Annotated in this window: 54 protein-coding genes (2 of these 54 running past the window's edge); 23 read left to right on the forward strand and 31 right to left on the reverse strand. The window is 72.2% G+C overall.

Going from position 1 to position 55,197, the window contains the following annotated elements:
• A protein-coding gene (locus ACZ6EG_RS03335) for a hypothetical protein (RefSeq protein WP_469601113.1) crosses the window boundary here: on the reverse strand, positions 1 to 158 show its start. Its footprint begins 880 nt before the window's first position; only the first 158 of its 1,038 coding nucleotides appear in the window; the start codon lies at positions 156 to 158; its stop codon lies beyond the left edge, outside the window.
• A gap of 293 nt (positions 159 to 451) precedes the next feature.
• The gene (locus ACZ6EG_RS03340; protein ID WP_053130502.1) at positions 452 to 1,834 is read right to left on the reverse strand and encodes a glycine--tRNA ligase; all 1,383 of its coding nucleotides are present in this window, start codon (positions 1,832 to 1,834) and stop codon (positions 452 to 454) included.
• 205 nt (positions 1,835 to 2,039) lie between these two features.
• Here ACZ6EG_RS03340 and ACZ6EG_RS03345 point away from each other — a divergent pair, with 205 nt between their 5' ends.
• From ACZ6EG_RS03345 to ACZ6EG_RS03360, 4 genes are read left to right on the forward strand one after another with little or no spacing between them, the layout of a single operon-like run.
• A complete protein-coding gene (locus ACZ6EG_RS03345) occupies positions 2,040 to 3,059 on the forward strand; it encodes a metal ABC transporter substrate-binding protein (RefSeq protein ID WP_391967928.1) in 1,020 nt (339 codons plus the stop codon).
• Positions 3,060 to 3,097: 38 nt separating this feature from the next.
• The gene (locus ACZ6EG_RS03350) at positions 3,098 to 3,865 is read left to right on the forward strand and encodes a metal ABC transporter ATP-binding protein (RefSeq protein ID WP_391967929.1); all 768 of its coding nucleotides are present in this window, start codon (positions 3,098 to 3,100) and stop codon (positions 3,863 to 3,865) included.
• On the forward strand, positions 3,865 to 4,767 hold the full coding sequence (locus ACZ6EG_RS03355) for a metal ABC transporter permease (RefSeq protein ID WP_391967930.1): 903 nt from the start codon (positions 3,865 to 3,867) through the stop codon (positions 4,765 to 4,767). Before ACZ6EG_RS03350 ends, ACZ6EG_RS03355 begins: the two co-directional genes overlap by 1 nt.
• A 59-nt stretch (positions 4,768 to 4,826) precedes the next feature.
• Positions 4,827 to 5,243 (forward strand): Fur family transcriptional regulator, encoded by a 417-nt coding sequence (locus tag ACZ6EG_RS03360; protein WP_391967931.1) that lies wholly within the window; start codon positions 4,827 to 4,829, stop codon positions 5,241 to 5,243.
• 60 nt (positions 5,244 to 5,303) lie between these two features.
• Here ACZ6EG_RS03360 and ACZ6EG_RS03365 read toward each other — a convergent pair whose 3' ends face one another.
• From ACZ6EG_RS03365 to ACZ6EG_RS03380, 4 genes are read right to left on the reverse strand one after another with little or no spacing between them, the layout of a single operon-like run.
• Entirely contained in the window at positions 5,304 to 6,170 is an 867-nt protein-coding gene (locus ACZ6EG_RS03365; RefSeq protein WP_469601119.1) for an isoprenyl transferase, read from the reverse strand.
• A 32-nt stretch (positions 6,171 to 6,202) separates the two neighbouring features.
• Positions 6,203 to 6,952, reverse strand: a complete 750-nt coding sequence (gene recO, locus ACZ6EG_RS03370) for a DNA repair protein RecO (protein WP_391967933.1) — start codon at positions 6,950 to 6,952, stop codon at positions 6,203 to 6,205.
• A gap of 22 nt (positions 6,953 to 6,974) precedes the next feature.
• A complete protein-coding gene (locus ACZ6EG_RS03375) occupies positions 6,975 to 7,193 on the reverse strand; it encodes a hypothetical protein (RefSeq protein ID WP_383642315.1) in 219 nt (72 codons plus the stop codon).
• A complete protein-coding gene (locus ACZ6EG_RS03380; RefSeq protein ID WP_383642318.1) occupies positions 7,190 to 7,396 on the reverse strand; it encodes a hypothetical protein in 207 nt (68 codons plus the stop codon). The genes ACZ6EG_RS03375 and ACZ6EG_RS03380 overlap by 4 nt, the downstream gene beginning before the upstream one ends.
• Positions 7,397 to 7,511: 115 nt before the next feature.
• On the opposite strand from ACZ6EG_RS03380, the gene ACZ6EG_RS03385 reads away from it, so the two are divergent.
• The 4 genes from ACZ6EG_RS03385 to ACZ6EG_RS03400 all read left to right on the forward strand — a co-directional run bounded on the left by ACZ6EG_RS03385 (position 7,512) and on the right by ACZ6EG_RS03400 (position 10,769).
• Positions 7,512 to 8,342 carry a helix-turn-helix domain-containing protein gene (locus ACZ6EG_RS03385; RefSeq protein ID WP_391967934.1) on the forward strand — a complete coding sequence of 277 codons (831 nt, stop codon included), beginning with the start codon at positions 7,512 to 7,514 and terminating at the stop codon, positions 8,340 to 8,342.
• The gene (locus ACZ6EG_RS03390) at positions 8,324 to 8,557 is read left to right on the forward strand and encodes a DUF397 domain-containing protein (protein WP_391967935.1); all 234 of its coding nucleotides are present in this window, start codon (positions 8,324 to 8,326) and stop codon (positions 8,555 to 8,557) included. Before ACZ6EG_RS03385 ends, ACZ6EG_RS03390 begins: the two co-directional genes overlap by 19 nt.
• A 138-nt stretch (positions 8,558 to 8,695) precedes the next feature.
• Entirely contained in the window at positions 8,696 to 9,175 is a 480-nt protein-coding gene (locus ACZ6EG_RS03395) for a cupin domain-containing protein (protein WP_391967936.1), read from the forward strand.
• Between the two features lie 103 nt (positions 9,176 to 9,278).
• On the forward strand, positions 9,279 to 10,769 hold the full coding sequence (locus ACZ6EG_RS03400) for an alpha/beta hydrolase (protein WP_469601126.1): 1,491 nt from the start codon (positions 9,279 to 9,281) through the stop codon (positions 10,767 to 10,769).
• Between the two features lie 158 nt (positions 10,770 to 10,927).
• Here ACZ6EG_RS03400 and ACZ6EG_RS03405 read toward each other — a convergent pair whose 3' ends face one another.
• The 6 genes from ACZ6EG_RS03405 to ACZ6EG_RS03430 all read right to left on the reverse strand — a co-directional run bounded on the left by ACZ6EG_RS03405 (position 10,928) and on the right by ACZ6EG_RS03430 (position 17,648).
• Positions 10,928 to 12,043: a hypothetical protein gene (locus ACZ6EG_RS03405; protein WP_391967938.1), complete on the reverse strand. Its 1,116-nt coding sequence runs from the start codon at positions 12,041 to 12,043 to the stop codon at positions 10,928 to 10,930.
• 70 nt (positions 12,044 to 12,113) lie between these two features.
• Complete coding sequence (locus ACZ6EG_RS03410) at positions 12,114 to 13,094, reverse strand: SCO2521 family protein (protein WP_391967939.1); 981 nt, start codon at positions 13,092 to 13,094, stop codon at positions 12,114 to 12,116.
• Position 13,095: 1 nt separating this feature from the next.
• Positions 13,096 to 14,061, reverse strand: coding sequence for an SCO2522 family protein (locus tag ACZ6EG_RS03415; RefSeq protein WP_469601130.1), 966 nt, complete (start codon positions 14,059 to 14,061; stop codon positions 13,096 to 13,098).
• A complete protein-coding gene (locus ACZ6EG_RS03420) occupies positions 14,058 to 14,975 on the reverse strand; it encodes an SCO2523 family variant P-loop protein (RefSeq protein WP_391968285.1) in 918 nt (305 codons plus the stop codon). The genes ACZ6EG_RS03415 and ACZ6EG_RS03420 overlap by 4 nt, the downstream gene beginning before the upstream one ends.
• A gap of 2 nt (positions 14,976 to 14,977) precedes the next feature.
• A complete protein-coding gene (locus tag ACZ6EG_RS03425; RefSeq protein WP_391967941.1) occupies positions 14,978 to 16,822 on the reverse strand; it encodes an SCO2524 family protein in 1,845 nt (614 codons plus the stop codon).
• A 55-nt stretch (positions 16,823 to 16,877) separates the two neighbouring features.
• Positions 16,878 to 17,648 (reverse strand): SCO2525 family SAM-dependent methyltransferase, encoded by a 771-nt coding sequence (locus ACZ6EG_RS03430; RefSeq protein WP_391968286.1) that lies wholly within the window; start codon positions 17,646 to 17,648, stop codon positions 16,878 to 16,880.
• Between the two features lie 257 nt (positions 17,649 to 17,905).
• Between ACZ6EG_RS03430 and ACZ6EG_RS03435 the strand changes: the two genes are divergently transcribed.
• Positions 17,906 to 18,451: a GNAT family N-acetyltransferase gene (locus ACZ6EG_RS03435; RefSeq protein ID WP_469601135.1), complete on the forward strand. Its 546-nt coding sequence runs from the start codon at positions 17,906 to 17,908 to the stop codon at positions 18,449 to 18,451.
• A gap of 57 nt (positions 18,452 to 18,508) precedes the next feature.
• Here ACZ6EG_RS03435 and ACZ6EG_RS03440 read toward each other — a convergent pair whose 3' ends face one another.
• Together ACZ6EG_RS03440 and leuA are read right to left on the reverse strand one after the other, a co-directional pair.
• Entirely contained in the window at positions 18,509 to 19,204 is a 696-nt protein-coding gene (locus tag ACZ6EG_RS03440; protein WP_356603250.1) for a tellurite resistance TerB family protein, read from the reverse strand.
• A 184-nt stretch (positions 19,205 to 19,388) separates the two neighbouring features.
• A complete protein-coding gene (gene leuA, locus ACZ6EG_RS03445) occupies positions 19,389 to 21,110 on the reverse strand; it encodes a 2-isopropylmalate synthase (RefSeq protein WP_469601139.1) in 1,722 nt (573 codons plus the stop codon).
• Positions 21,111 to 21,455: 345 nt separating this feature from the next.
• On the opposite strand from leuA, the gene ACZ6EG_RS03450 reads away from it, so the two are divergent.
• The 9 genes from ACZ6EG_RS03450 (at position 21,456) to era (ending at position 28,990) form a co-directional block, all read left to right on the forward strand.
• Positions 21,456 to 22,526, forward strand: a complete 1,071-nt coding sequence (locus ACZ6EG_RS03450) for a M4 family metallopeptidase (protein WP_391967943.1) — start codon at positions 21,456 to 21,458, stop codon at positions 22,524 to 22,526.
• 21 nt (positions 22,527 to 22,547) lie between these two features.
• Positions 22,548 to 22,814, forward strand: a complete 267-nt coding sequence (locus ACZ6EG_RS03455; protein WP_391967944.1) for a protealysin inhibitor emfourin — start codon at positions 22,548 to 22,550, stop codon at positions 22,812 to 22,814.
• Positions 22,815 to 22,859: 45 nt separating this feature from the next.
• Positions 22,860 to 24,185, forward strand: a complete 1,326-nt coding sequence (locus tag ACZ6EG_RS03460; protein WP_469601144.1) for a GH1 family beta-glucosidase — start codon at positions 22,860 to 22,862, stop codon at positions 24,183 to 24,185.
• 106 nt (positions 24,186 to 24,291) lie between these two features.
• A complete protein-coding gene (locus ACZ6EG_RS03465; RefSeq protein ID WP_391967946.1) occupies positions 24,292 to 25,371 on the forward strand; it encodes a PhoH family protein in 1,080 nt (359 codons plus the stop codon).
• A 12-nt stretch (positions 25,372 to 25,383) separates the two neighbouring features.
• Complete coding sequence (gene ybeY, locus ACZ6EG_RS03470) at positions 25,384 to 25,881, forward strand: rRNA maturation RNase YbeY (protein ID WP_356603262.1); 498 nt, start codon at positions 25,384 to 25,386, stop codon at positions 25,879 to 25,881.
• A complete protein-coding gene (locus ACZ6EG_RS03475; protein WP_361014481.1) occupies positions 25,878 to 27,182 on the forward strand; it encodes a hemolysin family protein in 1,305 nt (434 codons plus the stop codon). Before ybeY ends, ACZ6EG_RS03475 begins: the two co-directional genes overlap by 4 nt.
• Complete coding sequence (locus ACZ6EG_RS03480; RefSeq protein WP_384688372.1) at positions 27,179 to 27,538, forward strand: MmcQ/YjbR family DNA-binding protein; 360 nt, start codon at positions 27,179 to 27,181, stop codon at positions 27,536 to 27,538. The genes ACZ6EG_RS03475 and ACZ6EG_RS03480 overlap by 4 nt, the downstream gene beginning before the upstream one ends.
• 79 nt (positions 27,539 to 27,617) lie before the next feature.
• Positions 27,618 to 27,971: a cytidine deaminase gene (locus ACZ6EG_RS03485; protein WP_356603268.1), complete on the forward strand. Its 354-nt coding sequence runs from the start codon at positions 27,618 to 27,620 to the stop codon at positions 27,969 to 27,971.
• A gap of 65 nt (positions 27,972 to 28,036) precedes the next feature.
• Positions 28,037 to 28,990 carry a GTPase Era gene (gene era / locus ACZ6EG_RS03490; protein ID WP_469601151.1) on the forward strand — a complete coding sequence of 318 codons (954 nt, stop codon included), beginning with the start codon at positions 28,037 to 28,039 and terminating at the stop codon, positions 28,988 to 28,990.
• 22 nt (positions 28,991 to 29,012) lie between these two features.
• Here era and ACZ6EG_RS03495 read toward each other — a convergent pair whose 3' ends face one another.
• A complete protein-coding gene (locus ACZ6EG_RS03495; protein ID WP_391968287.1) occupies positions 29,013 to 30,143 on the reverse strand; it encodes a carbohydrate kinase family protein in 1,131 nt (376 codons plus the stop codon).
• 429 nt (positions 30,144 to 30,572) lie between these two features.
• Here ACZ6EG_RS03495 and ACZ6EG_RS03500 point away from each other — a divergent pair, with 429 nt between their 5' ends.
• Positions 30,573 to 31,958: an MFS transporter gene (locus ACZ6EG_RS03500; protein WP_469601154.1), complete on the forward strand. Its 1,386-nt coding sequence runs from the start codon at positions 30,573 to 30,575 to the stop codon at positions 31,956 to 31,958.
• 3 nt (positions 31,959 to 31,961) lie between these two features.
• On the opposite strand, the gene ACZ6EG_RS03505 is transcribed toward ACZ6EG_RS03500, so the two are convergent.
• From ACZ6EG_RS03505 to ACZ6EG_RS03525, 5 genes are all read right to left on the reverse strand, one after another.
• Complete coding sequence (locus tag ACZ6EG_RS03505) at positions 31,962 to 32,960, reverse strand: adenosine deaminase (RefSeq protein WP_391967949.1); 999 nt, start codon at positions 32,958 to 32,960, stop codon at positions 31,962 to 31,964.
• Between the two features lie 20 nt (positions 32,961 to 32,980).
• Positions 32,981 to 33,886, reverse strand: coding sequence for a ribonuclease Z (locus ACZ6EG_RS03510; RefSeq protein ID WP_361014467.1), 906 nt, complete (start codon positions 33,884 to 33,886; stop codon positions 32,981 to 32,983).
• A 6-nt stretch (positions 33,887 to 33,892) separates the two neighbouring features.
• Entirely contained in the window at positions 33,893 to 34,246 is a 354-nt protein-coding gene (locus ACZ6EG_RS03515; protein ID WP_383642392.1) for a histidine triad nucleotide-binding protein, read from the reverse strand.
• 106 nt (positions 34,247 to 34,352) lie between these two features.
• Positions 34,353 to 37,553, reverse strand: coding sequence for a S41 family peptidase (locus ACZ6EG_RS03520; RefSeq protein WP_469601160.1), 3,201 nt, complete (start codon positions 37,551 to 37,553; stop codon positions 34,353 to 34,355).
• Positions 37,554 to 37,625: 72 nt separating this feature from the next.
• The gene (locus ACZ6EG_RS03525) at positions 37,626 to 38,141 is read right to left on the reverse strand and encodes a hypothetical protein (RefSeq protein ID WP_391967952.1); all 516 of its coding nucleotides are present in this window, start codon (positions 38,139 to 38,141) and stop codon (positions 37,626 to 37,628) included.
• A 73-nt stretch (positions 38,142 to 38,214) separates the two neighbouring features.
• Here ACZ6EG_RS03525 and ACZ6EG_RS03530 point away from each other — a divergent pair, with 73 nt between their 5' ends.
• Positions 38,215 to 38,571, forward strand: coding sequence for a hypothetical protein (locus ACZ6EG_RS03530; protein WP_469601163.1), 357 nt, complete (start codon positions 38,215 to 38,217; stop codon positions 38,569 to 38,571).
• A 25-nt stretch (positions 38,572 to 38,596) separates the two neighbouring features.
• Here ACZ6EG_RS03530 and ACZ6EG_RS03535 read toward each other — a convergent pair whose 3' ends face one another.
• The 4 genes from ACZ6EG_RS03535 to hrcA all read right to left on the reverse strand — a co-directional run bounded on the left by ACZ6EG_RS03535 (position 38,597) and on the right by hrcA (position 42,690).
• Positions 38,597 to 39,346 (reverse strand): 16S rRNA (uracil(1498)-N(3))-methyltransferase, encoded by a 750-nt coding sequence (locus ACZ6EG_RS03535; RefSeq protein WP_391967954.1) that lies wholly within the window; start codon positions 39,344 to 39,346, stop codon positions 38,597 to 38,599.
• Positions 39,343 to 40,437 carry a nitronate monooxygenase gene (locus tag ACZ6EG_RS03540; protein WP_469601167.1) on the reverse strand — a complete coding sequence of 365 codons (1,095 nt, stop codon included), beginning with the start codon at positions 40,435 to 40,437 and terminating at the stop codon, positions 39,343 to 39,345. Before ACZ6EG_RS03540 ends, ACZ6EG_RS03535 begins: the two co-directional genes overlap by 4 nt.
• A 99-nt stretch (positions 40,438 to 40,536) precedes the next feature.
• Positions 40,537 to 41,673, reverse strand: a complete 1,137-nt coding sequence (dnaJ, locus tag ACZ6EG_RS03545) for a molecular chaperone DnaJ (protein WP_391967956.1) — start codon at positions 41,671 to 41,673, stop codon at positions 40,537 to 40,539.
• Entirely contained in the window at positions 41,674 to 42,690 is a 1,017-nt protein-coding gene (gene hrcA / locus ACZ6EG_RS03550; RefSeq protein WP_391967957.1) for a heat-inducible transcriptional repressor HrcA, read from the reverse strand.
• Positions 42,691 to 42,852: 162 nt separating this feature from the next.
• On the opposite strand from hrcA, the gene ACZ6EG_RS03555 reads away from it, so the two are divergent.
• A complete protein-coding gene (locus ACZ6EG_RS03555; RefSeq protein ID WP_469601171.1) occupies positions 42,853 to 43,587 on the forward strand; it encodes an MBL fold metallo-hydrolase in 735 nt (244 codons plus the stop codon).
• A 34-nt stretch (positions 43,588 to 43,621) separates the two neighbouring features.
• Entirely contained in the window at positions 43,622 to 44,422 is an 801-nt protein-coding gene (locus tag ACZ6EG_RS03560; protein ID WP_469601174.1) for a DUF3097 domain-containing protein, read from the forward strand.
• A 59-nt stretch (positions 44,423 to 44,481) separates the two neighbouring features.
• Here ACZ6EG_RS03560 and hemW read toward each other — a convergent pair whose 3' ends face one another.
• From hemW to lepA, 4 genes are all read right to left on the reverse strand, one after another.
• Positions 44,482 to 45,711 (reverse strand): radical SAM family heme chaperone HemW, encoded by a 1,230-nt coding sequence (gene hemW, locus ACZ6EG_RS03565; RefSeq protein ID WP_391967960.1) that lies wholly within the window; start codon positions 45,709 to 45,711, stop codon positions 44,482 to 44,484.
• Between the two features lie 40 nt (positions 45,712 to 45,751).
• Positions 45,752 to 48,136: a SpoIIE family protein phosphatase gene (locus ACZ6EG_RS03570; protein WP_469601177.1), complete on the reverse strand. Its 2,385-nt coding sequence runs from the start codon at positions 48,134 to 48,136 to the stop codon at positions 45,752 to 45,754.
• A 251-nt stretch (positions 48,137 to 48,387) separates the two neighbouring features.
• Positions 48,388 to 50,265 (reverse strand): AMP-dependent synthetase/ligase, encoded by a 1,878-nt coding sequence (locus ACZ6EG_RS03575; RefSeq protein WP_391967962.1) that lies wholly within the window; start codon positions 50,263 to 50,265, stop codon positions 48,388 to 48,390.
• Positions 50,266 to 50,561: 296 nt separating this feature from the next.
• Complete coding sequence (gene lepA / locus ACZ6EG_RS03580; protein ID WP_391967963.1) at positions 50,562 to 52,430, reverse strand: translation elongation factor 4; 1,869 nt, start codon at positions 52,428 to 52,430, stop codon at positions 50,562 to 50,564.
• 310 nt (positions 52,431 to 52,740) lie between these two features.
• On the opposite strand from lepA, the gene rpsT reads away from it, so the two are divergent.
• Positions 52,741 to 53,007, forward strand: a complete 267-nt coding sequence (rpsT, locus tag ACZ6EG_RS03585; protein ID WP_030180898.1) for a 30S ribosomal protein S20 — start codon at positions 52,741 to 52,743, stop codon at positions 53,005 to 53,007.
• A gap of 279 nt (positions 53,008 to 53,286) precedes the next feature.
• Here the strand turns inward: rpsT and holA are convergent, their stop codons facing one another.
• From holA to ACZ6EG_RS03600, 3 genes are all read right to left on the reverse strand, one after another.
• Complete coding sequence (holA, locus tag ACZ6EG_RS03590; RefSeq protein ID WP_356603306.1) at positions 53,287 to 54,276, reverse strand: DNA polymerase III subunit delta; 990 nt, start codon at positions 54,274 to 54,276, stop codon at positions 53,287 to 53,289.
• Between the two features lie 75 nt (positions 54,277 to 54,351).
• Entirely contained in the window at positions 54,352 to 54,597 is a 246-nt protein-coding gene (locus ACZ6EG_RS03595; protein ID WP_391967964.1) for a hypothetical protein, read from the reverse strand.
• Positions 54,594 to 55,197: the 3' portion of a YceI family protein gene (locus ACZ6EG_RS03600; protein ID WP_469601184.1), read on the reverse strand. The gene runs 323 nt beyond the window's last position; only the last 604 of its 927 coding nucleotides appear in the window; its start codon lies off the right edge, out of view; it ends in the stop codon at positions 54,594 to 54,596. Before ACZ6EG_RS03600 ends, ACZ6EG_RS03595 begins: the two co-directional genes overlap by 4 nt.

Here is a 55,197-nt window from a genome sequence, read left to right on the forward strand (position 1 = left end):
ACGAGGGCGCGCCGCCCGCGCGGCGACACGGCCCCGACCTTGTCCAGCGCGCCCTCGGCGACCCTGCCGACCGTCCCGGCACCCGGAACCTTCCGCAGCGCCGACGCGGCCGCGTGCAACGGCCTCGGGAGCGTCTGCGCCGACTTCTGCTCAGCCATGACTGTTTCGTCCTCGCCCTGTGCATGCGGTGGAAATCCTGGAATATCACCATCCGCACAACTCAGGGTTCCCGCACCTCGGGCGCCGCCCCCGGGCGACACCCGAACGCACCCGGGCCCTACCGCACCGTGAACGCCGGCTTCACCCCCAGCGCCACGAACGACCCCGTCTTCCCCCGTTCGGCGGCCGCCGTGACGGCGTACGCGTACCACCGCACAACGGCGCCCACCCCCCGCCCGAACGAGTCGGGGGGAGGGTGGGCGAGGGCGGGGGCGGGTCCCCCGTACGAACGTCAGCAGCCGACCAGGCGCGAGGCCAGGTACCCCTCGATCTGGTCCAGCGACACCCGCTCCTGCTTCATGGTGTCCCGCTCCCGGACGGTCACCGCGTTGTCGTCGAGCGTGTCGAAGTCGACGGTGACGCAGAACGGCGTGCCGATCTCGTCCTGGCGGCGGTAGCGCCGACCGATCGCACCGGCGTCGTCGAAGTCGATGTTCCAGTTCTGCCGCAGCGCCTGGGCCAGGCCCTTGGCCTTGGGCGACAGCTCCGGGTTGCGGGACAGCGGCAGCACCGCGACCTTCACCGGCGCCAGGCGCGGGTCGAGGCGCAGCACGGTGCGCTTCTCCAGCTTGCCCTTGGCGTTCGGCGCCTCGTCCTCCACGTAGGCGTCGAGGAGGAAGGCCAGCATCGCCCGGCCGACACCGGCCGCCGGCTCGATGACGTACGGCGTCCAGCGCTCCTGGGCCTCCTGGTCGTAGTAGGAGAGGTCCTGGCCGGAGGCCTTCGCGTGCGAGGAGAGGTCGTAGTCCGTCCGGTTGGCGACACCCTCCAGCTCGCCCCACTCGCTGCCGCCGAAGGAGAAGCGGTACTCGATGTCGGCGGTGCGCTTGGAGTAGTGGGAGAGCTTCTCGGCCGGGTGCTCGTACCAGCGCATGTTCTCCTCACGCAGGCCCAGGCCGGTGTACCAGTTCCAGCGCTGCTCCATCCAGTACTCCTGCCACTTCTCGTCCTCGCCCGGCTTGACGAAGAACTCCATCTCCATCTGCTCGAACTCGCGGGTGCGGAAGATGAAGTTGCCGGGCGTGATCTCGTTGCGGAAGGACTTGCCCATCTGGGCGATGCCGAACGGCGGCTTGCGGCGCGAAGTGGTCTGCACCTGGGCGAAGTTGGTGAAGATGCCCTGGGCGGTCTCGGGCCGCAGGTAGGCGACGGAGCCGCTGTCCTGGGTCGGGCCGAGGTGGGTGGAGAGCAGACCGGAGAACTGCTTGGGCTCGGTGAAGGTGCCCTTGTTGCCGCAGTTGGGGCAGTTGAGGTCGGCGAGGCCGTTCTCCGGGGCCTTGCCCTTCTTCTCCTCGTAGGCCTCTTCCAGGTGGTCCGCGCGGAACCGCTTGTGGCAGGAGGTGCACTCGGTCAGCGGGTCCGTGAAGGTGGCGACGTGGCCCGAGGCCACCCAGACCTCCGGGGCGAGGATGACGGAGGAGTCGAGACCGACGACGTCCTCGCGCGAGGTGACCATGTAGCGCCACCACTGGCGCTTGAGGTTCTCCTTGAGCTCGACACCCAGCGGTCCGTAGTCCCAGGCGGCGCGCTGGCCGCCGTAGATCTCACTGCACGGGAAAACGAAGCCACGGCGCTTGCTCAGGCTGACGATGGTGTCGATCTTGTCGGCGGCCACGGTGCTCTCTTCATTACGACGACGGTGACTGACTGGTGCGGCGCGAAGCGCCTCGGTGGGGGGTGGTGGTCGGGAGACGGGCGGGCGAAGCGAGTTGCTTCAAGAGAATGATTCAGGTTACCGGCGGGGGCCGCCCCCCGGCCAAATCGGGGGTCCAGGGACGCTTTGTTGACAACGGTTTCCATATTTGTTGAAAATGAGTGTCATGAACGTACGACGACGCCGCATATCCGGCATAGCAGTCACCGCGGCCGCCGCGCTCGGCCTCGGGACCCTCTCCGCCTGCTCCAGCGACGGCTCGGCGGCGGGCGAGCCCGGCAACACCGACAAGTTCGACGTCGTCGCGTCGTTCTACCCCATGGCCTTCCTCGCCGAGCAGATCGGCGGCGACCACGTCAGCGTGACCAGTCTGACCCAGCCCGGCCAGGAGCCGCACGACCTGGAGATCAGCGCCAAGCAGCGCGCCCAGCTCGAGGAGACGGACGCCGCGCTCTTCCTCAAGGGCCTCCAGCCCTCCGCCGACGAGGCCATCGCCCAGTCCGGCGCCAAGACGAAGATCGACGCGGCGACGCTGACCTCCCTGGAGGAGCACGGCGCCGAGGTCGGCGGCCACGCGGACGAGCACGGGCACGAGCACGCCGAGGGCGAGCACGCCGAGGAGGAGCACGCCGAGGAGGAGCACGGCCACGACCACGGCGAGGGCGGCAAGGACCCCCACATCTGGCTCGACCCGGTCAAGTACGCCGAGGTCGCCGAGGGCGTCGGCAAGGCCTTCGAGAAGGCCGACCCGGACCACGCCGCGGACTACAAGAAGAACACCGAGGCCCTGGTCGCGAAGCTCGGTGACCTGAACACGACGTTCGAGACCGGGCTGAAGGACACGAAGACCAAGACCTTCGTCACCACGCACGCCGCCTTCGGCTACCTCGCCGAGCGCTACGGCCTCACCGAGGAGGCCATCAGCGGCCTCAGCCCCGAGGCCGAGCCCAGCGCCGCCCGGGTCAAGGAGCTGGCGCGGACGGCCCAGGCCGACGGCGTCTCCACGATCTTCTACGAGACGCTGGTCAGCGACGAGACCGCGAAGACGGTCGCCCGGGACGCCCGGCTGAAGACGGACGTCCTCGACCCGATCGAGGGCATCACCGAGAAGTCCCGCGGCGACGACTACTTCCAGGTCATGGAAGCCAACCTCAAGGCCCTCCAGGCGGCCCTGGGCACCAAGTGACCGACCAGACGGTCCAGAGCGATCAACCGGAGGGTGGCATGACCGAGCCCGTCATCTCGCTTCGCGGCGTCCGCGCCGAACTCGGCTCACGCCCCGTCCTGCGCGGCATCGACCTCACCGTGCGCCGCGGCGAGGTCGTCGCACTGCTCGGCGCCAACGGCTCGGGCAAGTCCACGGCCGTGCGCACGGTCATCGGTCAGGTACCGGTCACCGCCGGGGAGATCGAGCTGTTCGGCACCCCGCGGCGCCGCTTCCGCGCCTGGGCGCGCGTGGGCTACGTCCCGCAGCGCACCACGGCCGCGGGCGGCGTCCCCGCCACGGTGACCGAGGTCGTCTCCTCGGGCCGCCTCTCCCGGGCCCGCTTCGGCCTCCTGCGCAAGGCCGACCACGAGGCCGTACGCCGGGCCCTCGACCTGGTCGGCATGGCGGACCGGGCCAAGGACTCCGTGGACGCCCTCTCCGGCGGCCAGCACCAGCGGGTCCTGATCGCCCGCGCGCTCGCCGCCGAACCCGAGTTGCTGATCATGGACGAGCCGATGGCCGGCGTCGACCTGGCCAGCCAGCAGGTCCTGGCCGACACCCTGCGCGAGCAGGTCGCCGCCGGCACCACCGTCCTGCTCGTCCTGCACGAACTGGGCCCCCTGGAGCCGTTGATCGACCGCGCGGTGGTGCTCCGCGACGGCTGCGTGCTGCACGACGGCCCGCCGCCGAAGGCGGTCGGCCAGCACGCGCTGCCCGGCCACGACCACGTCCACCCGCACGCCCCGGCGGGCGCCGAACCGATCCGCACAGGACTGCTGAGCTGATGGAAATCCTGAACTACGCCTTCATGCAGCGGGCGCTGCTGGCGGCCGTCCTGGTCGGCATCACCGCCCCCGCCGTCGGCATCTACCTGGTCCAGCGCCGCCAGGCCCTCATGGGCGACGGCATCGGCCACGTGGCCATGACCGGTGTCGGCCTCGGCTTCCTGCTCACCTGGTCCCCGGTGTGGATGGCCACCCTGGTGTCCGTGCTCGGCGCGGTCCTCATGGAGCTGATCCGCTGGTACGGCAGGACCCGCGGCGACATCGCCCTCGCCATGCTCTTCTACGGCGGCATGGCGGGCGGCGTGATGTTCATCAACCTCGCGCCGACGGGTTCCAACGCCAACCTCACCTCGTACCTCTTCGGCTCCCTCTCGACGGTCTCCGAGTCGGACGTCACAGCGATCTGCCTGCTGGCCGCCTTCGTGGTCCTCGTCACCCTCGGCCTGCGTCGCCAGCTCTTCGCGGTCAGCCAGGACGAGGAGTTCGCCCGGGTCACCGGCCTGCCGGTGCGGGCGCTGAACCTGCTCACCGCCGTCACCGCCGCCGTCACCGTGACGGTCGCGATGCGCGTGGTCGGACTGCTGCTGGTGTCGGCGCTGATGGTGGTCCCGGTGGCCGCCGCCCAGCAGCTCACCCGCAGCTTCGCCGCCACCTTCGCCGTCGCCGTGGCCATCGGCGTCAGCGTGACCATCGGCGGCACGGTCACCTCGTACTACCAGGACGTGCCCCCCGGCGCGACCATCGTGCTGCTCACCATCGGGGCGTTCGTGCTGCTGACCGCGTTGGCCGTGCCGCTGGCCCGGCGACGCGCGCGGGCGGCCGCCGCGGCGGAGCCCTCCGGCGATCCGACGGAATGCAAGATTCCAGCCACCCGGGGGGCCGGCGACGAGTTCGGCGTCTGACTGCCGCCCGGCCGGGCTGGCACAATGGCCCGGCAAGCCGCAGATGTGAGGAGGAACCGGTGACGACCGCTGGACCGCCCGTGAAGGGACGTGCCACCCGGCAGCGGGCCGCCGTGTCGGCGGCCCTCCAGGAGGTCGAGGAGTTCCGCAGCGCTCAGGAGCTCCACGACATGCTCAAGCACAAGGGCGACTCCGTCGGGCTCACCACGGTCTACCGCACCCTGCAGTCCCTCGCCGACGCCGGCGAGGTCGACGTCCTGCGCACCGCCGACGGCGAGTCCGTCTACCGCCGCTGCTCCAGCGACGACCACCACCACCACCTGGTCTGCCGCGCCTGCGGCAAGGCGGTCGAGGTCGAGGGCCCCGCCGTGGAGAAGTGGGCGGAGGCCATCGCCGCCGAGCACGGCTACGTCAACGTGGCGCACACGGTGGAGATCTTCGGTACGTGCGCCGACTGCGCGGGTGCCTCCGGCTGAGCCGGTGGGGGCCGGGGCTTCGCCCCGGGCCCCTCTTCGTCGGCCTGAACGGCCTCTTCCTCAGACTCCCCCGGAGGGGGCACCCTCAGACAGGCTGGAGGTGTCCGTCCCCTCCATGGCGAGGAGTTCCTCGTTGGGGATCGCGCCGCCGAAGCGGCGGTCCCGGGAGGCGAACTCCAGGCAGGCCCGCCACAGGTCCCGCCGGTCGAAGTCGGGCCACAGCACGTCCTGGAACACCATCTCGGCGTACGCGCTCTGCCACAGCAGGTAGTTGGACGTGCGCTGCTCACCGCTCGGCCGCAGGAACAGGTCCACGTCCGGCATGTCCGGGTAGTACAGGTACTTCGCGAGCGTCTTCTCGTTGACCTTCGACGGGTCGAGCCGTCCGGCCCGCACGTCCTCGGCGAGGGCCTGCGCCGCGTCGGCGATCTCGGCGCGCCCGCCGTAGTTCATGCAGAAGTACAGGGTGAGCCGGTCGTTGCCCTTGGTCTGCTCCTGGGCGACCTGGAGTTCCTTGGCGACCGACTTCCACAGCTTGGGCATCCGGCCCACCCAGCGGACACGGATGCCCAGCTCGTCGAGCTGGTCGCGGGTCTTGCGGATGAAGTCCCGGTTGAAGTTCATCAGGAAGCGCACCTCGTCCGGTGACCGCTTCCAGTTCTCGGTGGAGAAGGCGTACAGGGAGATGTTCCGCACGCCCATCTCGATGCCGCCCTGGAGCACGTCCAGCACCCGCTCGGCACCGACCTTGTGCCCCTCGGTGCGCGGCAGCCCGCGCTCCTTGGCCCAGCGCCCGTTGCCGTCCATGACGATCGCCACATGCTCCGGTACCAGCTCACCGAGCCTCGGGGGCCGCGCGCCGGAGGGGTGCGGCTCCGGCGTCCTGTAGTCCCGGCGCTGACGCCCCAGGATCCCGCGTACGGCCATGTGTCTCTCGTCTCCTCGTACCGACTGCTCTTCTAGGACTTCTCGACGTAGCGCAGGGAGCGCAGGCCGCGCTCCAGATGCCAGTGCAGGTACGCGGACACCAGCCCGCTCCCCTCCCTGACGTACCGCGACTCGCACGCGTCCGCCGTCCCCCAGTCTCCCGCGAGCAGCGCTCCGAGCAGTCCCAGGGCCTGCGGCGAGGGTACGACGCTGCCGGGCACCCGGCAGTCCGCGCAGACGGTGCCGCCCGAGCCGACCGAGAAGAACCGGTTCGGACCGGGCATGCCGCACTTCGCGCAGTCCCCGAAGGTGGGGGCGTACCCGTTCACCGCGAGGGAGCGCAGCAGGAACGCGTCGAGGACCAGGTTCGGCGCGTGCTCGCCCCGGGCGAGGGTTCTCAGCGCACCGACCAGCAGCAGGTACTGCTGCACCGCCGGCTCCCCCTCGTGGTCGGTGAACCGCTCGGCCGTCTCCAGCATGGCGGTCCCCGCCGTGTACCGCGCGTAGTCGGTGACGATCCCGCCGCCGTACGGCGCGATGGTCTCGCTCTGCGTGCACAGCGGCAGCCCGCGCCCGACCAGCTCGCTGCCCCTGGCGAAGAACTGCACGTCCACGTGGGAGAACGGCTCCAGCCGCGCCCCGAACTTCGACTTCGTCCGCCGCACCCCGCGCGCCACGGCGCGTACGCGTCCGTGACCGCGTGTGAGCAAGGTGATGATCCGGTCCGCCTCACCCAGCTTCTGGGTGCGCAGCACGATGCCGTCGTCGCGGAACAGACTCATGCGGACCATTCTCGCGCATGCTTCAAGGCACCTCGCCACGGCTTCGGGCGTTGGTGTACGCCGTCGCCGCGCTGAGCCGCTCGGACGGAGTGGCGTGGCGCACGTCACCCGGCTCGGCGTCCCACTCGCGGCCCCCGCCGTACGGGCGCATCTGGACGTACGGGCCCTCGTGCCCCATGACGACGCCGACCCGTCCGCTGCGGGTGTCGACGGCATAGGTCCCCACGGGCGGCGTCGTCATCGCAGGGCCGCCGCGAGTCGCCTGGCGGTCTCGACGGAGCACCGGCCCAATTCGACGAGCGGACAGGGCGCCTCTCGCGCAAGACTCACCGGGTCGAGCCCGAGCGACGGGAGAGTAATTCCGGCCTTCGCGAGCGCCGCGCGCAATTCTTTCACCGTGTCCTCCGCTTCTTCGACGCAGGGCGCCGAGTGTGGTGCCTTCACCGTGTTCCCCTTCCCTTTACGGTTTCACTCTTCACGTCCCCAGAATGACGTGCCGTGACTACACTCGGCGGGAGTCTGTGCACTACAAGTGGGTTTCAGGGGCGGGGGGTTGGTTATGGCCAACGGTTCACGGCAAGCGGCGTGGGAGTTCTTCGGCGCGGAACTGAAACGCCGCCGCGAGGACGCCGGAATCACTCAAGTCGAGCTGGGTGCAAGGGTATTCGTGTCGGGGGGTTACATCGGCCAGTTCGAACAGGCAATTCGCAAGCCACAGCTGGATGTGGCCCAGCGGATTGACGGGGTACTGCAAACCGACGGTATTTTCGAGCGGCTGTGCCGGAAGTTGATTGATGAACCCGGGTACGCGGATTACTTCGCCGGTGTTGTCGAGCTGGAACGGCTCGCGACAGCGCTCTACGACTTCGAACCGACCGTTGTTCCCGGCCTCCTGCAGACACCGGCCTACGCGAGGGCGCTCACCCTCGCGACTCATCCGTTCGCACCGGAGGGGTTCGTCGAGGACCGGGTCTCTGCTCGAATGGAGCGAACGCGCCTCCTCAAGGACGCTACAAGCCCCGTGTATTGCGTGACGGTGCACGAAACCGTCCTCCGGGTCCCTGTCGGCGGACACGAAGTGACGGCGGAGACGCTGGAGCACATGACAGCCCTGGCCGACGAGCGCAAGGTCCTGCTCCAGGTGCTCCCCTTCTCCGCAGGCGCCCCCGCCAACAGCGGCTCACTCAGACTCATGGAGTTCGAGGACGCACCGCCAACCGCCTATACCGAGACGTCGTTTTCGGGAAGCCTGCTGGACGATCCAGCGGTGGTGAAGCGTGCACGCCGAGCCTACGATCTGATCAGGGGTGCCGCGCTGTCGCCGGAGGCGTCCCTCTCCCTGGTCCGATCGGCGGCTGAGGACTTCAGACGATGCACGTACACGCCCTGAACAACGCCCGCTGGCGCAAGAGCAGCTACAGCAACGGCGACGGAGGCAACTGCGTCGAGGTCGGCGACGGAGTCCCGGGCGTCGTACCGGTCCGGGACAGCAAGGTGGCCGGCGGCCCGGTGGTCGTCGTCGGGTCGGTCGCCTGGACGGAGTTCGTACGTACCGTGGGGGCCGCCCGCTTTCTTGCCAGTGTCGTGCCGCCGCGACCCGAGTAGCGGGCGCTGCGCGTCGCCTTCGGCGGGCGGTCCCTCGGACCTACGCCCCACGGCCCGCCCCTTCGATCTTGCGGACGATGCCCGAGGTGCCCTCCGTCGGGGAGAGTTGCCCGGACACTCACGGAGAGAGGGGCACCCATGTCGTACCCGGAGCCGCGCTACCTCGGCGAGAAGGGCGAGATCAACGCTGTGTTCAGGGGCGCCGACACCCCGCCCGACATCGTGGCCCCCAGCGGCACGACCACCCACTACCTCGCGAGCCACGCCTCCACCGGCGGGGAGTTCGGGTTGTACAAGGTGGACATGGGCCCCAAGGCGCCGGGCGCCAAGACGCACTTCCACCGGAGCATCTCGGAGTCCTTCTACGTCCTGTCGGGCGAACTGAAGCTGTACGACGGCGAGCGCTGGGTCACCGGCCGCCAGGGCGACTTCCTGTACGTGCCGGTCGGCGGACTGCACGCCTTCAAGAACGACAGCGACGACCCGGTCTCCATGCTGATGCTCTTCTCACCGGGCGCCCCGCGCGAGGAGTACTTCGAGCACGTGGCCGAGTTCGCGCAGCGCGGCGGCGAGGAGCTGCGGGAGTTCCAGGTGAAGCACGACAGCTTCTTCCTGTGACGGGTCGGGGAGAACCCCGAGGGTCCTTCCTGGGGTAATCCCCCCTGTTTTTCAGGTCGTTGCCCGGATGGGGAGGGCCCTGGACATCCGCGAGGCTCGTCGCATGACGCAGCGCACCCGCACCCTCCGCAACGCCGCCGTCGTCGGCGTGTCCACAGCCCTCCTCGGCATCACCGCGCCGGTGACCGCCTCCGCCGCCTCGCGCCCCGCCGAGCCCCTCGTCTGGACCGCCTGCCGGGGCACCGGCCTCGACCCCCGCCAGCAGTGCGCCACCCTCCGGGTCCCCATGGATCACGCCGATCCGGACGGCCCCCGCATCGACATCGCCGTCTCGCGCATCCCGAGCGAGAACCCGGACGCCCGGCGCGGAGTGCTCCTGCTCATCGCGGGCGGTCCCGGCGGCTCCAGCCTGAACGACCCCTCGGGAAAGGGACAGAAGCTGCCCCAGGACGTCCGTGACACCTACGACCTCATCGGGTTCGCGCCGCGCGGACTCGCCCCCTCCACCTCCGTCGACTGCGGCCTGGAACACGCCGACCTCGCCACCTCCCGGCTCCGCCCCTGGCCCTCCCCCGACGGCTCGGTGGACGAGGCCATGGCCACCGCCCGCCGCACGGCGGACGCCTGCGCCCGCAACGGCGGCGAGCTGATCAAGCACCTCAGCACCGCCAACGAGGCCCGCGACATCGACCTCCTGCGGGCCGCGCTCGGCGAGCGGCGGATCTCCGCATGGGGGACGTCGTACGGGACGTACGTGGGGGCGGTGTACGCGCAGAAGTTCCCGCACCGCACCGACCGCGTCCTGCTGGACAGCGTCGACGACCCGGACCCGGCCCGCGTCAACCGCGCCTGGCTGGCCGCGCACGAGCAGGGCGTCGAGGACACCTTCCCGCACTTCGCGGCCTGGGCCGCCGAGCCGGGCAACCCGGACCGGCTGGCGCGCAGGGCCGCCGACGTGCGGCCGATGTTCCTGCGGCTCGCCGCCCGGCTCGACCGCGAACCGATCCCCTGGCCCGGCGCCAACCCCGAGGAGCTGAACGGCAACGTGCTGCGCCAGACCATGCTGGACAGCCTCTACTCCCCCAGCCGCTACCCGACGCTCGCCCGGCTGATGCGGGCCGCCCAGGAGGGCACGCTGCCGCCCGCACCCCAGGCACCGCCCGAGGCCGTGCTCCAGAACGTCACCGCCGTGGGGGCCGGGACGCTGTGCAACGACGTGGCCTGGCCCACGTCGCAGGCCGTGTACGAGAAGGGCGTCGCCGAGAGCCGCGCCAAGTACCCGCTCACCGCCGGGATGCCCCGTAACGCCATGCTGTGCGCCGCCTGGCCGTACCCGCAGCGCGAGGCGCCGGTGCGGATCACCGACGAGGGACCGTCCAACATCATGCTCCTCTCCAACGAGCGGGACGTCGCCACCCCGCTCGCCGGCGCCCTGAAGATGCGGGAGGCGCTCGGCCGGCGCGCGGTCCTGGTCACCGTGGACTCCACCGGCCACAACCCCTACCTCGCCAACGGCAACGCCTGCGGCGACGAGACCGCCTCCCGCTTCCTGGCGGCCGGGCAGCGGCCGGCGGCGGACACCCGTTGTGACTAGCCGGCGCCACGAGGGTGGTGTCCCGGGCGTTGGTGTCCTCCAGGTCGATCTGCTGGGCGCTGGGGCCACCGACGTAGGAGCCGTCGAGCCGGTCCGCGGCTGCTGCCCGGGGTGGCACCCTGCCGCTCCTGCTCCCCGGGGAGTACGGGGGAGGGCGGTCAGGCCCGGTCGACCATCCAGTTGCCGTCCTCCTCGGCGTCGACCCGCACCTCCAGCTCGCGCAGGCCCATGCCGGCGTCCCACAGCTCCTTGAAGCGCTTCAGCCGGTCCCGCACGTAGTCCTGGCGCGCGGTGAGCCGGGTCCGGACGTTGACGTCGCGCAGGTCCTGCTCGATCTCGAACGACACCTCCTCGTCGTAGAGGATGAAGTCGTTGGTGGTGCCGCGCTGGAGGTGCGGGGGCAGTTCGGGCAGGACGGCCACCCGGACGTCGATGCGCCGCAGTTCCTGCTCCTCGCACAGTCTCAGCAGCCGGTCGTCCAGCTCCCGGGCGCTCTCCAGCAGGAACAGCCGGCGCACCGAGACGCCCTGCTCGTCGATCGCCTCCTGCTGTGCGTCCAGGTAGCGTCCGGCGGGTTCGCTGTTCCAGAACTCCCGGTCGACGGAGGTGCTGGTGGCGCAGATGGAGTGCTCGGCGGCCCGGGTGAGGGTGAGCATCCAGTCGTGGTTCTCTCCGGGGCACTCGGCGCTCTGGTTGGTGAGGTCCGCCATGTGGCCGACCACCCGGGTCATCTCCAGGTGGACGAAGGTGTGCAGGATCGAGGGGCCGGGCAGCAGCACGTCGGCGAAGCCCTTGGCCAGGTCGGGCACGCTGTCGATGCGGGCCCGGTCCAGCGGCGGGTAGGAGTCCGCCGGCCGGTGGTCCGCCTGCGTGACGTGGTTCTCGACCAGCTGCTTCACGTCCTCGGTGTGCCGGGTCAGGCCGGTCCGTAACTCGTCGTCGTACCGGGTCAGGCCCTCCCGGACGGCGGCGGTGTTCTCGGCCAGGGCGCTCTCCACCCGGCGGGTGTGCTCCTCCAGCCGCACGCCGTCCGGGAGGGGGGCCGGGCCGAGGAGGTACTGGACGGCCAGGGCGGCGCCGGCGCAGAGCACGGCGGCCGCGAACTGCCGCAGCGTGCCGTCCTCGGGGCTCAGCAGCGCCGTGACGCTCCAGAACAGGGCGCCGACGACCAGGGCGACCAGCAGCATGCGGGCCCATGGCGACTCCCCTTTCGGGTCCACCGGGTCCCGTGTGCGGGCCGTGTCGTCGGGGCGGGGTGACTGTGCCGTGCTCATCTCGCTTCTCCCCCCGTTGGGATGCGCGTCGGATCGGGGCGGGGATGTGCGTGGGAGGCGCCGGCGCCGGTCAGGGGACCGACTCCACCTCCCGGTGGGCTGAGGGAATGGCGTGCAGGGTGAGCTGGTCGCGGATGCGCTGGACCAGGGCCCGCCACTGCCGGCTGAAGCCGGGCCGCTCCTCGAGCGGGTCCCACAGCGGGGCCAGGTCCCCGGCCACCCGGGCCGCGGGCATCCACAGGTGCAGCAGGTGGTCGACGGCCGGGCGCAGCGCCCGGACGACGGCGCCCGCGTCCTCGGCGGCTCCCTGGCCCAGCCGGAGGCCGTCGAACATGCGGACCACGGTGGTGAGGAGCCAGTCGTGCAGGGCGAGGTCGTCGCAGAGGACGGCGAGGTCGGCGCCGTCGGTGCCCGCGGGCACCCGGAGCCGTACGGTGCGCAGTTCGTCCTCGGCGAGGGTGAAGCGCTCGATGGTGGGGCCCTCGCCCGGTCCGGCGGGCAGGGCCACCCAGCGCAGCCGGGTCGGGCGGGACCGGAAGGGTGGACGCTGGTCGAGGAGGGGGTGGCGCAGCAGCCGGGTGAGCAGCCCGTCGGCTATCACCCCGACGTCCAGGTCCCCGTGGAGTGCGCCGTCGAGCACGCCCTGCGCGACCGCCTCCAGGGGGAGTTTCCCCAGCGGTTCGACCACGCCGGGCCGCACCAGGTACTCGCCCCACGGCCGCCGCTGGTCCGGGCCGGAGGCGGGCGCCCGGAAGCGGGCGGAGGTCTGCAGCAGGCGCCCCTCGGTGAGCGCGGCGCGTGCGGCGACGGTGCCGACCGCGCGGACGCGGGCGCCGTTGGCGCTGGGTAGCGGGCAGTCGACGCCGGTCAGGGTGTCGGGGGAACGCGCGTAGAGGCCCGGACGCTCGGAGAGCAGGACCCGTTCGTCGGCGCGCAGGGCCAGGAGCTGGGCGGCGGACCGGATGTCCAGGGCCTGCCGGGCGGGGAGCAGGCAGGTGCGGACCTCGCCGCAGACGAGGTTCCCGCCCGGAGTGCGCTGCCGCGGCGCCACGTCACGGCCCCGCGTAGTAGACGTAGGAGACGCGGTCGGCGACCGAGTCGGGGACGGGCACACGCTCCCGGCCGGAGCGTTCGGCGACCTGGGCCAGCGCTCCGGGGTCGACCTCGATCTGGTCGAGGATCACGCGGACGGCGTGCTCGACGGGGAGGAACCGGGTGGGCAGCACCGAACAGGTCCGGTAGGCGGCGAAGGGGTCCGCGCGGTCGTCGAGCCGGAGCAGGGCGGGCAGTTCGTCCCAGTCGTCCGGGAAGCCGGTGCCGGTGTGCGGCTGGGGGACGAGGACGGCGTCGCCCTCGTTGCGCAGCAGTCCGAGGCGGGCGAGCTGCCACACGGCCGCGAGGAAGGGGCAGGACCAGGTGCGGTGCCCGTCGGCGTCGTCGCTCCACAGCTCGACGTCGAGGAAGACGGAGTGGCGGCGGGCGGCGGTCTCCCGGGGCGGCTGCCAGGGGGTGGCGCGCTTCATCGCCTGCGGGGCGCGGGCGACGGGGCTGCGCTCGCCGTTGGCCAGCCAGCCGGTCTGCGCGGCGGGCGGACGCAGGCCGTGGCTGCCGGGGGGTGGCGACTCGACGATGCGCCCGGCCACCGCCTCGGCGACGGGCACCTTGCCGGTGACGGCGCAGCCGGACTCGCGGGCCAGGTAGTCGACGCCCAGCCCGGCCCGCTCGGCCTCCGCGAGCAGCATGGGCACGACGTCGGCGGGGGTGGAGAAGCGGGTGAAGTAGTCGTCGATGAGGAAGCAGGTGCTGATCCGGGCGCGTTTGCCGCCGGCCCGGGCGGTGGCGGCGGCGCGGGCCGCCTCCGCCCAGGGGCGTACCTCGGCGAAGTGCCTGCGCAGGCGGGCGGGCCCGGCCTCGAAGTCCTCCATGTACAGGTGGCCCAGCTCCAGCGAGAGGTGCGCGAGCGGCACCGACTGGGTGCGCGGCTCGGCGGCGGTCTCACGGAACACCTCGTCCGTCACGGCCGCCCCCAGTGCGAGTCGTCGGTGAGCCGCCGGGCGATCTCCTCCAGCGCTTCGAGGGTCTCCTTGTTGGCGATCTGGGTGGAGAGCACGTCCTCCTCGGTGATCAGCTGTTCGCGCCATTGGAGTATCGGCTCCAGCGGTACGACGCCGAGGACCACGCTGTCGCCGATGCGGTGCTCCGCGGCGAGCCGGCGCAGCGCCTCGTCGCAGGCTTGCATCCAGGCGGCCTGGGCGGGCGAGCCCTGGGACCACAGCGGCGACTCGGGGTCGGGTACGGCCGCGCGTACGAAGCGGATCGCGGCGCGCAGGGCGTCCTCGTCGTGGCCCCGGTCGACGCCGCCGCCGATGATGCCGTGGGCCGCGTGGACGAGGCCGGAGGCGGCGATCACGTGCTGGCGCGTCCAGCGGTGGAAGACGAGCCAGCGGAAGGGGACGTGGCGCATCCGGGGGTGGGCGGTGGCCGCGAGGGCCATGTCGACGGCGTAGCTGCGGCCCGCGCTGAGGTCGACGACGGTGATGTCGAACTCGCCGTTGAGCCGCAGCAGCAGGTCGACACACCGCTCCAGGGTCTCCTCGCCGGTGGCGAACTCGCCGCCGCCGGCGTCGCCGGGGAACAGGACGAGCCGGCCGGACTGGTTGGGCCGGGCCCGCAGCAGGGGGTGTTCGGTCTGGCGCCAGACGTCGATCCTGGCCGGCTCGGCGGTCTCGCCCTCCAGGTAGGAGTGCAGGCCGCGTTCCTCGGTGCCGCGCACGGCGCCGGGCACGTCGAAGACGGCGGCGGCGGTGGGCGAGCCGAAGTCGAAGTCCACGTAGGCCACGTGATCTCCGGTGAGGGCGCGCTGGTAGGCCAGGTTGGCGCTGGTCACCGAACGCCCGGTGCCTCCTTTGTCGGAAGCGGCGAAGACGAGCACGCTCACACCTCCTGCGCGGCGGCTCCCCTGGCCTGGGCCAGGGTGTCGAGTTCCTGCAGGACGGGGAGGGCCAGCGCGAAGGCGGTGGCGGGGCGTTCGTCGACCAGGCCGCGGGCGTGGTCGAGGCGGCTCTCGATGCTGCGCATGGCCCGGGCCCGGCTGCCGTCGGCGGCGGCGGACGCCTCCAGCTGTTCCTTGCCGAACAGGTGGGTGGCCTCGCTGAGCAGTTCACGGGCCAGCTCGGCCAGTTCCGGACTGCGGATGGGCTGCTGCTCGTAGAGGTTGCGGGCGGCGACGAGGCACTCGGTGACGCGCTCGGTCATGCTCCAGGACATGCGCAGGCCGGCGGTGCGCGCGTCGGGGTAGACGGACCGGACGTCGTCCCAGAGACCGGCACCGTCCTCGTCGTCGATGCGCCGGGCCCACAGGTGCTCGAATGCCTGCTCGGCCAGGCGCAGCAGCCGGTCCTGCGCGCCGATGTTCCGCGAGAGCGTGGCCAGTTGGATGATCCGCTTGAGGAGCTGGGCCGAGTAGTCGGTCATCCGCCACAGGAGGACCCCGCCGGAGTGCTCGGACCCGGCGAGCGGCATGGTGACGCCGGGGGTGTGCAGCCTGATGGTGGGGTCGTCCTTGGTCATCCGGCTGGTGACCCGGCCCCGGTCGGCGAGGCGTTCCATGACGGCGACGGTACGGGTGAGGTCGTCGTCGGTCGCTTTCCGGCGGATCAGGTCGTGGACGAGGATCGCCGCGACGGTCAGGGAGAAGTACTCGGACTCCAGGCGCAGGCCGGTGGTCTGCCAGGGAAGGTCCTCCAGGGGCCAGCGCTCGGCGCCGAAGCGGGCGATCGCGGACCAGTACTGCTGGCTGAGTTCCCAGCGCAGGCGCAGCGCCTCGGCCAGCTTCTGCTGGTCGGCGTCGAGCAGCCCGAGGGTGAGGGTGCGGTCGGAGAACAGGTCCTGGATGCCGTCGAGGGCGACGACCGTGAAGTACACGTAGGGCAACCGGTCGGCGATGCCGTCGGGCTGCCCATGGACCTGGACGTCGAGGTCGGTGACGGTCGGCGCGTCCTTGACGATGCCCCAGGCCCAGCCGCACTCGAAGAGCTGGCTCTCGTCGCGGATGCCCTCGTCGACCTGGATGCCCCGGGTCAGGCTCTCGATGATCGTGGCGCGCAGCGGGCGCAACTTGCGGGAGAACTGCTGGAGGACGGCCCGGTCGGACTGTCTGCCCTGTCCGACGACCTGGATGAGCCGCTTGCCCTGCTCGGATTCCGCGTCGAAGACGTTGACGGTGAAGGAGCGCAGGAGGCTGACCATGGCGGCGGTCAGCCGGGCGTTGGTGGCGATCCTCAGCTCGGCGATCGCCCGGAGCACCTCGGGGCGGGTCGTGGTGCCCTCGTAGACCTTGAGGAATCCGAGGGTGGCGAGGCAGAGCGTGACGGACATGGAGTAGGAGTCGACCACGCCCAACTGGCTCTGCTCATGGGTGATCTCGCCGTCGGGTTCGGCGGGCCGGAAGTAGTGTCCGCCCGCGAAGGTGGGGCTGTCGTCCGTGCCGGTGTGCGTGCGCATGAACTGGGTCAGCGCGGTGATCAGGTTGGGCGGGATCTCCAGCCGGCTGCCGATCCGGTCGAGGGCGCGCAGCACGTCGCGTTCGGTGGTGTCGGGCTGGTCCAGGCGGAAGGCGGGGACCTCGGTGGCCGGGTACAGCAGGCAGAGCAGGCGCTCGGCGTCCGCGACGCTGCTCAGCCCGTCGGTGTCCCCCCGGACGAGTTTCCCGTCCTCGAACGAATGACGGGCCATGGCCTGCCAGATCTCCAGCATGTGCTGGCGTGGCTTGATCTGCATTCCCCGCACCCCTCGTACAGATCCCGTTGCCCTGTGTTCAGCATGGTCCCCTTTCCTAGGGGACGGCAACCTCCGAATTGCGCCGCCCGAGGGCGAGGAGGATTCCCTCGTGTCCCGGCCGCACCACGTGGTGCAGATCGTGGATCTCCAGCTCCGCGGTGAAGGGTTCGAGGCTTTCCCTGGCCCGGTCCTCGTTCACCCGGTAGGCCGGAAAGTCGTGTTCGCCGACGCGGTAGCCGACCGACTCCTTCATGAACGCGGCGGCGAACGGCGCACCCGCGCCGAGGGCGTTCATGAAGCAGCGCACACCCCGCTTGAACTCGTCCGGGCACTCGGACATGGAGTCGGCGACGAAGAACATGGTCCCCATGTCCCAGCGCCGGTGTCCGTCGAGGTCGAACAGGTTGCCCCGCTCCACCCGGACGATCTCGCCGAACCGGCTCCTCGGCTCGACGGCGGCGTAGGCGGGGGCCTCGCTCAGTACGTCCCAGAACGCGTCCCACGCCGTGTCGAAACCCCCGGAGGAGACCTGCCGCTCCAGGTATTCGACATTCGGACGCGCGAATTCCAGCAGGAGGATCTTCTCGCACCACGGGAGCATGGAGAGGGCGGGATAGAGATTCGCCCCGGCACCGACATCGACGCCCCGCACCGAATCGGGCACGCCCCGGGAGAAGCAGCGGCCGAAGTGCTCGCGCATCAACCGGACGATCTGCCGATCCACTTCCAGCGGCGTCCGGTAGTTGTTGTCGACGTACACCTCGGGATCGAACTTCGACCAAGGTGCGTCGGCGTTGCGATCCATAGTCACCCTGCCGCGTTCCATTTGAATTCCGGACAAGCCCCAGTGCCGTGCACGGTAGGCCACCAGGACAGGTCGAGACAGCCGGGAACACGCCAGACCTCGTCCGCCGGGCGCACGTCGGGCGCACAGACGCACACCCTAACTCGCCCTTGCCCGAGGCCAGTTGGAAGCTCACTCTAGCCAGAAGGGATCGATGGCCGCCATACGAAGCCGCGTACCCCTGGCGAATGAACATCGCATCCGTCGAATTGACCTCGCACGTCCTGACTGGGGGTTGCATGACCGCCGAACCGCTGGAACGTTCCCTGGACCGCCTCGACCGGCTCACGGATCCCAGCCCTCGTCGTTCCGACGACCCGCCGCTGGTCCTGCGCACGGCCCGGGAATCCGACCTGCCCGAACTGCGGCGGCTCGACGAGGAGGTCTTCCAGGAGTTCGCCTACCCCGGCTTCCTCCTGCGCCAGCTCTTCGACATGTACGAGGAACACTTCCTGGTGCTGGACGACGGCACGGGCCGGCTGCGCGGCTACGTGCTCGCGGCCACCCGGGCGCTGGGCGCGGACAGCTGGATACTCGGCCTGTGCGTGACGCAGGACCGCCGGCGCCACGGGCTGGGCCGGGAGCTGATGACGGAGGTGCTGGACCGGCTGCGCCGGGACGGCATACGGGTGGTGCGCCTGACCGTGGAGCCCGCCAACCTCGCCGCCATCTTCCTCTACCGGGGGCTCGGCTTCCGCCCGGAGGAGCCCGACGGCGGTCTGCGCCCGGACTACTTCGGCCCGGGCATGCACCGCCAGATCATGCGCCTGGACCTGACGGACTAGTCCCTCTCGCTCCGGACCGCTCCGGCACCGGGGCCGCCGGCCCGCCGAGGGGGGCGGTCAGGACGGCGTGCCCGCCGACTCCAGCAGGCGGGTCACGTCGTCCGAGCAGAGGGTGAGCGCCGCGCCCACCGTGGCCAGCGCGTCGCGTTCGGCGGGGGTGTAGGGGCCGTCGGCCAGGGCGATGCGGGCGCCCTGCAGGAGGATGGACTCGCGGCCGACGGTGGCCAGGTGGGGGGCGAGGGGGCCCAGGGCCTCGTGGAGTTCTATGGCGAGGCCGGGCACGCAGGGCTCGCCGTGGACCCGGCCGGTGTCCGCCTCCAGCGCCTCGACGAGCGCGCCCAGCTGGTCCTCGGTGCAGTCCTCGAAGCCGGCCGCGCGCACCGCGACGGCGGCCGTCTCCAGCGACGTGCGCGAGCAGGCGCCGCCCGCGGCCAGGACGGCGAGGGCGACGGTGTGCACGGCGTCGCGGAGCATCGCGGAGAAGCGGGTGGTGGTCGGGTGGTCGAGGACGTCGGTGCCGTAATGGCGGCGGCAGGCCGCGCACTCGACGGTGGGCGCGGACTCGCCGCGCGGCAGCACGGGCACGCCGAGCAGGGTGAAGCGGCGGCGGCCGGTGAGCCGCTGGTAGTTGCGGTCGCCACCGCAGCCCGGGCAGAAGAACTCGCCGTCCCCGACGGGCGTCCACGCGGTGCGCGTGCCCAGGATGCGCGGCAGCCGGACAGTTCGGCCGTTTCGTTCCCGTCCAGGCAGCACGTCGCACCTCCGTAACCGCGCGACAGCATCGTCGCGCTGGCGTGATGTTAGCCACATCACCGTCGTGGAGTCAGTACCCCGGAGGAGACCTTTCCGTGACCTGCACACGGAGTTGGCCGGTATCCGACCGGGCCCCGCCCGCCGGCGCACGGCGGGCGGGGCCGGTGATCACCGATTCGGCTGGTCAGCGGGTAGCGCGGTTGACGGCGGAGACGACCGCCTTCAGCGAGGCGCGCGTGGTGTTCGCGTCGATTCCGATGCCCCACAGCACCTTGTCGCCGATGGCGCACTCGATGTAGGAGGCGGCCTGCGCGGAGGCGCCCTCGCTCATCGTGTGCTCCTGGTAGTCCAGCAGACGTACGTCGATGCCGACGCCCTGGAGGGCGTGGAAGAACGCCGAGATCGGGCCGTTGCCGGTGCCGACCAGCGTGGTCTCCTGGCCGTCGACCGTGGCCTCGACGGTGAGGGTGTCGACGCCGTCGCGGTCGGTGGTGGTCTGGCCGTTGGCGACCTGGACGCGGCCCCAGGGGTTGTCCGGGTTGGGCAGGTACTCGTCCTGGAAGACGTCCCAGATGGCGGTGGGCGTGATCTCGCCGCCCTCGGCGTCCGTCTTGGCCTGGATCAGCTTGGAGAACTCGATCTGCATCCGGCGGGGCAGGTCCAGCTTGTGGTCGTTCTTCAGGACGTACGCGATGCCGCCCTTGCCGGACTGCGAGTTGACGCGGATGACGGCCTCGTAGGAGCGGCCGACGTCCTTGGGGTCGATCGGCAGGTAGGGCACGGCCCACTCGATGTCGTCGACGGTGACGCCCTTCGCGGCCGCGTCGGCCTCCATGGCGTCGAAGCCCTTCTTGATGGCGTCCTGGTGGGAGCCGGAGAAGGACGTGTAGACCAGGTCGCCCACGTACGGGTGGCGCGGGTGGACCTCCATCTGGTTGCAGTACTCCCACGTACGACGGATCTCGTCGATGTCGGAGAAGTCGATCTGCGGGTCGACGCCCTGCGAGAACAGGTTCATGCCCAGGGTGACCAGGTCGACGTTGCCGGTGCGCTCGCCCTGCCCGAACAGGCAGCCCTCGACGCGGTCGGCGCCGGCCATCAGCGCCAGTTCGGCCGCGGCCACCGCCGTGCCGCGGTCGTTGTGCGGGTGGACGGACAGGCAGACGTACTCGCGACGGGAGAGCTTGCGGCCCATCCACTCGAAGCGGTCCGCGTGCGTGGACGGCGTGGAACGCTCCACGGTGGCGGGCAGGTTGAGGATGATCTCGCGGCCGGGGCCGGGCTGGTAGGTGTCCATCACCGCCTCGCAGACCTCCAGGGCGAAGTCCAGCTCGGTGTCGGTGAAGATCTCGGGGCTGTACTGGTAGCCGAACTCCGTCTCGGGGCCCAGCAGCTTCTCGGCGTACTCCATGACCAGCCGGGTGCCGTCGACGGCGATCTGCTTGATGTCGTCCCGGGAGCCGCGGAAGACGACCCTGCGGAAGACCGGCGCGGTCGCGTTGTACAGGTGGACGGTGGCCCGCCTGGCGCCCTTCAGGGACTCCACCGTGCGCTCGATCAGGTCCTCACGGGCCTGCGTCAGCACGGAGATCGTCACGTCGTCCGGGATGGCGCCCGGGTCCTCGATGATCGAGCGTACGAAGTCGAAGTCGGTCTGGCCGGAGGCGGGGAAACCGACCTCGATCTCCTTGTAGCCCATCTTGACCAGCAGGTCGAACATCGCGCGCTTGCGGGAGGGCGACATCGGGTCGATCAGCGCCTGGTTGCCGTCGCGCAGGTCGGTGGAGAGCCAGCGGGGGGCGGTGGTGACGCGCTGCTGGGGCCAGGTGCGGTCGGGGAGGTCGACCTGCTCGTAGCCGCGGTACTTGGTGATCGGCATGGAACTGGGCTGCTGGCGGTTGGCCATGTTGGCGTGGGCTCCTCGTGATGTCCGCGGTGTCCGCGTGTCCAGAGAGACGGCCGACGCGCACCACCAAGCTCCGCGGGGAGGGAGTCGGCCTCTACAGGCCCTCGCCGCGGCAGCTAAGGAGAAGCAGCCCGAAACGCATGATGCCCAGCACCTTAGCCGAGCCACGCCGGTCACGCGGGTGCGTATCAGTATGCGGGACCACGGAGGGGAACTGTGAGGGAATAGGGACAAAAAGTGCCGTATACCACTCGCCGCCGACCGGAGGGGCGCATTGGTCCCGGTTTTCACCAATCATGGTTGCGGGTGGTGACAGGTAGGTCACTCAGTGCGAAGGTGCCGGTCATGACGACCCACGGGGGCTTCGAGCCCGTCTTCTGCACCATCGTGCCGCCCCACGTCCTCGACAAGCTCGCCCAGCACGAGGACCCGGTGCTCGCCGGACCCGCTCGCCGGACGCTCCAGCGCGACGCCTTCGAGCGCACCCACCGCCGGCTGACCACGGTCATCGGCGCCCCCACCGTCACCCCGCGCGCCGGCGCCGAACCCGGGAAGCCGCACCGGACGGTCTTCGACGCCCGGCACGGCACCGACCTGCCCGGCAGGAAGGTGCGCGGCGAGGGCGAGGAGCCCGGCAAGGACGCCACCGTCAACCGCGCCTACGCGGGCCTCGGTGCCACCTTCGAGCACTTCCTGAAGGTCTACGGGCGCGACTCCATCGACGGCGGCGGACTGCCGCTGGACGCGACGGTGCACTACGACCGCGAGTACAACAACGCCTTCTGGAACGGCGAGCAGATGGTCTTCGGCGACGGGGACGGGGAGATCTTCCTCGACTTCACCGTCGCCCTCGACGTCATCGGCCACGAGCTGGCCCACGGCGTCACCCAGCACACCGCCAACCTGACGTACTACGGTCAGCCCGGCGCCCTCAACGAGTCGGTGTCCGACGTCTTCGGCGCCCTCGTCAAGCAGTACTCGCTCGGCCAGACCGCCGCCGAGGCCGACTGGCTGATCGGCGCCGGGCTGCTCGCCCCGCGCGTGACGGGGGTGGCGCTGCGCTCCATGAAGGCGCCGGGCACCGCGTACGACGACGACGTGCTCGGCAAGGACCCGCAGCCCGCGACGATGGACGACTTCGTGCGCACCGGCCGCGACAACGGCGGCGTCCACATCAACTCCGGCATCCCCAACCACGCCTTCTACCTGGCGGCCACCACGCTCGGCGGGCACGCCTGGGAGCGGGCCGGGCAGGTCTGGTACGACGTGCTGACCGGCGGGGAACTGGCGCAGGACGCGCTGTTCACGGACTTCGCGACGCTGACGGTGAAGGCCGCCCGGGAGCGCTACGGCGACGCCGAGGAGCTGGAGGCGGTCCGCAAGGGCTGGGAACAGGTCGGGGTGCGCACCCTGTAGTTCCGTACTAGACACGGACCCATGCGGATTCAGGTGAGGCGCACAGGAGGCTTCGCGGGCATCGAACGCCACGCGGAGGTCGACACCGCGGGACGGGCCGACGCGGACGAGTGGCACGCCCTGGCGGAGCGGGCCGCGGCCGACGGGCGGAGCACGCCGCCCGTCGGGGTGCCGGACGGGTTCAGCTACCAGATCACCGTGGACGGCAGGACGGTGTACGCCGCCGATCCCCGGCTGACGGACGGGCAGCGCAGGCTCATCTCGCGGGTGCTGAAGGAAGGGGCGTGACCACGGTCGTTGACTTCGCTCACCGGCGGTACGGATGATCCGCGCATGGCGACGCAACCGATACCCCGCTTCCCGGACGGCTTCCTGTGGGGCGTGTCGACCTCGGCGCACCAGATCGAGGGCGCGGCCCGCCTGCGGGAGCCGTCCGTGTGGGACGTCTTCACCACCGAGCCCGGACGGGTGAAGGACGGCTCCACCGCGGCCGTGGCCTGCGACCACTACCACCGCTACCGCGAGGACGTGGCGCTGCTGGCGGACCTGGGCGTGGACGCGTACCGGTTCTCGGTCTCCTGGCCGCGGGTGAACTCCCCCGGCGGCCTCGACTTCTACGACCGCCTCGTCGACGAGCTGTGCGCGGCGGGCGTCCGGCCGGTGCCGACCCTCTTCCACTGGGACCTGCCGGTGGGACTGGACTGGCTGGAGCGGGACACGGCGTCGCGGTTCGCCCAGTACGTGACGCGGGTCGCGGACCGGCTCGGCGATCGCGTCGGCAGGTGGATCACGCTCAACGAGCCGGCCGAGCACACCCTGCTGGGCCACGCCCTGGGCACCCACGCCCCCGGCAGGACGCTGCTGTTCGACGCCCTCCCGGCGGCCCACCACCAGCTGCTCGCGCACGGCCTGGCGGTACGGGCCCTGCGCGCGGCGGGCGCCGCGGAGATCGGGATCGCCAACTCGCACGGGCCGACCTGGCCGGCGTCGGACGACCCGGCCGACCGGGAGGCGGCGGACTTCTACGACCTCCTCCTGAACCGCCTGTTCAGCGACCCGCTGCTGACCGGGCGGTACCCGGAGGGCATCGCGGAGCTGATGCCGGGCGACCCGCGTCGGGTCGACGCCGACCTGGAGATCATCGCCGAGCCGCTGGACTGGTACGGCGTGAACTACTACGCGCCCGCCCGGGTGGGCGCCCCGCAGGGCGCGGAGACCGAGTTCGGGGGTTTGACGCTCCCCGCGGAGCTGCCCTTCTCGGTGCGCGCGATCGAGGGTCGGCCGCTGACCGACTTCGGCTGGCCCGTCGTGCCCGAGGGGCTGACGGAGCTGCTCACCGGCTTGCGCGAGCGCTACGGCGACCGTCTCCCGCCGGTCATGATCACCGAGAACGGCTGCTCCTACGAGGGGCTCGACGACCAGGACCGCATCGCCTACCTGGACGGGCACGTCCGCGCGCTGCACCGGGCCGTGGCGGCCGGCGTGGACGTGCGCGGCTACTTCGTGTGGTCGCTGCTCGACAACTTCGAGTGGGCGGAGGGGTACGCGCGCCGGTTCGGTCTGGTGCACGTGGACTTCGCGACGCTGGAGCGCACGCCCAAGGCCTCGTACGCCTGGTTCCGGGAGGTGCTGCGGGCGCAGCGGGCGCCGGTCGGATAAAACACCTCGGCGCTGTCGGCGGGGAGTCGTACGCTGGAGGCATCAGACCCGCCCGTCACGCGGCGCACGCCGCAGAGGAGGACTTGCAGGCCTAGAGCGCCGGCCCATGACTCAGACACCCTCAGCTCCCTCTCCCGCGCAGGGGAAGGCGAGAGCACAGTTCACCGTCCCCGCCCAGCACCCCATGGTGACCGTGCTGGGGTCCGGCGACTCCCTCCTGCGCGTGATCGAGAAGGCCTTCCCGGCGGCCGACATCCACGTCCGGGGAAACGAGATCAGCGCGGTCGGCGACACCCATGACGTCGCCCTGATCCAGCGCGTTTTCGACGAGATGATGCTGGTGCTCCGCACGGGGCAGCCGATGACGGAGGACGCAGTGGAACGCTCGATCGCCATGCTCAAGGCGAGCGAGAACGGGGAGAGCGACGGCCAGGAGACCCCGGCCGAGGTGCTCACGCAGAACATCCTGTCCTCGCGAGGCCGCACGATCCGCCCCAAGACGCTGAACCAGAAGCGGTACGTCGACGCGATCGACAAGCACACCATCGTCTTCGGCATCGGCCCCGCGGGCACCGGCAAGACCTACCTGGCGATGGCCAAGGCGGTGCAGGCCCTGCAGTCCAAGCAGGTCAACCGCATCATCCTGACCCGCCCGGCGGTCGAGGCCGGCGAGCGGCTCGGCTTCCTGCCGGGCACGCTCTACGAGAAGATCGACCCGTACCTGCGCCCGCTGTACGACGCGCTGCACGACATGCTCGACCCCGACTCGATCCCGCGCCTGATGGCCGCGGGCACGATCGAGGTCGCGCCGCTGGCGTACATGAGGGGCAGAACGCTCAATGACGCCTTCATCATCCTGGACGAGGCGCAGAACACCAGTCCCGAGCAGATGAAGATGTTCCTCACCCGGCTCGGCTTCGAGTCGAAGATCGTGATCACGGGCGACGTGACGCAGGTCGACCTGCCCGGCGGGACGAAGTCGGGTCTCAAGCAGGTGCAGGACATCCTGGAGGGCGTGGACGACGTCCACTTCTCCCGGCTGTCGTCCCAGGACGTCGTCCGGCACAAGCTGGTGGGCCGTATCGTCGACGCGTACGAGCAGTACGACAGCAGGAACGGCACCGAGAACGGCGGCCACAACGGCGGCCGGACACCGAGAAGCGGTGCCGAGGCCAAGGGGAAGTAGACCAGCACGACCATGTCGATCGACGTCAACAACGAGTCCGGAACCGAGGTCGACGAGCAGGCGATCCTCGACATCGCCCGCTACGCGCTCGCGCGGATGCGCATCCACCCGCTCTCCGAGCTTTCGGTGATCGTCGTGGACGCCGACGCCATGGAGCAGCTCCACATCCAGTGGATGGACCTGCCGGGGCCGACGGATGTCATGTCCTTCCCGATGGACGAGCTGCGTCCGCCGGCCAAGGACGAGGACGAGCCGCCGCAGGGGCTGCTCGGTGACATCGTGCTCTGCCCCGAGGTCGCCGAGAAGCAGGGCACCGAGGCAGCGACGCAGCACTCCATGGACGAGGAGCTCCAGCTCCTCACCGTCCACGGGGTGCTGCACCTGCTCGGCTACGACCACGAGGAGCCGGACGAGAAGGCCGAGATGTTCGGTCTCCAGGCGGCCATCGTGGACGGCTGGCGTGCGGAGAAGGGTCTGACCGGCCCGTCCCCGGCCCCGACCGTCTCATGAGCCTCCCCCTGATCGCGGGCGCGGTCGCCCTGGTCGTGGTCGCCTGGCTCGCCGCGTGCGCGGAGGCGGGGCTCGCCCGGGTCTCCAGCTTCCGCGCCGAGGAGGCCGTACGGTCCGGGCGGCGCGGCAGCGCGAAGCTCGCCAAGGTCGCCGCCGACCCGACGCGCTATCTGAACGTGGCACTGCTGGTCCGGGTCGCCTGCGAGATGGCGGCCGCGGCGCTGGTCACGTACGCCTGCCTGAAGCAGTTCGACGGCACCGGCGAGGCGCTGGTGATCGCCATCGCGGTGATGGTGCTCGTCTCGTACGTCGCCGTCGGGGTCTCCCCGCGCACCATCGGCCGGCAGCACCCCATGAACACGGCGACGGCGGCGGCGTACGTCCTGGTGCCGCTGGCCCGGATCATGGGCCCGATCCCGTCGCTGCTCATCCTCATCGGCAACGCGCTCACCCCCGGCAAGGGCTTCCGCCGCGGCCCCTTCGCCTCCGAGGCGGAGCTGCGCGCGCTGGTCGACTACGCCGAGAAGGAGTCGCTGATCGAGGCCGAGGAGCGCCGCATGGTGCACTCGGTGTTCGAGCTGGGTGACACCCTGGTGCGGGAGGTCATGGTCCCGCGGACCGACCTCGTCGTCATCGAGCGCTACAAGACCATCCGCCAGGCCCTCACTCTCGCCCTGCGCTCGGGTTTCTCGCGGATACCGGTGACCGGTGACAGCGAGGACGACATCGTCGGCATCGTGTACCTGAAGGACCTGGTCCGCCGGACGCACATCAGCCGGGACGCGGAGAGCGACCTGGTGTCCACGGCGATGCGGCCGGCGTTCTTCGTGCCCGACACCAAGAACGCCGGTGACCTGCTGCGCGAGATGCAGAAGGAGCGCAACCACGTCGCCGTGGTGATCGACGAGTACGGCGGCACGGCCGGCATCGTCACCATCGAGGACATCCTGGAGGAGATCGTCGGCGAGATCACCGACGAGTACGACCGGGAGCTGCCGCCCGTCGAGGAGCTGGGCGAGGACCGCTTCCGGGTCACCGCCCGCCTCGACATCGGCGACCTGGGCGAGCTGTACGGCCTGGAGGAGTTCGACGACGAGGACGTGGAGACGGTGGGCGGTCTGCTGGCGAAGGCGCTCGGCCGGGTGCCGATCGCCGGCGCCTCGTCGATGGTGGAGCTGCCCGACGGCCGTGAGCTGCGGCTGACGGCGGAGGCCGCGGCGGGCCGCCGGAACAAGATCGTGACGGTGCTGGTGGAGCCGGTGAACGCGGCGAGGCCCGTCGCGGAGGGTGCGTCGGAATGACCCCCGGCCGGCTGCGCGCGCTGTGCCTGTCCTTCAACGCGGCGGTGGAGGACTTCCCCTTCGACGCGGAGACCTCGGTCTTCAAGGTGCGGGGCAAGATGTTCGCGCTGTCCTCGCTGGACGCGCGCCCGCTCACGGTCAACCTCAAGTGCGACCCGGACGACGCGCTGCGGCTGCGCGCCGACCACCCGGGGCTGGTCGTCCCGGGCTGGCACATGAACAAGCGGCACTGGAACACGGTGACCGCGGACGGCGGCCTCCCGGACCGGCTCGTCCGGGAGCTGGTGGAGGACTCGTACGACCTGGTCGTCGCCGGGCTCCCGCGCGCCGACCGGCTCCGCCTCGACCGTCCCTGAGCACCGCCCACCGCACGGTGGTGTCCGCGGGGGCGGGGTGACCGGCGCGGCGGCCGGCGGCGCTCCGTATGCTCACCCCATGACCGAGACTCCCGCCCTCGACCCCGAGGACCGCAAGATCGTCACCCTGGCCCGTTCCGCGCGGGCCCGCAACGGTGTGCCCGAGGGGGCCGCCGTACGGGACGAGACCGGCCGTACGTACGTCGCCGGCACCGTCGCGCTCGACTCGCTGCGGCTCAGCGCGCTGCGCACGGCGGTGGCGATGGCGGTGGCGTCCGGCGCGAAGTCGCTGGAGGCGGCGGCCGTGGTGACCGCGGCGGAGTCGGTGTCGGACGAGGACCGGGCGGCCGTCTCGGACCTGGGCGGCCCCGGGACGCCGGTCCTGGTCGCCGCGCCGGACGGCACGGTCCGTGACACGGTGAGCGCGGGCTGACCGTCGCCGGCCCGACGGGCGACCGTGGTACGGCGGGGCTCCGGGGATCAGGGACAATGGGCGCCATGAGCGTTCGTACCCAGTCATCCGAAGAACCGGCCGAGGCTGTTCACCGGGCCGGCTTCGCCTGCTTCGTGGGCCGCCCCAACGCGGGCAAGTCCACCCTCACGAACGCTCTGGTCGGGCAGAAGGTGGCGATCACCTCGAACCGTCCGCAGACCACCCGGCACACCGTGCGGGGCATCGTGCACCGGGAGGACGCCCAGCTCATCCTGGTGGACACCCCGGGCCTGCACAAGCCGCGCACGCTGCTGGGCGAGCGGCTCAACGACGTCGTGCGGACGACGTGGGCCGAGGTGGACGTCATCGGTTTCTGCCTGCCGGCGAACGAGAAGCTGGGCCCCGGTGACCGCTTCATCGCCAAGGAGCTGGCGGCGATCAAGAAGACCCCGAAGGTCGCGATCGTCACGAAGACGGACCTGGTGGACTCCAAGACCCTGGCCGAGCAGCTGATCGCCATCGATCAGCTGGGCCAGGAGCTGGGCATCACCTGGGCGGAGATCGTCCCGGTGTCGGCCACCGCGAACCAGCAGGTGGGCCTGCTCGCTGACCTGCTGACCCCGCTGATGCCCGAGGGCCCCGCGCTCTACCCCGAGGGCGACCTGACCGACGAGCCCGAGCAGGTCATGGTCGCCGAGCTGATCCGGGAGGCCGCGCTGGAGGGTGTCCGGGACGAGCTGCCGCACTCCATCGCGGTGGTCGTCGAGGAGATGCTCCCGCGCGAGGACCGGCCCGCCGACAAGCCGCTCCTGGACATCCACGCCAACGTCTACATCGAGCGCCCCAGCCAGAAGGGCATCATCATCGGCCCCAAGGGCAAGCGCCTGAAGGACGTCGGCATCAAGTCCCGCCAGCAGATCGAGGCGCTGCTCGGCACCCCCGTCTTCCTGGACCTGCACGTCAAGGTCGCCAAGGACTGGCAGCGCGACCCGAAGCAACTGCGCCGCCTCGGCTTCTGAACCGGTCCCGCCGCCCGTTCGGTCAGGCCGGGCGACGGAAGCCGATGGTCGGTACGGCGCGGCGCAGGGGCCAGGGCGCCACCAGGTCGTCCGGGACCAGGTCCGCGAGGAACGCGTAGCGGCGCAGGGCCGCCGGGTCCTGGCCCGCCACGGACTGGACCTTGCGCCACCAGGTCGCGATCTCGCACCAGCCGGGCGCCGACAGGGAGCCGCCGAACTCCTGGACGGAGAGGGCGGCGGTGAGGCCGGCGAAGGCCAGCCGGTCGGCCAGCGGCCAGCCGGCCAGCGTCCCGGTGACGAACCCGGCGACGAAGACGTCCCCCGCGCCGGTGGGGTCCAGGGCCTCCACCTCGATGGCCGGGACCTCGGCGCTCTCCCCCGTCCGCCGGTCCACCGCGTAGGCGCCGTCCGCGCCGAGGGTGACCACGGCGAGCGGCACGTGCTCGGTCAGGGCGTGCGCGGCCTCGCGGGGGCAGTCGGTGCCGGTGTAGCGCATGGCCTCCTCCGCGTTCGGCAGGAAGGCCTCGCAGTGCGCGAGGTCCGGCAGCTTGGCCAGGTCCCAGGCGCCGGTGTCGTCCCAGCCGACGTCGGCGAAGACGCGGGTGCCGCGCGCGGCGGCCTGGGCGATCCAGGGGGCGCGGACACCGGGCGTCAGGGAGGCGACGGCGGCACGCGCGCGGGGCGGGCACTCGGGGGACGGCTCCTCGGGGGGCGGCTCGTGGCCGTGGGAGACCATCGTGCGTTCCCCCTCGTAGGCCATCGAGACCGTCACCGGCGAGTGCCAGCCGGGCACGGTGCGCGAGGGGCTCAGGTCGATGCCCTCGCCCTGGGCGAGGGCGTCCCAGCAGTAGTCGCCGTAGTGGTCGTCGCCGAAGGCCGCGGCCAGCGAGGTGCGCAGGCCCAGGCGGGCCAGCGCGGTCGCCATGTTGGCGATGCCGCCCGGGCTCGATCCCATCCCCCGCGCCCAGGACTCGGTGCCGCGCACCGGGGCGGAGTCGAGCCCCGTGAACACGACGTCGAGGAAGACGGTGCCGGTCAGGTACACGTCCCAGGGCGGGTCCTGCGGCGTGCGCAGGGCGGCGAGGGGATCGACCTGGGGGTGGTGGTGCCCCTCGGCGGGGACGTGGCGGTGCGTTCTCCCGTCGGCCGGCATGACGGGCATGGCGGGCCCGTCGGACGCGGTGGACACGGTGGACACGGTGGACGCTGTCACGGTGCGCTCCCTGGCATGGTGCGGACCCCGCCAGTGTGCACCACACCACCGACAACCCCGCGGCGTCCGGGCCGGTGCCGCGGGAGGCACGGCTGACGGCGGGTCACGAGGGGCCGGGCCCTCGCGGTGACGCGCGGTCAGGCCCGGTACGGAGGCGGCGGATCCGCTCGACGACCAGGCGGTTCACCGACGGCGGCCAGCGCTCCTACCCGACCCTGACGGACGTAAACGCGCATGTGATCCAGAACACACCCCCTCGCCTGTTTCACGCCTCCTCGCGCTTGATACAAATTGCCCGCGCGCACTGTCCGTCGACGGTCGTCGCCCCCCTCCTCTCCCGAGTCCCTTTCGCACGCCCTGGGAACGCCCGTGTTCGCCCCCCGCACCGCCCCCTGGCCCCTCGTCGCCCTGTTCACGGCCGGGTACCTTCCTCCGTATCTGCTGCCCACCACCGTCGGCAGACTCGACACCGGACTGCCGCTGACCGCCACACAGGCGGGTGCCGTCGGCAGTGCGCTGCTGCTGAGTTCGGCGACCGCCGGCTTCCTGCTCGCCTCCCGGATGCAGCGGCTCGGCGCCCGGACACCGGCCCGTTTCGGGCTCGCCCTGGCCTTCCTCGGCTACGGAGCCGCCTCGCTCACCACCGCCGTCCCCGCCGTCGTCGCCGGCGCGGTGCTGGGCGGCCTCGGCTCCGGTACGGCCATGACCGTCGCCGCGACCGGGATCGCCGCCATGGGGGTCCCCCCTCGCGAGGGTGTTCGAGCGTGGGGGAGGGACCCGCACCAGGCCTCCACGCTGGGCCTGCTGACCGTCTCCGCGCTGGCCGGCGCGGTGTACCTGACGGTTCCCCACCTCGGCCGGGCGCACGGCCTGCCGCTGGCCGCGATCGCCCTGACCGCGCTCGTGGTGTGGCCGCTGACCCGCCGGCTGCCGGGACGGGAGGCCGCGTCCCCGGCCGCCCACGGCACCGGGACCACCTCCCCGCTCCCGGGCCGCCGCTCGGGGCCGGTCCTCGCCGCGGCCGTGCTCTGCTGGTCCCTGGCACAGAACTCCCTGTGGGGTGTCAGCGGCCGGATCGGCCTCACGCAGGCCGGGCTCGGTGACGCCACCCTCGGCGTCGTGTTCGCCGTCGCCCTCGGCGCGGGGCTGCTCGGAGTGCTGGCGGCCGGCGCGCTCGGGCCGCGGCTGGGACGCGCGATGCCCGTCGGGGCGGGGACGGTGGTCATCGCCGGGTGCATCGCCCTGACCGCGTCCGCGACCACTCCGACGACCTTCGCGGCCGGGGAGATCGCCTGGAACACGCTGTACCCGGTCGTGCTGTCGTACCTGATCGGCCTGGCCGCCTCGCTCGACCCGCGGGGCCGCTGGGCGGTGCTCGTCGGGTCGGCGTCCTCGCTGGGCACGGCGGCCGGTCCGCTGACCGGCAGTGTGCTGTCCGCGCAGGCCGGATACCCGGTGATGGGCCTGGTCCTCGCCGCCCTGCTGCTCGTGGTGGCCGCGCCGATGACCGCCGTCGCCCTGCACACCGGCGGGCGCCCGCTGCTGCCCGGCGCGATCCGCCGCCGCGGTGGCACCCCGGCCGCCCTGGTCGCCGCCGCCACCGGCACGCCGAGCGGGGCCGTGCCCGAGGTCGGTGCCCCGGAGCAGCCGGTCGTGGAGATCACCGTGGACGCACCGGCCGTCCCTGTCCGGGGTGCCTACGACACGGCGGGACCCCGGCAGGCGGCGGCCGCACCGGGGGCCGGGGCGGGCTGAGCCCTACGCCGCCGGGAACGCGTAGGCCTCGACCTCGGCGAGGTAACTCGCCCGCAGCTCCTCGTCGTCCTCCAGGAAGGAGGCGAGGAAGGAGTTGCGGGCCAGCTCCCGCAGCCGGTCCTCGGTGAGGCCGAGCGCCTGTCGCACGGCGTCGAAGTTGTCGCCCGCGTAGCCGCCGAAGTAGGCCGGGTCGTCGGAGTTGACGGTGCATATCAGCCCGGCGTCCAGCAGGGCGGGCAGCGGGTGGTCGGCGAGGGTGTCGACCGTCCGCAGCCGCACGTTGGACAGCGGGCACAGGGTCAGCGGGACACGGTCGCGCACCAGCCGCTCGACCAGCGCCGGGTCCTCCACGCAGCGCAGGCCGTGGTCGATCCGCTCGACGCCGAGGACGTCCAGAGCCTCGGTGACGTACTCCGGCGGCCCCTCCTCGCCCGCGTGCGCGACCCGGCGCAGCCCGAGGGCGGCGGCGGCCTCGTACACCTCGCGGAACTTGGCCGGCGGGTGGCCCACCTCGGCCGAGTCCAGGCCGACGCCGGTGATCCGGTCGAGGTACGGCTTCGCGGCGTCGAGGGTCCGCAGTGCCGACTCGGCGGACTCGTCGCGCAGGAAGCACATGATCAGCCGGGTGGAGACGCCGTGCCGCTCCCGGCTGCGGCCCAGTGCCCGCCACAGCCCCTCCACGACCGTGCCCATCTCCACGCCCCGGACCAGGTGCGCCTGCGGGTCGAAGAAGATCTCCGCGTGCCGCACGCCCTGCGCGGCGGCGCGGGCGAGGTAGGCGTCGGCGAGGTCCTCGAAGTCCCGCTCGGTGCGCAGGACGGCCATGAGTTCGTAGTACAGGTTCAGGAAGGACTGGAGGTCCTCGAAGCGGTAGGCCTCGCGCAGCGCGTCGGTGTCCGCGTACGGCAGGGACACGCCGTTGCGGGCGGCCAGCTCGAAGGCCAGCTCGGGCTCCAGGGTGCCTTCGATGTGGAGGTGCAGTTCAGCTTTGGGCAGAGGCATCAGAGCATCGTACGGCGGTTTCACCGACGTTTCGGAACCGGGACGCGGAGCAGGTCGTGGGCCACGGTCAGCTCGCCCTCGTAGCCGGCCGCCCGGGCCTGCCGCTCGAACTCCCCGGGGTCCGCGTAGCGCTGGCTGAAGTGGGTCAGGACCAGGTGCCGTACACCCGCGTCCCGGGCTGCCCGGGCCGCCTGGCCGGCGGTCAGGTGGCCGTGGTCGCCGGCGAGGGTCTCGTCCTCGTCGAGGAAGGTCGACTCGATGACCAGCAGGTCGCAGTCCTCGGCGAGCGCGTGCACGCCCGCGCAGAGCCGGGTGTCCATGACGAACGCGAACCGCTGGCCGCGGCGGACCTCGCTGACCTCGTCGAGCGGGACGCCGTTCAGTGAGCCCTCGCGCTGGATGCGGCCCACGTCGGGGCCCTTGATGCCGTGCGCGGCCAGGCGGTCCGGCAGCATGCGCAGGCCGTCGGGCTCGGTGAGGCGGTAGCCGTACGACTCGACGGGGTGGGAGAGCCTGCGGGCGTCCAGGGTGTAGGCGGGGGTGACCGCGAGGGGGCCGTCGGTGTCGACCGGGGACTCGGTGAGCGCGACCGTCTCGCGGTAGGCGGTGGCGTACCGCAGGCGGTCGAAGAAGCGCTGCCCGGAGCGCGGGTAGTGGGCGGTGACCTCGTGCGGCACCCGGTCGAGGTTGACGCGCTGGATGACGCCGGCGAGGCCGAGGCTGTGGTCGCCGTGGAAGTGCGTGACGCAGATCCGGTTCAGGTCGTGGGCGGCGACCCCGGCGCGCAGCATCTGGCGCTGCGTGCCCTCGCCGGGGTCGAACAGGATGCCCTCGCCGTCCCAGCGCAGCAGGTAGCCGTTGTGGTTGCGGTGGCGGGTGGGGACCTGGCTGGCGGTGCCGAGGACCACCAGTTCACGTACGGACACGGCTGCCTATCCGGGGGGCCATTCGAGGCCGCGGCCGCCGAGGACGTGGGCGTGGGTGTGCCAGACGGTCTGGCCGGCGCCGCTGCCGGTGTTGAAGATGGTGCGGTGGCTGTCGAGCTTCTCCTGGTCCGCGACCGCCTGGGTCTCGCGCAGGACGTCCGCCGCCAGTTCCGGGGCGCCGGCGGCGAGCGCGCCCGCGTCCCGGTAGTGGGCCTTGGGGATCACCAGGACGTGCGTGGGCGCCTGGGGGTTGATGTCCCGGAAGGCGACGGTCGTGTCCGTCTCGCGGACGATCGTCGCGGGGATCTGGCCTGCGACGATCTTGCAGAACAGGCAGTCGTCCTGTGGTTCGCCCGCCATGCGCATGCGCTCCTTTTCGCTGGTGGGATGGTACGGGGCATGCTAGTCGCTCGGGTGCGGCTCCGTCGGGGCCGATCACGCGGTTCCCCGCGCCCCTCAGGTCGGCTCAGGCCGGCAGTTCCGGCGGTGTCTTCGCCGGTGCCGACTCCAGTGCCTCCAGCGCCAGCCTGATCGCCTCGTCCAGCTGGGGGTCGCGGCCCGCCGCGTGGTCCTGGGGGCGCTGCGGGACCTCGACGTCGGGGTCGACGCCGTGGTTCTCCACGCCCCAGCCGTAGCCCTCCAGCCAGAAGGCGTACTTGGGCTGGGTGATCAGCGTGCCGTCGACCAGCCGGTAGCGGCTGTCGATGCCGATGACGCCGCCCCACGTGCGGGTGCCGACGACCGGGCCGATGCCGAGGGCCTTGATCGCGGCGTTGACGATGTCGCCGTCGGAGCCGGAGAACTCGTTGGCGACGGCGACGACCGGTCCGCGGGGCGCGTCCAGCGGGTAGCTCGACGGCCGCATGCCGCGCGGCAGGTCCCAGCCGACGATCCGCCGGGCCAGCTTCTCGACGACGAGCTGGGAGGTGTGCCCGCCACGGTTCTCCCGGACGTCGACGACCAGGCCCTCCCGGACCACCTCGACGCGCAGGTCGCGGTGGAGCTGGGCCCAGCCGGCGCCGACCATGTCGGGCACGTGGAGGTAGCCGAGCCGGCCGTCGGAGCGCTCGTGGACGTAGGCGCGGCGGTCGGCGACCCAGGCGTGGTAGCGCAGGGGCTCCTCGTCGGCGAGGGGGACGACGACGGCGTGCCGCGGTTCGCCGCCGCCGGAGGGGGAGACGGTCAGCTCGACCGGCCTGCCCGCGGTGCCGACGAGCAGCGGGTTCGGCCCGGTGACCGGGTCCACGGGCTGTCCGGCGACCGCGACGATCGCGTCCCCGGCGCGCACCGCGACACCGGGCGCGGCGAGCGGGGAGCGGGCCTCGGGGTCGGAGGTCTCCGAGGGCAGCACGCGGTCGATGCGCCAGGTGCCGTCCTCGTGGCGGGAGAGGTCGGCGCCGAGCAGGCCCTGCCGGGCGCCGGAGCCGTGGCCGCCGCGCGGGGTGACGTAGGCGTGCGAGGTGCCGAGTTCGCCGTGCACCTCCCACAGGAGGTCGACCAGGTCGTCGTGGGTGGCGAGGCGGTCCAGGACGGGCCGGTAGCGGTCCAGGACGCCGTCCCAGTCGACGCCGTTCATGTCGGGCCGCCAGAAGTGGTCCCGCATGATGCGGCCGGTCTCGTCGAACATCTGCCGCCACTCGGCGGCCGGGTCGACGGTCTGCCGGACGCGGCCGAGGTCGACGGTGATGTTGGTGTCGCTGTCCTCGTCGCCGGAGGCCCTCCGGTCGCTCGGCACGACCTTGAGGCGTCCGTCGGTCCACAGCAGCACCCGCTTGCCGTCGCCGCTCACCTCGAAGTGGTCGGCGTCCCCGGCCAGGTGCTCGACGCGCTGCTGGACCAGGTCGTAGCGCTCCAGCTCGGTGTGCGGGTCGGGGTCGTCCGGGGTGGCGCGGGAGGCGCCGAGGACGCCGGTGACGGGGTGGCGCAGCCACAGCACGCCGTCCTTGGCGGCGCGCAGCCCGGAGTAACGGGCGGCCTCGACCGGGAAGGGCACGATGCGGTCGGCGAGGCCCTCGATGTCGATCCGGGTGGTCGGGGTGGAATCGCTGTCGGGGGTCTCGTCCCGGTCCGGCGTCTCGAAGGCGCGGCCGTGGCGCTGCGGGCCGAAGGGCGAGGGGGTGGTCGCGGCGAGGGTGATCAGGTACGGGCGGGCGCCCTCGACGAAGGCCAGGTCGAAGACGTGCTCGTCGTAGACCGGGTCGAAGGAACGGGTGGACAGGAAGGCGAGGTGCTTGCCGTCCAGGGTGAAGGCCGGCGCGTAGTCCTTGAAGCGCAGCGGGGTCGCCTCGGAGACCGACAGGTCGGTGGTGTTGGCGAGCTTGAGCCGGCGCAGCGGGTCGGGGCCGGGGTGGGACCAGGCGAGCCAGGCGGAGTCGGGCGAGAAGACCAGCCCCGAGGCGTCGCCGTTGTCGCTGCGGTCGACCTCGCGGACCTCGCCGGTCTCCCGTTCGACGAGCAGCACCCGTCCGTCGTGCGAGGCGACGGCGGCCCGGCTGCCGTCGGGCGCCATGGCGAGGGCGAGCACCCGGCCGAGCTGCCCGGCGGCGATGCGCCGCGCGGTGGCGCCCGGCGCGAGCCCGGTGGCGGGCGCGAACTCCAGGGCGTCGTCGCCCTCGGCGTCCGTCACCCACACCACCCACTCCTCGCCGTCGGCGCGGAAGGCGCGCGGCAGCCGGGTCCGTACGCCGGGCTGCGCGGCCAGCGCGCGGGCGGGTCCGGAGCGGTGGGTGACCCAGTGCACTCCCCCGCGGACGGCGACGGCGCTGCCGCGCGCGGTGTGGTCGGGGGACGCGGAGCCGAACCAGCGGGCCGCGTTCACCGGGCGGGCCTGGAGGTCGACGCGCGCACCGCCGAGCCGGATCTCCAGCCGGCGCGGCTCGGCCCCCTCCAGGTCGTCCAGCGTCCACAGCTCGCCGGCGCTGGAGTAGACGACACGGACGCCGTCGGTGGCCGCGTGCCGGGCGTAGAAGCCTCCAAGCGGGGTGTGGCGCCGCAGGTCGGAGCCGTCGGCGAGGGAGGAGTAGAGGGCGCCGGTGCCCTCGTGGTCGGAGAGGAACGCGATGCGCTCGCCGACCCAGAAGGGGTACTCGATGTTTCCGTCGAGGTCGCTGTGGAGCCGTACGAACTCGCCGTCGTCCTCGGCGTCGATCCACAGCTTGCCCGCCGTGCCGCCCCGGTAGCGCTTCCACCAGGCGGCCTCGCGGCCCATCGTCGCGGACAGCAGCACGGTGTGCGGGCCGTGCGCGACGTCGCCGACGGGCCCGTACGGCAGGACGGTGGCCGGTCCGCCGTCGAGCGGGACGGCGCGGGCCCAGGAGCGGCGCAGGCTGGCCTGCCCGTGGCTGCTGAGGGCGAGGACCTCCCCGTCCGGGGTCCAGCCGCGGACCTGGGTCCTGACGCTGCCCCAGTGGGTGATGCGCCGGGCGGGGCCGCCGTCGACGGGGGCGATGTGCACCTCGGGGGCGCCGTCGCGGGTGGAGGTCCAGGCGACCGTGGTGCCGTCGGGCGAGACGCGCGGGTGGTTCACCGGCACGTTGTCGGCGCTGACCCGCCAGGCCCGGCCGCCGTCGAGCGGCGCGAGCCACACGTCGTCCTCGGCGGTGAAGGCGACCAACTCGCCGTGCGGGTGCGGAAAACGGAGGTAGGCAGACGCTGCGGGCTGTGTCACCCCCTCACCCTATGCAGGGGTGCCGTCCGCCGACAGAGGTTCGGATCACTTGCCGGGCGCCGCCGGCCGGGACTACTTGCCCTCCACCGGACGGCAGTGCGGGTCGTCCGGGCACCAGATGGTCCGGGTGACGGTGACCGTGGGCCCGGGCCCCTGCGGGTCGGGCCGGCCCGCGGGCGGGGCGCTGGTGGCGTCGCAGTTGCCGAGCCCTTTGACCCGGAACCACTCCTTGCCGCCCACCTTCGCGGTCAGGTCGCCGCGCACGCAGGCGCCGTTGACGACCCGGGTGACCTCGCCGTCGACGGTGATGTCCTTCCCGTCGTCGGTCTTGCCCTTGCAGTCGACCGAGGCGACGGTGTCCTCGCCCGCCGACGCGGTGGAGCCGTCGTCCCCGTAGGAGGCGGTGCAGGTGAGCCACCGCACCTGTGCCTTCTGCCGCTGCAGTTCGCGTGTCACGGTCTGGTCGGTGGTGTACGCCACGGACGCGGAACTGAGCCCGCCCGGGTCGCACGCGCCCACGCCGGCGACGGCGACGACCGCGCCGACGACCACCGGAGCCACGCGCCGGATTCGCCTCGATGCCCCCATGGAAGGCAGGGTGCCACCGCGGCGGGCCCGAACGGTAGGGCGCATACGGCCACTCGGTACTACCGTGGGGCGGATGGGCGGTGGTGGTCGGATCAGGAGACTCGTCGTGGACGGGACGGCCCCCTACGTGTGGTCGGTGCGTCACCGGCACAGCGGCGCGGGCCCCTGCCAGGAGATGCTCACCCTCTCCCGCGACGGGACGCGCACCCGCCTGCTGTTCCGGGGCGGCACGGACCGGTTCGTCCCCGACGGGTTTCTGCCCTCGGGTTGCGTGGCCCTGGGCGACGAGGCGCTCAACCTGCACGAACCCGGGGTGGTACGGGCCTTCGTCGACGAGGCGGCCCGGCGCGGGCTGCTCGGCCGCTCCGTGGACCTGGACGGCTGGGACCTGTTCCCGGCGGTCGCCGCCGCCCGCGCGGCGGACGGCTGACGGGGCCCGCACGGGCCGGAGGCCGTCAGGACCAGCGGCCGGTGCGGGCCAGCAGGACGGCGGTCGCCGCGGTTCCGGCGGTGGAGGTGCGCAGGACACTGCGGCCCAGGCGGTAGGGCCGGGCGCCGGCCGCGGCGAAGAGCGCCAACTCCTCGGGAGACACGCCCCCTTCGGGGCCGACGACCAGCACGATGTCGCCGGTGGCGGGGAGTTCGGCTGCCGCCAGGGGCTCGTCGCCGCTCTCGTGGAGTACGGCGGCGAAGTCGGCGTCGGCCAGAAGTGAGGCGACCTGCTTGCTCGTCGCCGCGTCCGCGACCTCGGGGAAGCGGACCCGGCGGGACTGCTTGCCGGCCTCCCGGGCCGTCGCCCGCCACTTGCCGAGCGCCTTCAGGCCTCGCTCGCCCTTCCACTGGGTGATGCAGCGGGACGCCGCCCACGGCACGATCGCGTCGACACCGACCTCCGTCATCGTCTCGACGGCCAGCTCACCGCGGTCGCCCTTGGGCAGGGCCTGCACGACGGTGAGGCGGGGCCGCTCCTCGGGCTCCTCGTGGACGGGTTCCAGTCCGCCGACGACGAGGCGGTCCTTGCCCTCGGCGGCCCGCACCACGCCCTCGGCCCAGCGTCCGCGTCCGTCGGTGAGGACGACGTCCTCGCCGGTCCGCAGCCGCTTCACGGAGACGGCGTGCCGTCCCTCGGGGCCGTCGAGGACGTACTCCCCGCCCGGCAGGTCCCCCGGCCCGAGCGAGTCGACCACGAACACCGGTGCCGTCATCGGCCCGTACCTCCCGACGTGAAGCCCGACCAGCCTGACAACGCTGTCCCGGCGGCGGCCAGTTCGGCCACCAGCACCTCCACCAGCTGCCCGGCGGGCAGTTCCCGGGCCATCCGGTGGCCCTGTCCGGCCCACAGCGCCATGCCCTGCGCGTCGCCCGCCTTCGCCGCGGCCTTGCGCAGCGGCGCGGTGAGGTGGTGGACGTCCGGGTAGGCGGCGGGGGCGTAGGCGCCGTGTTCGCGCAAAAAGCGGTTGACCAGGCCGCGGGCGGGGCGGCCGGAGAAGGCCCGGGTCAGTTCGGTGCGGACGAACAGGGGGTTGGTCAGCGCCTGCTTGTGCAGGGCGTGCGCGCCGGACTCGGGGGTGGCGAGGAAGGCGGTGCCCAGCTGGGCCGCGCTCGCGCCCGCGGCGAGGACCGCGGCGATCTGACCGCCGCGCATGATGCCGCCGGCGGCGACGACGGGCAGGCTCACCGCCTCCCTGACCTGGGCGACCAGGGACAGCAGCCCGGTGCCGGTGCCGCCCGTCTCCACGTTGTCGCGGTGGGTGCCCTGGTGTCCGCCGGCTTCGGTGCCCTGCGCGATCACCGCGTCGGCGCCGGACCGCTCGACGGCCCTGGCCTCCTCCGCGGTGGTCGCCGCGACCAGGGCGAAGGTGCCCACGCGGTGCAGGGAGTCGACGACCTCGCGGCTCGGGACGCCGAAGTGGAACGACACCACCGGCACCGGGTTGTCCAGCAGCACCGCGAGCTTGGTGTCGTAGCCGTCGTCGCGGCCGCTGTCGGGGTCGCCCAGCTCCGTCTCGTACCAGGCGGCCTCACCGGCGAGCTGGTGGGCGTAGACGCCGACCGCGGCGGGGTCGGCCGTCTCGGGCTGCGGCATGAAGAGGTTGACGCCGAAGGGGCGGCCCGTCAGTCCCCGCAGCTGTTTGATCTCCTCGTACATCCCGTCCGCGGTCTTGTACCCGGCGGCCAGGAAGCCCAGCCCTCCCGCCTCGCAGACCGCGGCGGCGAGCTGCGGCACGGAGACGCCGCCCGCCATGGGCGCCTGCACGATCGGGTAGGGGAAGAGATCGGTCAGTGCGGAGGACATGACGGCATGTTGTCACGTCCTTTGAACAAGTCCGAATCCGGGCTTCCGTCGGCATACGCCAGGAGCATCCGCACCGCGGAGCCCTTGGCAACCCTCGCGTCAGCGCCCGTTGAAGGCGTCCTTCAGACGGGAGAACAGCCCCTGCTGACCCGGCTGGAACTGCCCCTGTGGGCGCTCCTCGCCCCGGAGCTTGGCCAGCTCGCGCAGGACGCGCTCCTGCTCGGTGTCGAGCTTGGTGGGCGTGGTGACCTCGACGTGGACGATGAGGTCGCCCCGGCCGCCGCCGCGCAGGTGGGTGACGCCGCGGCCGTGCAGCGGGATCGACTGGCCGGACTGGGTGCCCGGGCGGATGTCGACCTCCTCCATGCCGTCCAGGGTCTCCAGCGGCACCTTGGTGCCGAGGGCCGCCGCCGTCATCGGGATGGTGACCGTGCAGTGCAGGTCGTCGCCGCGGCGCTGGAAGGTGGAGTGCGGCAGCTCGTGGATCTCGACGTACAGGTCGCCGGCGGGGCCGCCGCCGGGGCCGACCTCGCCCTCGCCCGCGAGCTGGATCCGCGTGCCGTTGTCGACGCCGGCCGGGATCTTCACGGTGAGCGTGCGCCGGGAGCGCACCCGGCCGTCGCCCGCGCACTCCGGGCACGGGGTCGGGACCACGGTGCCGAAGCCCTGGCACTGGGGGCAGGGCCGGGAGGTCATGACCTGGCCCAGGAAGGACCGGGTGACCTGTGAGACCTCACCGCGGCCGCGGCACATGTCACAGGTCTGGGCCGAGGTGCCGGGGGCCGCGCCCTCGCCGTTGCAGGTGTTGCAGACGACGGCCGTGTCGACCTGGATGTCCTTGGTCGTGCCGAAGGCGGCCTCGTCCAGCTCGATCTCGATGCGGATCATCGCGTCCTGGCCCCGGCGGGTGCGCGAGCGCGGTCCGCGCTGCGACGCCGTACCGAAGAACGCGTCCATGATGTCCGAGAAGTTCCCGAAGCCACCCGCGCCGAAGCCGCCCGCGCCGCCGCCGGCGGCCTGCGAGAGGGGGTCGCCCCCGAGGTCGTAGACCTGCTTCTTCTGCGGGTCCGAGAGCACCTCGTAGGCGGCGTTGATCTCCTTGAACCGCTCCTGGGTCTTCGGATCGGGGTTGACGTCCGGGTGCAGCTCGCGGGCGAGCCTCCGGAACGCCTTCTTGATCTCGTCCTGGGAAGCGTCGCGGCGCACGCCGAGTACGGCGTAGTAGTCCGTGGCCACCTAAGACTCCGCCAGGATCTGTCCGACGTACCGTGCCACTGCGCGTACCGCTCCCATCGTTCCCGGGTAGTCCATGCGGGTCGGTCCGACCACGCCGAGCTTGGCAACCGCCTCGCCGCCCGAACCGTAGCCCACCGACACGACGGACGTGGAGTTGAGTCCCTCGTGGGCGTTCTCGTGACCGATACGGACGGTCACGCCCGGATCCTTCGCCTCGCCGAGGAGCTTGAGGAGCACGACCTGCTCCTCCAGCGCCTCGAGGACGGGTCGGATCACCAAGGGGAAGTCGTGCCCGAAGCGGGTCAGATTGGCGGTGCCGCCGATCATGAGCCGCTCCTCGTTCTCCTCGACCAGCGTCTCCAGCAGGGTGGAGAGCACGGTGGAGACCGTACCGCGATCCTCGGCCTCGAAGGCCTCGGGGAGATCCTCGACCAGGCTCGGCACGTCCGTGAAACGGCGGCCCGCGATCCGGCTGTTGAGCCGCGCGCGCAGGTCCGCCAGGGACGACTCCCCGAACGGCGCCGGGCAGTCGACCATCCGCTGCTCGACCCGCCCGGTGTCCGTGATCAGCACCAGCATCAGACGCGCGGGCGCCAGCGCCAGCAGCTCCACGTGCCGCACGGTCGAGCGGGTCAGCGAGGGGTACTGCACGACGGCGACCTGCCGGGTCAGCTGCGCGAGCAGCCGCACCGTACGGGCCACCACGTCGTCGAGGTCGACGGCGCCCTCCAGGAAGTTCTGGATGGCGCGCCGCTCGGGCGCGGTCATCGGCTTGACGCCGGCCAGCTTGTCGACGAAGAGCCGGTAGCCCTTGTCGGTGGGGATGCGCCCGGCGCTGGTGTGCGGCTGGGCGATGAACCCCTCGTCCTCCAGGGCCGCCATGTCGTTGCGCACGGTGGCCGGGGAGACGCCGAGGTTGTGCCGTTCGGTGAGGGCCTTGGAGCCGACCGGCTCCTCGGTGCCGACGTAGTCCTGGACGATGGCGCGCAGCACCTTCAGCCTGCGTTCACTGAGCATCGCGCACACCTCCAGAAGTCGTCCGCCCGGTGTTCCTCCTGGCACTCACCGTGGACGAGTGCCAGACTTCCCCGGCCCAGTGTACGGCCGTGGGGTACGCCCCCGGCAAGGCCGGGGCCGCGCCGCCGTGCACGCGGGTGCCGCACCGCTAGCGTCGCCGTCGTGACGGTGACTTGGGAAGACCTGGGATGGGAGCGGCTGGCCGACGGGGTGGGCCGGTGCCGGCTGCCGGTGTGGGACTGCACGGCGGGGCTGGTCGTCGGCGCGGGCGCGGCGCTGGTCGTGGACACCGGGTCGAGCCTCGGGGAGGGCGCCCGGGTGCGTGCGCAGGCGCGGCGGCTCGCCGGTCACCGTGTGACGCATCTCGCGCTGACCCACCCGCACTTCGACCACGTCTTCGGCGCGGCGGCGTTCGCGGGCGCGGAGGTCCACGGCGCGGCGGGCGTCGGGGCGGTGTTCGCGCGGGGCGGACGGGGGCGGGAGGCGCTGCGTGCGGACGCGGTGGCGGAGGGGCTGGACGCGGGGGCGGCCGAGGACGCGGTCGACGCGCTCGTCCGCGTCCACCGCGAGGTCGACGGCGCGTACCCGCTCGACCTGGGCGGCGGCCGGCGGGTGCTGCTGGCCGACGTGGGGCCGGGGCACACCGGCCAGGACCTCGCGGTGCTCGTGCCGGGTGATCCGCCGGTCGTGTTCTGCGGCGACCTGGTCGAGGAGTCCGGCGAGCCGCAGGCGGGCCCGGACGCCGTGCCCTCGCGCTGGCCGGCCGCCCTGGACCGGCTGCTCGCCCTGGGCGGTGTGGACGCGCTGTACGTGCCCGGCCACGGAGCGGTGGTGGACGCGGCGTTCGTCCGGGCCCAACGGGACGCGCTGGCCGCGCGCTTCGGCGTGTCGCGCTGATCACGGACGGCGGATTCCTCGTATCGTCCTGAGAATGCGCCAGTACTCCGCCGACCTGACCCCTCCGTGGAAGAAGTCGCAGCCGGTACCGGAGGTCCCGGCCGACCCCGGTCTGGTGGTCGAGGAGCCCGGCACCGGGTTCTGCGGTGCGGTGACCGGCTGCGAGGCGGGCACGGTGACCCTGGAGGACCGCTTCGGCAAGCGCCGGGCCTTCCCGATGGAGCCGCGCGGCTTCCTGCTGGAGGGGCGCGTGGTGACCCTGGTGCGCCCGTCGTCCGGTCCGGTACGGCCCGCCCGCACGGCGTCCGGTTCGGTCGCCGTCCCCGGGGCGCGCGCCCGGGTGGCCCGGGCCGGGCGGATCTACGTCGAGGGGCGGCACGACGCCGAGCTGGTCGAGAAGGTGTGGGGCGACGACCTGCGCGTCGAGGGCGTCGTGGTCGAGTACCTGGGGGGCGTGGACGACCTGCCGTCGATCGTCGCCGAGTTCGCGCCGGGGCCGGACGCGCGGCTGGGGGTCCTGGTGGACCACCTGGTGCCCGGGTCGAAGGAGTGGCGGATCGCGCAGGACGTGACGAGCGAGCACGCGCTGGTGGTGGGCCACCCGTACATCGACATCTGGGAGGCGGTGAAGCCGGCGTCGGTCGGCATCGGCGCCTGGCCCCGGGTGCCGCGCGGCCAGGACTGGAAGACGGGGGTGTGCCGGGCGCTGGGGTGGCCGTCGGAGAACACCGGGGCGGTGTGGCAGGCGATCCTGGCGCGGGTGGGCTCCTACAAGGACCTGGAGCCGGAGTTGCTGGGGCGGGTCGAGGAGTTGATCGACTTCGTGACGGCGTGACGCTCTCGCCCAGCCGGCGGGACTCAACGCCTCCGCGGGCGGGGGCGAGGAAAGCCCCGTCAGTCCACCAGGTCCCGCACCACCGCGTCCGCCAGCAGCCGGCCCCGCAGCGTGAGCACCGCGCTGCCCGCCTCGTACGGCGCCTCCTGGAGCAGTCCGTCGGACAGTGCCCGCCGCGACGCCGCGAGCCCCGCCTCGCGCAGCAGCGACAGCGGGACGCCCTCCCGCAGCCGCAGCTCCAGCAGGATGCGCTCGACGCGCCGGTCCTCGTCCGTGAGGATCTCCCGTCCGGCTCCCGGCGACCGCCCCTCCGCCAGCGCCGCCGCGTACGCCCCCGGGTGCTTCACGTTCCACCAGCGCACGCCGCCCACGTGCGAGTGCGCGCCCGGGCCGGCGCCCCACCAGTCGGCGCCCCGCCAGTACAGCTCGTTGTGGAGGCAGCGCCCCGCGTCCGAGGTGGCCCAGTTCGACACCTCGTACCAGTCGAAGCCCGCCGCCGACAGCCGCTCCTCCGCGATCAGGTACCGGTCGGCGTGCACGTCGTCGTCGGTCATCGGGACCTCGCCGCGCCGGATGCGGCGGGCCAGCTGGGTGCCCTCCTCGACGATCAGGGCGTACGCGGAGACGTGGTCGGGTCCGGCGCCGAGCGCCGCGTCGAGGGTCGCGCGCCAGTCGTCGTCGGACTCGCCGGGCGTGCCGTAGATCAGGTCCAGGTTGACGTGGTCGAAGCCGGCCGCGCGGGCCTCGGCGACGCACGCCTCGGGGCGGCCCGGGGTGTGGGTGCGGTCCAGCACCTTCAGGACGTGCTGCCGGGCGCTCTGCATACCGAAGGAGACCCGGTTGAAGCCGCCCTCCCGCAGGGTGGCGAGGTACGCCGGGTCGACCGACTCGGGGTTGGCCTCCGTCGTCACCTCCGCGTCCGCGGCGAGGCCGAACTCGTCGCGGATCGCCCCCAGCATCCGGACCAGGTCGTCGGCGGCCAGCAGGGTGGGCGTACCGCCGCCGACGAAGACCGTGCGGACCTCGCGGGGGTCGTCGCCGAGCACCTTGCGGGCGAGGCGGACCTCGTCGACGAGTGTCTCGGCGTAGTTGTCCCGGGAGGCGAGGACGCCGCCGGTGCCGCGCAGCTCGGGGGCGGTGTAGGTGTTGAAGTCGCAGTATCCGCAGCGGGTCGCGCAGTACGGGACGTGCAGGTAGAAACCGAGGGGGCGGTCGGCGGCGGCGAGCGCGGACGCCGGGAGGGCGCCGTCGGAGGGGACGGGTTCGCCGTCGGGCAGTGCGGAGGGCATGCGTTCCATTGTCCCGCACCCCGCCTCGTGCCCCGGGCCGTCACTCCGCCTGGAGCACCAGCAGCGCCAGATCGTCCTCCGGGGGCCGGGCCCCGAACTCGTGCACCAGCCGCCTGATGCGCTCCGCGACCAGGCCCGCGTCGAGCCCCGCGCACCCGGCGAGCGCCGCCGCGAGACCGTCCCCGTCGTCGAACTGGCGGGAGCCGCTGCGCCGCTCGGTGACCCCGTCCGTGACGCACAGCAGGGTGTCCCCGGAGCCCAGGTCGAAGGTCTCGCTGGTGTACGTCGCGTCCTCGACGACCCCGAGCAGCGTCTGGGGCTGCGCGACCGCGCGGACGGTGCCGTCGGGCCCGAGGAGCAGGGGCAGCGGGTGCCCGGCGGAGGCCAGGGTGCAGCGCACGCCGCCCTCGAACGGGACCAGTTCGCCGTAGAGGAGGGACAGGAAGCGGGTCTGCGGTCCGTCGCCCGGGGCAACCGGACGGCCGCCGACGGCGACCAGGGCGCGCGCGGCGGCGTCGGCGGCCTCGGTGGCGTCGTCGAGGAGCAGCTGGTTGAGGCGGTCGAGGACGTCGGGGACGCCGTACCCCTCGCGGGCCAGCAGCCGCAGCCAGGGCCGGGCGAGCCCGATGACGACGGCGGCCTCGGGGCCCTTGCCCTGGACGTCGCCGACGGCGAAGCACCAGCGGCCGTCGCCCGCCGGGAAGAGGTCGTAGAAGTCGCCGCTCGGGCCGCCCTTGTCGCACGGTTCGTAGACCAGGGCGCTGCGCACGCCGGGGATCTCGGCGACGGCACCGGGCAGCAGGCCGCGTTGCAGGACGGCGCTGATGGTGGCCTGCCGGGCGTATTGGCGGGCGGCGCCGATGGCGAGCGCCACGCGGCGGCTGAGATCCTCGACGAGCCCGCTGATCTCGTCGGGGAAGCGGGAGGTGCCGGACCGCCCGATGACGAGGGTGCCCAGCGGCCGGCCGCCCGCGACCAGCCGGTAGGCGAGCGCGGCGCCCTGCGTGCCGTCCGGGCCGAGCCCCTCCGCGGGCCAGGGGTGGTCGACGGGTCCGGAGCGCCAGGGGTCGCGCGGGCGGGGCGGGTCCTTCTCCAGGACCCGGCGCAGTTCCTCGATGCGGCTCTCGCTGCCGTGCCAGACGCGGGCCAGCCGCGCTCCGACGGCCGAGCCGGGATCGTCGCTCCACGCTCCCCGGCCGAGGGCCTCGTCCTCCAGCCACACGGCGCACCAGTCGGCGAGCCGCGGCACGATCAGCTGGCCGGTGAGGGAGGCGACGAGGTCCTCGTCGAGCTGTCCGGCCAGGAGGTCGGAGGCCTCGGCGAGGAAGGACAGGGCGCCGTGTCCCAGCCACTCCCGGTCGCGCAGGCCACGCGGTCCGGTGGCCGCCTCCACGTCCCACCAGAACGGCCACTGCGGAGGCTCCGCCCGGTCGGCGTCCTCCTCGCGTCCCGGGTGCTCCGGTCCTGCCTCCGGTGCCGTCGGACCCGGGCCGGGCAGGACGCCCTTCGGGTCGGGCGCAGCACCCCCTGTGCCGGGCGGAACGATCCGGATCGGCTCACCCTGCGAAGATCGCGGACCGGACGGCCCCACCCCCGGATCCGCCGGGAGGTCACCCGGGCATTCCGGATCGTCCGGGGTCCCAGGACCGGCCGGACCGCCCGGGACGCCCGGACCGCCCGGGACGACCGAGAGGTCCCAGCCGTGCGGGGGGCGCGTGCCGTCGGCGCCGTCCCCGGTCGCTGCGCCGTCCGGGGCCGTCTCGCCCTCCATGGCCGTCTCGCTCCTCGTGGCCGTCGCGTCGTTCCGGGCCGCCGCGCCCTCCGCTCCCCCGGGCCTCTCCCCCGCCGGTTCCGCGACCGGCGACCCGGCGCGCCGCCACCCCCGGCCCCCGGCGTACGCCTCGGTCTGCTCGGTGACATCGGTGCCGGCCGCCGGCAGCCGTGCCCACACCGTCTTGGTCCCCGGCCGGTACGTGATGCCCCAGGCCTCGGAGAGCGCGGCGACGAGCCGCAGGCCGCGCCCGTACTCCGCGATCTCCTGCGGTGTCTCGTGGTTGCCGCCCCTGGGCGCGCGGGAGGGGTGGTGGTCCGTGGCCTCGACGACGAGGGTGCCCGTCTCCTCCAGCCGGCAGACCACCTCGACGTCGGTGCCGGCGTGGACGACGGCGTTGGTGACCAGCTCGCTGACCGCCACCAGGGCGTCGGCGACGAGGTGCTCCGTCAGCCGGCCCGTCCCGGGCAGGCCGAGCGCGGACCAGTCGGCCAGCGCGTCCCGCACCATCGCGCGGGCCGCGCCCGGCGCCAGGGAGCTTCCGAGCAGGGTCACGTGCGCCAGCGCGCACCCCTGGTCCGATGCCTCGGCGGTGTGCGCCGGCGCCCCGCCGGCGTGGGAGACGGTCTCCCGTTGCGTCGGAATGGCCCCCATGGACGGCTCCCCGGGCAGTTCGTGCGAGTACTTCGCAGTCGATGCCGACAGAGTGACAGACCGGACCCGTCCATAAGCGCCGAGTTACCGAAGTGGGCCGCCACGAGTGAGAACCGTGCTAGGCGAACGCCCGAAAATGGCCCGAAGACGACCAGAAGACGACCAGAAGACGGCCCGGGGGCGACCCGAAGACGGAGAGGTGCGGGCAGCGGCCGGGCGGATCTCGGCGACCGCCCCCCGCTGCGCCCCCGCTACGCCTCCCGGGAGCCCTCGTACATCTCCTCGATCAGGTGCTTGTACTCCCGCTCCACGACCGGCCGCTTCAGCTTCAGGCTGGGGGTGATCTCCCCGTGCTCGACGTCGAGGTCACGGGGCAGCAGACGGAACTTCTTGACGGTCTGCCAGCGCTGCAGGCCCTCGTTGAGCTGCTTGACGTAGCCGTCGACCATCTCCACGGTCACCGGCGCGGCGACGATCTCGGCGTAGGTCCTGCCCTCCAGGCCGTTCTCCTTCGCCCACTGCGTGATCGCGATCTCGTCGAGGGCGATGAGCGCGGTGCAGAAGTTCCGGTCGGCGCCGTGGACCAGGATGTTGGAGACGTAGGGGCAGACCGCCTTGAACTGGCCCTCGACCTCGGCCGGCGCGATGTACTTGCCGCCGGAGGTCTTGATCAGGTCCTTCTTGCGGTCGGTGATGCGCAGGTAGCCGTCGGGCGAGAGTTCGCCGATGTCCCCGGTGTGGAACCAGCCGTCGCTCTCCAGCACCTCGGCGGTCTTCTCGGGCAGCTGGTGGTAGCCCTCCATGATGCCGGGGCCGCGCAGCAGGATCTCGCCGTCGTCCGCGATGCGCACCTCGGTGCCGGGCAGCGGCTTGCCGACCGTGCCGGTGCGGTAGGCCTCACCGGGGTTGACGAAGGACGCGGCGGAGGACTCGGTGAGGCCGTACCCCTCCAGGATGTGGATGCCGGCGCCGGCGAAGAAGAAGCCGATCTCCGGGGCGAGGGCGGCCGATCCGGAGACGCAGGCGCGCAGACGGCCGCCGAAGGCCTCGCGGATCTTGGCGTAGACGAGCTTGTCGGCGACGGCGTGCTTGGCCCGCAGACCGGCCGGAGCGCTCGCGGTGCCGGTGTGCTTGAAGTTGTCCTGAGTGACCTTCGCGTACTCGCGGGCGACCCCGGCGGCCCACTGGAAGATCTTGTACTTGGCTCCGCCGCCGGCCCGGGCCTTGGCGGCCACGCCGTTGTAGACCTTCTCGAAGATGCGCGGGACGGCCGCCATGTAGGTCGGCTGCACGACCGGCAGGTTCTCGATGATCTTGTCGACGCGGCCGTCGACGGCCGTGACGTGACCGGCCTCGATCTGGCCGGAGGTGAGCACCTTGCCGAAGACGTGCGCGAGCGGCAGCCACAGGTACTGCACGTCGTCCGGGCTGACCAGGCCGGTCGCGGCGATCGCCTTCGCCATGTACGACCAGTTGTCGTGCGGGAGGCGCACCCCCTTGGGCCGGCCGGTCGTGCCGGAGGTGTAGATGAGAGTGGCGAGCTGGTCCTTGGTGAGCGCGCCCACCCGCTTCTTGACCAGCTCCGGGTCCGCCTCCAGGCGGGCCGCGCCCCGGCGCTCCAGGTCGTCGAGGGTCAGCACCCAGTCCTCGGTGGTGTCGGCGCCGGTCGCGTCGACCACCACGACGTGGGTCAGCACGGGCAGCTCGCCGCGCTTGTCCCTCGCCTTGGCGAGCTGGGCGGCGTCCTCCGCGATCAGGACCCTGCTCTCGGAGTCGGAGAGGATGTACGCCGACTCCTCGGCGTTGGTCTGCGGATAGACGGTGGTCGTCGCGGCGCCCGCGCACATGATGCCGAGGTCGGCGAGGATCCACTCCAGCCGGGTGGAGGAGGCGAGGGCCACGCGCTGCTCGGGCTGCACACCGAGTTCGATCAGTCCGGCCGCGATCGCGTAGACCCGCTCGGCGGCCTCGCCCCAGGTCAGCGACTTCCAGTCGTCCGGCCCCTCTCCCGAGGACGACGGCACCGGGTAGCGGTACGCCTCGGCGTCCGGCGTGGCCGCCACCCGCTCCAGGAAGAGTCCCGCCACGGAGGGCGGACGGTTCTCGATCAGTGTCTGTGTGTCGCTCACGACATCCTCCGTGGGCCCGCGTCGGTGCGGCTTGCTCAGGTGCGGCTGGATTTCACTCTCGGGCGGTGCTGGGCAGCGGCTCGGGCAGGTGCCCGATCACTTGTTTAACTCACGAGTAACTACGGGGCAGGCATCAGATTAAGGGGCGACCGGCCCCGGCGTAAGACTCCGCGCCCTGTCACTTCCTACAGATGCCCGCCCGTGACATGCGAAGGGACCCGCCGCACTTTCGCACGACGGGCCCCTCCACGACCGTTTTGCCCGGACTCGGCGTAAGCCGCCGCGGTGTGGCGCGGTTACTTCTTGCCCTTGCCCGATCCCGCGCTGTCGTCACTGGACAGCACCGCGATGAAGGCCTCCTGCGGAACCTCCACGGAACCCACCATCTTCATCCGCTTCTTGCCTTCCTTCTGCTTCTCCAGCAGCTTCCGCTTGCGGGAGATGTCACCGCCGTAGCACTTGGCGAGGACGTCCTTGCGGATGGCGCGGATGGTCTCGCGGGCGATCACCCGGGAGCCGATGGCGGCCTGGATGGGCACCTCGAAGGCCTGCCGCGGGATGAGCTCGCGCAGCTTGGCGACGAGCCGCACCCCGTACGCGTAGGCGGCGTCCTTGTGGGTGATCGCCGAGAAGGCGTCCACCTTGTCGCCGTGCAGCAGGATGTCGACCTTGACCAGGCTGGAGGTCTGCTCGCCGGTGGGCTCGTAGTCCAGCGAGGCGTAGCCCCGCGTCTTCGACTTGAGCTGGTCGAAGAAGTCGAAGACGATCTCGGCGAGGGGCAGGGTGTAGCGGATCTCCACCCGGTCCTCGGAGAGGTAGTCCATGCCGAGCAGGGTGCCGCGCCGGGTCTGGCACAGCTCCATGATCGAGCCGATGAACTCGGTCGGCGCCAGGATCGTGGCGCGCACGACCGGCTCGTACACCTCGTTGATCTTGCCTTCGGGGAACTCGCTCGGGTTGGTGACGGTGTGCTCGGTGCCGTCCTCCATGATCACGCGGTAGACCACGTTGGGCGCGGTGGCGATCAGGTCGAGCCCGAACTCGCGCTCCAGCCGCTCGCGGATCACGTCGAGGTGCAGCAGGCCGAGGAAGCCGACGCGGAAGCCGAAGCCGAGGGCCGCGGAGGTCTCGGGCTCGTAGACCAGGGCCGCGTCGTTGAGCTGGAGCTTGTCCAGCGCCTCGCGCAGCTCGGGGTAGTCCGAGCCGTCCAGCGGATACAGGCCGGAGAAGACCATCGGCCGCGGGTCCTTGTAACCGCCGAGCGCCTCCTCGGCACCCTTGTGCTGACTGGTGACGGTGTCACCGACCTTGGACTGGCGGACGTCCTTCACGCCGGTGATCAGGTAGCCCACCTCGCCGACGCCGAGACCGTCGGCGGCGAGCATCTCCGGCGAGTTCGTGCCGATCTCCAGCAGCTCGTGCGTGGCGCCGGTGGACATCATCCGGATCCGCTCGCGCTTGTTGAGCTGGCCGTCGATGACACGGACGTACGTCACGACACCGCGGTACGAGTCGTAGACGGAGTCGAAGATCATCGCGCGGGCCGGGGCGTCCTTGACGCCGACCGGGGCCGGGACCTCGGCGACGACCTTGTCCAGCAGCACGTCCACGCCGAGCCCGGTCTTCGCGGAGACCTTGAGCACGTCGGTGGGGTCGCAGCCGACCAGGTTGGCGAGTTCCTCGGCGAACTTCTCGGGCTGCGCGGCCGGCAGGTCGATCTTGTTCAGCACGGGGATGATCGTGAGGTCGTTCTCCATCGCCAGGTAGAGGTTGGCGAGGGTCTGGGCCTCGATGCCCTGGGCGGCGTCGACGAGGAGGATGGTGCCCTCGCACGCGGCCAGCGACCGCGAGACCTCGTAGGTGAAGTCGACGTGCCCCGGGGTGTCGATCATGTTGAGGATGTGCGTGTCGGTCTTGTCGTGGGTGGGAGCCCACGGCAGACGCACCGCCTGGGACTTGATCGTGATGCCGCGCTCGCGCTCGATGTCCATGCGGTCGAGGTACTGGGCGCGCATCTGCCGCTGCTCGACGACACCGGTCAGCTGGAGCATCCGGTCGGCGAGCGTGGACTTGCCGTGGTCGATGTGCGCGATGATGCAGAAGTTGCGGATCAGCGACGGGTCGGTACGGCTCGGCTCGGGCACATGGCTAGGGATCGCGGGCACGCAGGGTCCTGATTCTTGAGGCGTCCGCAGTGTCTGCGGTCTCGGGTCGGATCTATACGTAGCCTCCATCGTCCCACGGGTGGGGAGCCGGGGTGGGTCTGGGAGCGGGTCCGGCGGCGGTGGGGGACGGTGGCGGGAGACGGCCGCGGCCCGGTCCGGGGGCGGGCGGCGGGCGGGTTTGGGTCGTCCTGCCGGCCGCTGGTAGTGTGAGGGGCTGTGTCTCTTGCCCTCTCAGCGCGAGGCACTCCTTCAAGAAATCACCGGTACGGGCCCTTCGCGGCCTCGTGCCTGAACCTGCAAAGGCTCATTCGTGGCGAACATCAAGTCCCAGATCAAGCGGAACAAGACCAACGAGAAGGCCCGGCTGCGCAACAAGGCCGTCAAGTCCTCTCTGAAGACCGCGATCCGCAAGGCCCGTGAGGCCGCTGCCGCGGGTGACGTCGAGAAGGCCACCGAGTACCAGCGCGTCGCTTCGCGCCAGCTCGACAAGGCCGTCTCCAAGGGCGTCATCCACAAGAACCAGGCCGCCAACAAGAAGTCGGCGCTGGCGCAGAAGGTCGGCGCTCTCAAGGGCTGAACCCCTTATCTGGTCTGATCGCCGGAAGGACCCAGAGCGGGCCCTCTCTCATCCGCTCCCGTCCGGCACCCAGGGTCCATGCGCGGCCTGCGTTCGCCACGCGGGCATGGACCCCCGAGCTTGATCCCGAGGCCCCGGTGGCCGTCCTTCCCCAGGACGGAGACCGGGGCCTTCGGTCTGCTCCGGCTCGGGAGGGAGGGGACAGCCCCGGGGTACGGACGGCAGAGACCCGGGGTCACCGACGGGACAGACCGGGGATACGGAACTGGGGACCGCGCTCTACGACCGTCCCCGGGAACGCGCTGCCCGGGCGATGATCACCACGCACTTCTCCAGGGCGTACTCGGGGTCGTCCCCGCTGCCCTTGACTCCCGCGTCCGCCTCGGCCACCGCGCGCAGGGCCACGGAGACACCGTCCGGTGTCCAGCCGCGCATCTGCTGCCGGACCCGGTCGATCTTCCACGGCGGCATCCCCAGCTCGCGGGCGAGGTCGGCGGGGCGTCCGCCGCGGGCCGAGGACAGCTTGCCGATCGCCCGCACTCCCTGGGCCAGCGCGCTGGTGATCAGCACCGGCGCCACCCCGGTCGCGAGGGACCAGCGCAGCGCCTCCAGGGCCTCCGCCGCCCGTCCCTCGACCGCCCGGTCGGCGACCGTGAAGCTGGAGGCCTCGGCCCGCCCGGTGTAGTACCGCCCGACGACCGCCTCGTCGATCGTCCCCTCCATGTCGGCGGTCAGCTGGGAGACCGCCGAGGCCAGCTCCCGCAGGTCGCTGCCGATCGCGTCGACCAGCGCCTGGCACGCCTCGGGGGTGGCCGACCGCCCGGCGGTGCGGAACTCCGCCCGCACGAAGGCCAGCCGGTCCGCCGGCTTCGTCATCTTGGCGCACGCCACCTCACGCGCGCCCGCCTTGCGTGCGGCGTCCAGCAGACCCTTGCCCTTGGCTCCGCCCGCGTGCAACAGGACGAGGGTGATCTCCTCGGCCGGTGCGCCCAGGTAGGCCTTGACGTCCTTGACCGTGTCGGCGGACAGGTCCTGCGCGTTGCGTACGGCCACGACCTTGCGCTCGGCGAAGAGCGAGGGGCTGGTCAGCTCGGCGAGTGTGCCGGGCTGCAGCTGGTCGGGCGTCAGGTCGCGTACGTCCGTGTCGGCGTCGGCGGCCTTCGCGGCGGCCACCACCTCCTGCAGGGCACGGTCGAGCAGCAGGTCCTCCTGGCCCACGGCAAGGGTCACCGGGGCGAGAGGGTCGTCGTTCGCAGTCTTCCTGGCCATCGCGACAAGCATCGCACGCACCACTGACAACGGTCCCCGGGCGGCACCCCTCCCGGGTCCGGGGTCAGGGCCGGGTCAGGGCTCCTCGCGCCAGCCCTCCCACTCCCCCGCGAACTCGTCGAGCACCGCGGGGTCCAGCAGCTCCCTCTCGTCGCGCAGGACCACGAGCCACTGGGCGTCCTCTGCGTCGTCCTCGCCGGCCAGGGCGTCCCGGACCAGCTGGGGTTCCTCGTCGAGCCCGAAACGCTCCCCCAGCGCCTGGGCCGCCTCCTCCGCGGCGTCGCGGTCCGGCAGCACCAGCACATGTCTCACATCGCTCACGGGAGCCATTGTCCGGCACCCCGCTCCACGCCGACCGCCCGGTCAGCCCTGGGCACGATCTGCACGTCGAGGTCGATCCGGATGCTGGGCCCGACCACGGCGATGCCGCGCGCCAGCATCGTCTGCCAGCTCACCGTGAAGTCGTCGCGGTGCAGCTCGGTCGTGGCACGGCAGGCCGCCCGCACCTCGCCCTCCATCCCGTTGCCGAGACCCAGGTACTCCGAGTCCAGCGTGACCGTGCGCGTCACGCCGTGCAGCGACAGCGCCCCCGTGACGGCCCACCGGTTGCCGCCCCGGTGCGTGAAGCGGTCGCCGTAGAACTCCAGGGTCGGGAAGCGCTGCACATCGAGGAAGTCCGCCGACCTCAGATGGTCGTCGCGCATCTTCACGTTGGTGTCGATGGACGCCGCGCCGATCACCACGTGCATCGCCGACTGCGCCATGTCGTCCGCGATCCGCACCACGCCCGCGAAGGAGTTGAAGCGGCCGTGGATCCGGGCCAGCCCGATGTGCCGGGCCGTGAAGGCTATCGAGGAGTGCGCCGGCTCGATCTCCCAGTCGCCCGGCGCGGGCAGCTCCGGCGGCTGGGCCACCTGCAGG

The sequence above is a fragment of the Streptomyces sp. NPDC041968 genome (assembly GCF_055589025.1).

Excerpts from the sequence above, each read along its gene's own strand:
- ACZ6EG_RS03355 (WP_391967930.1), top strand. The coding sequence starts at position 3,865 with ATGGAAATCCTGAACTACGCCTTCATGCAGCGGGCGCTGCTGGCGGCC.
- ACZ6EG_RS03400 (WP_469601126.1), top strand. The coding sequence starts at position 9,279 with ATGACGCAGCGCACCCGCACCCTCCGCAACGCCGCCGTCGTCGGCGTG.
- recO (WP_391967933.1), bottom strand. The coding sequence starts at position 6,952 with ATGAGTCTGTTCCGCGACGACGGCATCGTGCTGCGCACCCAGAAGCTG.
- ACZ6EG_RS03530 (WP_469601163.1), top strand. The coding sequence starts at position 38,215 with ATGGGCGGTGGTGGTCGGATCAGGAGACTCGTCGTGGACGGGACGGCC.
- ACZ6EG_RS03475 (WP_361014481.1), top strand. The coding sequence starts at position 25,878 with ATGAGCCTCCCCCTGATCGCGGGCGCGGTCGCCCTGGTCGTGGTCGCC.
- ACZ6EG_RS03525 (WP_391967952.1), bottom strand. The coding sequence starts at position 38,141 with ATGGGGGCATCGAGGCGAATCCGGCGCGTGGCTCCGGTGGTCGTCGGC.
- ACZ6EG_RS03365 (WP_469601119.1), bottom strand. The coding sequence starts at position 6,170 with ATGGCCGTACGCGGGATCCTGGGGCGTCAGCGCCGGGACTACAGGACG.
- ACZ6EG_RS03390 (WP_391967935.1), top strand. The coding sequence starts at position 8,324 with ATGCACGTACACGCCCTGAACAACGCCCGCTGGCGCAAGAGCAGCTAC.
- ACZ6EG_RS03395 (WP_391967936.1), top strand. The coding sequence starts at position 8,696 with ATGTCGTACCCGGAGCCGCGCTACCTCGGCGAGAAGGGCGAGATCAAC.
- ACZ6EG_RS03560 (WP_469601174.1), top strand. The coding sequence starts at position 43,622 with ATGCGCCAGTACTCCGCCGACCTGACCCCTCCGTGGAAGAAGTCGCAG.
- ACZ6EG_RS03345 (WP_391967928.1), top strand. The coding sequence starts at position 2,040 with ATGAACGTACGACGACGCCGCATATCCGGCATAGCAGTCACCGCGGCC.
- ACZ6EG_RS03405 (WP_391967938.1), bottom strand. The coding sequence starts at position 12,043 with ATGAGCACGGCACAGTCACCCCGCCCCGACGACACGGCCCGCACACGG.
- ACZ6EG_RS03350 (WP_391967929.1), top strand. The coding sequence starts at position 3,098 with ATGACCGAGCCCGTCATCTCGCTTCGCGGCGTCCGCGCCGAACTCGGC.
- ACZ6EG_RS03450 (WP_391967943.1), top strand. The coding sequence starts at position 21,456 with ATGACGACCCACGGGGGCTTCGAGCCCGTCTTCTGCACCATCGTGCCG.
- leuA (WP_469601139.1), bottom strand. The coding sequence starts at position 21,110 with ATGGCCAACCGCCAGCAGCCCAGTTCCATGCCGATCACCAAGTACCGC.
- ACZ6EG_RS03455 (WP_391967944.1), top strand. The coding sequence starts at position 22,548 with ATGCGGATTCAGGTGAGGCGCACAGGAGGCTTCGCGGGCATCGAACGC.
- ACZ6EG_RS03495 (WP_391968287.1), bottom strand. The coding sequence starts at position 30,143 with ATGCCGGCCGACGGGAGAACGCACCGCCACGTCCCCGCCGAGGGGCAC.
- ACZ6EG_RS03375 (WP_383642315.1), bottom strand. The coding sequence starts at position 7,193 with ATGACGACGCCGCCCGTGGGGACCTATGCCGTCGACACCCGCAGCGGA.
- ACZ6EG_RS03540 (WP_469601167.1), bottom strand. The coding sequence starts at position 40,437 with ATGTCCTCCGCACTGACCGATCTCTTCCCCTACCCGATCGTGCAGGCG.
- holA (WP_356603306.1), bottom strand. The coding sequence starts at position 54,276 with ATGGCCAGGAAGACTGCGAACGACGACCCTCTCGCCCCGGTGACCCTT.
- ACZ6EG_RS03485 (WP_356603268.1), top strand. The coding sequence starts at position 27,618 with ATGACCGAGACTCCCGCCCTCGACCCCGAGGACCGCAAGATCGTCACC.
- ACZ6EG_RS03570 (WP_469601177.1), bottom strand. The coding sequence starts at position 48,136 with ATGGGGGCCATTCCGACGCAACGGGAGACCGTCTCCCACGCCGGCGGG.
- ACZ6EG_RS03385 (WP_391967934.1), top strand. The coding sequence starts at position 7,512 with ATGGCCAACGGTTCACGGCAAGCGGCGTGGGAGTTCTTCGGCGCGGAA.
- era (WP_469601151.1), top strand. The coding sequence starts at position 28,037 with ATGAGCGTTCGTACCCAGTCATCCGAAGAACCGGCCGAGGCTGTTCAC.
- ACZ6EG_RS03435 (WP_469601135.1), top strand. The coding sequence starts at position 17,906 with ATGACCGCCGAACCGCTGGAACGTTCCCTGGACCGCCTCGACCGGCTC.
- ACZ6EG_RS03425 (WP_391967941.1), bottom strand. The coding sequence starts at position 16,822 with ATGCAGATCAAGCCACGCCAGCACATGCTGGAGATCTGGCAGGCCATG.
- ACZ6EG_RS03535 (WP_391967954.1), bottom strand. The coding sequence starts at position 39,346 with ATGACGGCACCGGTGTTCGTGGTCGACTCGCTCGGGCCGGGGGACCTG.
- ACZ6EG_RS03515 (WP_383642392.1), bottom strand. The coding sequence starts at position 34,246 with ATGGCGGGCGAACCACAGGACGACTGCCTGTTCTGCAAGATCGTCGCA.
- ybeY (WP_356603262.1), top strand. The coding sequence starts at position 25,384 with ATGTCGATCGACGTCAACAACGAGTCCGGAACCGAGGTCGACGAGCAG.
- hrcA (WP_391967957.1), bottom strand. The coding sequence starts at position 42,690 with ATGCTCAGTGAACGCAGGCTGAAGGTGCTGCGCGCCATCGTCCAGGAC.
- ACZ6EG_RS03430 (WP_391968286.1), bottom strand. The coding sequence starts at position 17,648 with ATGGAACGCGGCAGGGTGACTATGGATCGCAACGCCGACGCACCTTGG.
- hemW (WP_391967960.1), bottom strand. The coding sequence starts at position 45,711 with ATGCCCTCCGCACTGCCCGACGGCGAACCCGTCCCCTCCGACGGCGCC.
- ACZ6EG_RS03465 (WP_391967946.1), top strand. The coding sequence starts at position 24,292 with ATGACTCAGACACCCTCAGCTCCCTCTCCCGCGCAGGGGAAGGCGAGA.
- ACZ6EG_RS03505 (WP_391967949.1), bottom strand. The coding sequence starts at position 32,960 with ATGCCTCTGCCCAAAGCTGAACTGCACCTCCACATCGAAGGCACCCTG.
- ACZ6EG_RS03460 (WP_469601144.1), top strand. The coding sequence starts at position 22,860 with ATGGCGACGCAACCGATACCCCGCTTCCCGGACGGCTTCCTGTGGGGC.
- ACZ6EG_RS03480 (WP_384688372.1), top strand. The coding sequence starts at position 27,179 with ATGACCCCCGGCCGGCTGCGCGCGCTGTGCCTGTCCTTCAACGCGGCG.